The organism is Nocardia gamkensis NBRC 108242 (assembly GCF_001612985.1).
Classification (GTDB): Bacteria; Actinomycetota; Actinomycetes; order Mycobacteriales; family Mycobacteriaceae; genus Nocardia; species Nocardia gamkensis.
In genome coordinates this window covers 1-45,934 of sequence record NZ_BDBM01000060.1, presented here as the reverse complement: position 1 = coordinate 45,934, position 45,934 = coordinate 1, and the positions used below count along the sequence as shown (strand labels likewise).

Genomic DNA, 45,934 nt, shown 5'->3' with positions numbered 1-45,934 from the left:
CCGGGCGCGCGCCGGGCCTGGCGCCCGAACGTGCGCGCGTACCCGATCGACCGCGCCGAGGACGTTCTCCCGGTCGCGCGACTGTTCGACTGGGCCGACGCGCAGGGCGGCGGGCTCGATCCGGAATTCGGTCCCGGGTGGCTGCTGTCGACGGCGATGCTGGACGACGGCGGTTCGGTCGTCTCCCTCACCTGTTCGCACGCACTGGCCGACGGGCGCGCGCTGGTGCTCGCGGTGGACGACGCGCTGGGCGGCGCCCGGGTGCGTCCGGCGGATCTGTCCGCGCGGGAATCGGATTGGGCCGACGCCCGGCGCCAGTGGTCGATCGTCCTGCGCGGCACCGCGGCCGCGCTGCGGCACGGGATACCGCGGCGACCCGCCGTGCCGCGCCGGGACGAGCCGCCGCGCCGGGCGGGCAACGCGACGCACAGCGCGGTCCTGCAATGCCCGGCCGCCGAGTGGGACCGCGTGGCGGCGCGCGACGGCGGCACGGCGAACAGCCTGTTCATCCACCTTGTCGCGACCGTGCTCTGGGACAGCGGATTTCCCGGCGACACGATCGAAGCCAGCCTGCCCGTCGACACCCGCGACGAACCCCGGGTCGACAACGACCTCGCCATGACGCGCATCGCGATCACCCCCGCCGACACCCCGGCGACGATCCGCGCACTGGCCCGTTCCGCCTACGCGCACCGCATGTCCGCACCGAGCGGCATGCCCGAAGAACTCCTCCAGGTGATTCCGGACCGCTGGGCCTACGCGCTGTCCGAGGGCGCGGGCGAACGGGACATCCTGTGCTCCAACATCGGAACGCTCCCCGCCTCGCTGCTCCGACTCGGCCCGCACCGCTGCACCGGCGTCGCTGCCCGCGCCATCCATCCCGGCCTGGCCGCCGCGCGACTGCCCCGCACCCGCCTCTCGGGCTACCTCTGCCGAATCGGCGACGACTATGTGCTGAGCCTGGTCGGCCTGGACCCGGCGCGGATCGCGTCGGACGCGTTGCGTGAGCTGGCGCTGCGCGCGGCGAACTGCGCGGGCTTGCACGCCGACGCGTGGTGATTCCCGCGGGCTGACGCGCCGAGCCGCGGTCATCCGCACGGGCGCGCCCGCCGAGCCGCAGGCATCTCCACGGGCGCACCCGGCTCGCGGGTCTCCGCGGCGAATTCGACGACACGCGCAATATTTCGGCGAACAGCGGAGAGTTTCGGCGACCTGGTATGAAATCGGATGGTTTCGCTCGCCGGTCACCGACGGTTCGCGCGAATGCCGCCGACGACCGCGATCGGTCGGGTCGGCCGACTCGCCGTGTCGGTGTGATCACCGCCGTCGGCCGCACCGCCCGATAAAGTCTGCGGCGTAGGCCGACTGGGGGCCGCGACGACCCATTTGCCGTGCAGGCCTTTCGCGCATGAAGTTCCGATTCCATCGATACTCGACTGGAGCATGATGAACCGAAAGCATTCGCGTACTCTCGCCGCGATCGTAGCGGTGGTTGTGGCCGCCACCGGCGCTTTCGCTGTCTCCGATTCCGTGGCGGGCGCCGCGCCAGGAGAGATCAATTCCGGTGGCCTGCATCTGATCGCGTCGGCGAACGCCAACAATGTCGTGCCCGCGGGCGGTGATATCCCGCCGGCAGTTCCCTTCGTGCACGCGGTGAAGGTGTCAGGAGACTTCTCGGTATCTCTCGACGGCCCTTCGGCGCTGCGCGAAGGGGAAATCGCCATCGGATATCTGGTCGGCTGCGCGGTCGACATCTCCAACGGCATCTCGATCGGTATCTCGCCGAGCGTCGGTGTCGACTTCGGGATCGCGCCCTCCTTCGGCCTGGAGGGCTCCCTCACCTGGGATGCGCCCTCCGTGGAGATGAACATGATGCCCGATCAGAAGATGATGATGCCCTCCCTGCAACTGACCGCGCCGCCGAGCGTCAGCGTCGGCGCCGCCGTCGGCATCCAGCCCAGCTTCGACATCGAGGCGGGAGTCGCCGTCGAACTCGCGGTGAATCTGGCCCCCGGTTCGGTCACGGCGGCGGTGATCGGCGCGGCCGAAATCGACGGGGATTCCGAATTCCCTTACACCTTCGCACACACCAATACCCCGTTGAATATCAGCGGCTGCCTTTCACCGGCCTCGGCCATGCCGTTTGTCACCGTACGGGCCGATTCGAAAAGGGCCTCGGCGCAAACGACGGGTTACGGCGCAGCGTTCTGGTTCTGACCGGCGCACCGCACCGAGCGTCCAGCAGCGCGCGGCCCCCAGCCGAATGCAAAAGGTGAGTGGCCGTGCGAGCTACGCGCCGGATCAGCCGGCCGCGCGCTCCAGGACATCCGAGGGAACCCGAACGCCGGGGTCCAGGTCCGTGGAGTCGATCGGGGTGTCCCAGGTCTGGCGCAGCGGGAGGACACCCGCCCACACGCCCCCGTTGTCGATGTCCGACGGGTCGTCCTTCGGGCCGCCGCTCCGGACCTTCACCGAGGCCTCGGTGAGGTCGAAGGCGAGCACTTTCGTGGCGGCGAGTTCCTTCTTGCTCGGGGGTCGCACGCGAGACCACGCGCCGGGCGCCGCGTGGTCGACGATCACGCGCAGCCCGTGCAGGCGCTCGTCGTGATCGGTCACCTCGCGAGCCCGTCCGAGCACGACCGCGGAGCGGTAGTTCATCGAGAAATGCATAGCCGAACGCGCGTAGACCACGCCGTCGACCAGGGTCACCGCCACCGAGATGTCGGCGGCGACGGCCGCGCGCATGTTTCCCGCGCCGGTCGAGCCGTGTAGATAGAGCGTGTCGCCGTCGCGGCCGTAGGCGGTCGGCAGCACGACCGGCGTGCCGTCGAGCAGCACGCCGAGGTGGCAGATCAGCCCGGCGTCGAGCACCGCGTCCAAGTCGGCGCGATCGGTCCTGGCGCGGTCGGTCAACCGGGTCGGCGTGCTGCGCGGCGTGGGCGAGAGCGGCGTGCGTGGGGCGGCTGTTTCGGTCATGGACTCAGCATCGGGCCGCGAATGGCATCATGAAAGTGCCACTTCGAATGATTTTCAGCAGTCCACTTCGAGGAGCAGAACGGTGCTGGAGGACCTTCCCCTCGATCTCGACCGCGACCAGGCGCAGCCGCTGTCGGTGCAGATCGCCGAACAACTGCGCCGCGCCGCGACCGGCGGACCGCTGCGCGGCGGCGATCGGCTGCCGTCCACCCGCGCGCTGGCCGGGCGGCTCGGCGTCAGCCGGACCGTGGTCGCCGCCGCCTACGACCAATTGCACGCCGAAGGCTGGATCAGCGGCAGGCGCGGCTCCGGCACCTACCTGACGACCGCACCGGCCGCCGCGCCCGCGCGCACCGATTCCGTCCACGACCCGGCCGTCGCGCCGCGGCTGTTCGATCTCGCCCCGGGAGCGCCGTGCGTCGACGCGATCGACCCGGCCGCGTGGCGACGGGCCTGGCGCGCCGCCGCGGATCACGACCCGCTCGTGCGCAAGGACCGCGCGGGCGAGCCGGAGTTCCGCACGGCGGTCACCGAGCATCTGCTGCGCCACCGCGGGATCGGCGCCGGCAGCGACACCGTGCTGCTCGCCACCGCCGGGACCAGCTCCGCCGTGAGCGAATTGGCCGCGGCGCTGCTGCGGCCGGGCGATGCCGTCGCCATGGAGGATCCGGGCTATCAGCGCGCCGCGGGGGCCTTCGCGGCGGCAGGCCTCGAGGTCGTCCCGGTCCCCGTGGACGCGCACGGCCTGCGCGTCGACCTGCTGCCCGCCCGGATCAAGGCGGTGTATTGCACTCCGGCGCATCAATTTCCGCTCGGTGCGCGGATGCCCGCGGCGCGGCGGGTCGAGCTCGTCGAGCACGCGCGCGCGGCCGGGATCTTCGTCATCGAAGACGACTACGACGGCGAATTGCGTTACGACACCGCGCCGCTGCCGCTGCTGGCCACCATAGCTCCCGACGTGGTCGTCCACCTGGGTACGATGAGCAAGATCCTGTCCCCCAGCCTCGGTGTCGGCTGGTTGCTCGCCACTCCGGAGATCGCCGGAGCGGTGCTCGCCCACCGGGAGCGCACCGGCACCGGTCCGAGCCCCGCGGGCCAGCGCGTGCTGGTCGCCTTCGCCGCGCACGGCGATCTGGCCAGGCACCTGCGCAGGCTGCGCCGCGCGCTGCCACCGCGCCGGGCACTGGTGGTGACCGCGTTGCGCCGCCGCGGCGTCGGCGTGCTCGGCGACGACGCGGGCTCGCACGTCGTCGTGCCGGTGCAGTCGGCCGAGGCCGAGCGCCGCGTGATCGCCGCGGGGCAGGCGCGTGGCGTCGCGCTCGACGGCCTGTCCAGGTATTACCTCGGAGCCCGCCGTGATCACTTCGGCGTCGCGCTCGGTTACACGGCGCTGCCCTTGCCCCAGCTCACCGCGGCCGCACCGATCGCCGCGGAATGCCTCGCCCGGCCGTAGCATGGTCCGCATGAGCGAACAGGACGTCTTGGGGCGTATCAAGGAACTGGTCGACCAGGAGCACCAGCTGCGCTCGCAGGCCACTCGCGGCGAATTGGACCCGAAGACCGAGCGCCAGCGCTTGGCCGAACTCGAAGTGATGCTCGATCAGGCCTGGGACCTGCTCCGCCATCGCCGGGCGCGGATCGAGCAGGGCGAGTCTCCCGACGGGGTCCGGCCGAATACGGTCTCGCAGGTCGAGGGCTACCTGCAGTAGGCGCGGCGATGTCGAGCACAGCGACCGACTACGACGTCATCGTGATCGGTGGCGGCCCCGCGGGTGAGAACGCCGCCGCCTACGCCGTCGCGGGCAGCGACCGCACGGCCGCCATCGTGGAGCGGGAACTCGTCGGCGGCGAATGCTCCTACTGGGCCTGCGTTCCGAGTAAAGCGCTGTTGCGGCCGGGTCATGTCCTGGCGGCCGCGCGGGCGATGCCGGGCGTCTCGGCCACCGGCCTGGACGTCGAGGCGGTGCTGCGGCGGCGCGACGCCTTCGTGCACGACCATGACGATTCCAGCCAGGTCGACTGGGCGCGGAGCAACCGCATCGACGTCGTGCGCGGCACCGGCCGCCTGACCGGCGCGCGCACGGTCGAGGTCGCCGGGCGGCAGTTGCGCGCCCGGCATGCCGTGGTGCTGGCCACCGGCACCATCGCGAACGTGCCCGACGTGCCCGGCCTGCGCGCCGCGCTGCCGTGGACCTCCCGCGACGTCACCAACCTGCACGAGGTGCCGCGCCGGGTCGCCGTCGTGGGCGGCGGCGTGGTGGCCGCGGAGGCGGCCACCTGGCTGGCCGCGCTCGGCGCCGAGGTCACCCTGCTGGTGCGCGGCTCGGCGCTGCTGGCCGCGGCCGAGCCGTTCGCGCGCGATCTGGTCGCGGGGGCGCTGTCCGACGCCGGGGTGCGGGTGCGGTTCGGCACCCAGCCCGCCGGCGTCGAGCGCCCGGCCTCGAAGGACACCGGTGAAGGGTGGATCCACGGCGGTCCGGCCACGGTCCGGTTGCGCGGTCCCGAAGGCGAGTCGGCGCTCGAGGTGGACGAGATCGTGGTGGCGGCCGGGCGCGCACCCGCCACCGAAGGCTTGGGCCTGGACGCGGTGGGGCTGCCCGATGGATACGTCGCGGTGGACGACCACCTCACCGCCCGCGAGGTCGACGGCGAGTGGCTGTATGTGGTGGGCGACCTCAACCACCGTGCCGCGCTCACGCATATGGGCAAATACCAGGGCCGGGTGTGCGGCGACGTGATCGCCGCACGGGCAGAGAGCAGACCGCTGGACGATCCGCGATTCGTCGCGAGCTCCGATCACGGCAAGGTGCCGCAGGTGGTGTTCACCGCGCCGGAGGTCGCCTCCGTCGGCTTGACCGAAGCCGCGGCCCGCGACGCCGGGCACGCGGTCGAGACCGTCGAACTGGACATCGCGGTGGCCGGATCGGCGCTGTCGCGCGACGACTACGCCGGTCACGCCAAGCTGGTGATCGACGGCGCCACCGACACGCTGCTCGGGGCCACCTTCGTCGGCCCCGAGGTGGGCGAACAATTGCACGCGGCGACGATCGCGGTGGTCGGCCGGGTGCCGCTGTCCACCCTCTGGCACGCCGTGCCTGCCTTCCCCGCGGTGAGCGAGTTCTGGCTGCGCCTGTTGGAGGCGCGGCGCCCGTAGCTACCATTTGCAGATGGTGGCAACAACGGATATCGCGACCGCCGACGGAATCGTCCGCGGCCGCCGGGGCCGCCGCGTACTGCGCTGGCGGTCCATTCCCTACGCGGCTCCTCCGATCGGGGACCTGCGATTTCGCGCTCCGCAGCCGGTCGAACCGTGGTCCGGCGTCCGGGCGGCGACGGAATTCACCTCCGCGGCGATGCAGCACCGTTCCGGGGCGCGGATCGGGCCGCGCGCCTACCAGGTGACCAGCGAGGACGCGCTGACACTGAATGTCACCGCGCCCGCGACGCGGGCGGCGGGCCCGCGTCCGGTGCTGGTCTTCATCCACGGCGGCGGCTACCTCATCGGCACCTCCGCGCTCGGGCTGTATTCCGGCGCGCGGCTGGCGCTGCGCGGCGACGTGGTAGTGGTCTCGCTGAACTACCGGTTGGGCGCGTTCGGCTATGTCGACTTCAGCGAATTCGGCACCGCGGAGCATCCCTTCGACTCGAACCTCGGATTGCGTGATCAGCTCGCCGCGCTGGAGTGGGTGCGCACCAATATCGCGGCCTTCGGCGGCGACCCCGGCAACGTGACGATCTTCGGCGAATCGGCCGGCGCGCACGCCGTGCTCGGTCTGCTGGCCACCCCGGCGGCCAAGGGATTGTTCCATCGGGCCATTTCGCAGAGCCCGCCCGCCGACTGGGCGATCACTCCCGAGGAGTCCCGCGGCTTCGCGCGCCGCTGTGTCGCCGCGCTGGGCGCCACGCCCGACACCGCGCACACCGTGCTGCGCACCGCAGGTGCCAACGACATCCGCCGCGCCGTCGATCGCACCATCGGCGCGGTGGTGCGGGAACAACCGGGCGCATTTCCGGTGTGTCCGGTGGTGGACGGCGAGTTCCTGCCCCTGTCCCCGGTCGACGCGATCGCCGAGGGCTCCGCGCACCAGGTGCCGCTGATCATCGGCACGAACCGGGACGAGGGCACGCTCTTCGCCCGGTTCGCCGACGAACTGCCCACCACCGCCGAGCGGCTGCGCACCGCGCTCGGGCGCGACGCCGAGGCCGAATCCCGGATCGCGGCGGCGTATTCCGGTTATCCCCAGCCGAAGGCCGCGATCCAGGCGGGCGGCGACTACACCTTCTGGCGTCCTTCGCTGACCGTCATGGAAGGGCACAGCAGGTACGCGCCGACCTATGCCTACCGCTACGACTTCGCCCCGCGCGCCCTGCACCTGGCCGGGCTCGGCGCCACGCACGCGACCGACCTCATCGCGGTCTTCGGCATCGGCGACACTCCGGTCGGCCGGGCCTTCACCGCCGCGGGCGGGCGGCGCGGACTGCGGGCGGTCACCCATCAGTTCCAGGACAACTGGCTGGCTTTCGCCCGCACCGGAGCTCCGCTGCCGTCCTGGCCCGCGTACACGGAGGCCCGCAGGTCGACGTTGATCATCGACTACCCCACGCGTGTGGAACACGACCCGGACCGGGCGAAACGACTCGCATGGCAGGGCGTGCGGGTCCCCACGCTGACCTGAGCCGGGCCACTACTTCAGCAGGCGCGACATCCGCCGGTCCGCGAGGATCTTGCCGCCGGTCTGACAGGTGGGGCAGTACTGGAAGGACCGCTCGGAGTAGGAGACCTCGCGGACGGTGTCGCCGCAGACCGGGCACGGCTGCCCGGTCCTGGCGTGCACGCGCATGCCGGAACGCTTCTCGCCTTTGAGGCGGGCGGCGTCCTGGCCGACCGATCGCCGCACCGCGTCGGTGAGCACCGCGCGCATGGCGGTGTAGAGCTCGGCCACCTTGTCGGCGGGCAGGGTCTTCGTGTTCGCGAACGGCGATATCCGCGCGGCGTGCAGGATCTCGTCGGAGTAGGCGTTGCCGACACCGGCCAACAGCGCCTGGTCCACGATCGCGGTCTTGATCCGCTGCGAGGTGCCGTGCAGGATGTCGGCGAACTGGGCCTCGGTCACCTCCAGCGCGTCGGGGCCGAGCCGGGCGATGCCGGGCACCGCCTTCGGGTCCGCCACGACGTACGCCGCGAGCCGCTTCTTCGTGCCCGCTTCGGTCAGGTCGAAGGCGGGCGTCGCTCCTTCGGGGGTGAAGAAATGCACCCGCAGCGCCAGCGGACTCTTGCCGCCCGGCTTGGGCGGCGTCGGGCTCGGTTCGTCGATCCAGCGCAGCCATCCACCGCGCGACAGGTGGGTGACGAGCCACAGCCCGTCGCACTCCATCCCGAGAAATTTGCCCCAGCGCCCCGCGCCGGTGACGTCGCGACCGGACAGCGCGGTGATCGGCGGCTCGAACGTCTTGACGGCGCTGAGGGCGGCCACGTCGACGCGGCCGACTACGGCGCCGACCGCATGCTCCCGGAGGAACTGAGCCAACGCCTCCACTTCCGGTAGCTCTGGCACGCGGTCCAGACTACCGAGCCGCACCGACAATCCGCCGGTTCTCGCGCGGGCAGCTCACCCGCCGCGACGCAGCAAGTAGATGTCCATGATCCAGCCCTTGCGCTCGCGCAGCTCGGCGCGGCGCCGGACGATCTCGTCCCGCACCGCGGGCAGCGGTCCCTCGATCAGGGTCTCGTCCGGCATACCGAGGTAGGCGCCCCACCAGATGTGCACATCCGCGTCCGGAATCGCGGTGAACGAGCAGTCGCCGTCCAGCATCACCAGCGCGTTCTCGGCGCCGAGGCCCTCCTCGCGCAGGCGGCGACCCGTGGTGATGCGCACCGGTTCACCGATGCCGTGCAGCACGACGCGATGCCGCGCGGCCAGCGCCTGCGCGCTGGTGATACCGGGAATCACCTCGTAGTCGAAGCGCACCACGCCGCGGGCGAGCACCCGCTCGACCATCCGCAGCGTGCTGTCGTAGAGCGCGGGATCACCCCAGACCAGGATGCCGCCGACGCCGTCGGACGCGGCGAACGCCGATTCCAGCAGCGCCGACCGGCGATCGTGCCAGTCGTCGACCACGTCCAGGTAGTCGGCGGGCGTCCGGTCGCGCGGCGGATCGGCGATCGGGACGATCCGGTAGGTCCGGTCGGTGTGCGCGTCCAGGATCGCCGTCCGCACGTCGACCAGTTCCCGCTTCGCCTCGCCCTTACCGATCACGAAGAACGTCTCGACCTGCCGCATCGCCTTGATCGCCTGCACGGTGACCTGGTCGGGATCACCGGCACCGATGCCGATCACGTAGAGCTTGCGCATGGGCCCGAGCTTGCCAGGCGGGCGGAGGACCCCGGTCGCCAGGCGCGGCCGAGGACGCGCCCGATCGGCTCGCCGCGCGCGCGACGGCGAAGACTAGAGTTGCCGAACGTGGCTCACGACGCGCTCGATCCGGCTTCCGCCCCCGACACCCAGTACGAGGACCTGCTGCGGCTGGTGCTGGCGTCCGGCTCGAAGAAGGCCGACCGCACCGGCACCGGAACGCGCAGCATCTTCGGCCACCAGTTGCGCTACGACCTCGCGGCGGGCTTCCCGCTGGTCACCACGAAGAAGGTGCATCTGAAGTCGATCGTCTACGAGTTGCTGTGGTTCCTGCGCGGCGACTCCAACGTCGGCTGGCTGCGCGACCACGGCGTCTCCATCTGGGACGAATGGGCCGACGCCGACGGCGAGCTCGGCCCGGTCTACGGCGTGCAGTGGCGGTCGTGGCCGACCCCCGACGGCACCCACGTCGACCAGATCGCCCAGGTGCTGCAAACCCTGCGCACCGACCCGGATTCCCGGCGCATCATCGTCTCGGCGTGGAACGTCGCCGACCTGGACAAGATGGCGCTGGCGCCCTGCCACGCGTTCTTCCAGTTCCACGTCGCCGAGGGCAAGCTGTCCTGCCAGCTCTACCAGCGCAGCGCCGACCTGTTCCTCGGCGTGCCGTTCAACATCGCCAGCTACGCGCTGCTGACCCACATGGTCGCCCAGCAGACCGAGCTGGCTCCCGGCGACTTCATCTGGACCGGCGGGGACTGCCACATCTACGACAACCACCTCGACCAGGTCACCGAGCAGCTCGGCCGCGATCCACGCCCGTTCCCCACGCTGCGGCTGCATCCCGCCCCGACGCTGTTCGACTACCGCTACGAGGACGTGGAAGTAGTCGGCTACGACCCTCATCCGGCCATCAAGGCCCCGGTGGCGGTGTGAGCGAAAGCCGCACGATCGGGCTCATCTGGGCACAGACCCTGGACGGGGTGATCGGGTTCCGCAACACCATTCCCTGGCGGCTGCCCGAGGACATGGCGCACTTCAAGGACGTGACCTGGGGTCATCCCGTGGTGATGGGCCGCCGGACCTGGGACTCGCTGCCGCCGCGGTTCCGGCCGCTGGCCGGTCGGCGCAACATCGTGGTGACCAGGCAGCCCGACTGGTCGGCCGAAGGCGCCGAGCGCATGTCGTCGGTGCCCGAGGCGCTGGCCGCCTGCGCCCCGGACGCGGTGTGGGTCGCGGGCGGCGGTGAGATCTACCGCGCCGCGCTGGAGTTCGCGACCGACCTGCGCGTCACCGAGATCGACACCGTGGTCGAGGGCGACGCTTTCGCGCCGTCGATCGGACCGGAGTGGCGGCCCGACGTTCCGGAGCCTTGGCGCACCTCGGCCACCGGTCTGCGCTTCCGCATCCGGCACTACACCCGGCAGCGGCCCGCCTAGCGGAGAACCCGGTGGGCGCCACGCCGCGTGCGGCCCTGAACGCCGACGTCAGGACCGGGGCCGGTGAAACCCGGCCCGCTCCGCGGCCGACTCGGGCATACTCCTCGATATGCGGCGGGCGGACGCGTGTCCGGCCGAACGCCTCGAGCCGTTGCCACCAGCCCGGCATCGGCTGTGGTGATCTGCGAAAGGCGGTCCATGGAAAAGAAATCGCTGACTGCGGTAGCGCGCCAGCAACTGAAGCTGGCGACCATCGCCACGAGCGGGCGCAGTTCCCAGACACTCTATGGCGGCCATGCGCATTCGCTGCGCCAGACGGTGGTCGGCCTGAAGGCCGGGCACAGCTTAGCCGAGCACGACAATGCGGGCGAAGCCACCTTGCTGGTGCTCAGCGGCACCCTGGTTCTGCTCAGCGGCGCCAACGAATGGAAAGGCTCGGAAGGCGATCTGATCGTGGTGCCCAAGGCGCGCCACAGCGTGAAGGCGATCGATGACGTCGCGTTCCTGCTGACCGTAGCGATGTAGCCACCCGCGCGGGTCCGCACCGCGGCCGGACCGGCCGGGCGTTAGGGTGTCGATCATGGGTGAGCCGCAGCCGATCCTCGAACCGCTCACGCCGTCCGCGATCTTCCTGGTCGCCACGATCGACGAGGGCGGCGAAGCGGCGGTCCGCGACCTGCTCGCCGACATCACCGGCCTGCGCCGCTCGGTGGGCTTCCGCCTGCCGGGCGCGAACCTGACCTGCGTCACGTCGATCGGCTCGGACGCGTGGGACCGCCTCTTCGCCGGGCCGAAACCCGCTGAGCTGCATCCGTTCCCCGGTTACGTCGGCGCACGCCACACCGCGCCCGCGACACCGGGCGACCTGCTGTTCCACATCAAGTCCGAAGTGCAGGACGCCTGCTTCGAACTGGCCATGGCCATCGGCGACCGGCTGGCGGGCGCGGGCACGATCGTGGACGAGACCGTCGGCTTCCGCTATTTCGAGCAGCGCGACCTGCTCGGTTTCGTGGACGGCACCGAGAACCCGGAGGGCCGAGCGGCCGCCGCGGCCGCGCTGGTGGGCGACGAGGACCCGCGATTCGCCGGCGGCAGCTACGTGATCGTGCAGAAGTACACCCACCCGCTGGCGGACTGGCGCGCGCTGTCGGTCGAAGAGCAGGAGCGCGTGATCGGCCGCACCAAGCTGGACGACTTCGAACTCCCCGACGAGATCAAGCCGGCCGACTCGCACGTCGAGATGAACACACTGATCGATCCGGACGGCACCGAACGCCAGATCCTGCGCGGCAACATGCCCTTCGGCAGCGTGCGGGAGGGGGTCTTCGGCACCTACTACATCGCGTACGCGGCCACGCCGAGCGTCACCGAGCGCATGCTCACCCGCATGTTCCTCGGCACCGGCGAGGCCGCCTACGACCGCATCCTGGATTTCTCCGTCGCCCGCACCGGCACCTCGTTCTTCGCACCCAGCGTCGATTTCCTCGACGATCTGCCACCGGCGCCACGGGAGACGGCGGAAGCCGCGGTGCCGGTGGACACCGCCGATTCGGCAGAACTGTCCGGCACCGCCGTGCCCTCGGGCGACGGCGCCCTCGGTATCGGCTCGTTGAAAAGGAGCACCCGGTCATGAACAACCTCCATCGCGAACTAGCGCCGATCACCGCCGAGGCGTGGGCGGCCATCGAGGAGGAGGCGACGCGTACCTTCAAGCGGCACATCGCGGGCCGGCGCGTCGTCGACCTTTCCGGCCCGCACGGCGTCGACTACTCCGCGGTGGGCACCGGGCACACCACACCGATCGACTCCCCCGGCTCCGGAGTGTTCGCCCGTCAGCGGGTGGTCGCGCCGCTGGTCGAACTGCGCGTGCCGTTCACGCTCTCCCGCGAGGAACTCGACAACGTGGAGCGCGGCGCCCAGGACGCCGACCTGGATCCGGTGAAGGACGCCGCGAAGAAGATCGCGTTCGCCGAGGACCGGGCGATCTTCGAGGGATATCCGGCCGCGCACATCACCGGCATCCGCGCGAGTGCGTCCAACGAGCCGATCACGCTGCCCGGCGACACCCGGCTGGTCCCCGAGGCGATCGCGCAAGCGTTGAGCGCGCTGCGGCTGGCGGGCGTCGACGGACCGTACTCGGTGCTGCTCAGCGCCGACCTGTTCACGGCGGTCAGCGAGACCTCCGATCACGGCCACATGATCCGCACGCACATCGAGCGCCTGATCCCGGAAGGCGAGATCATCTGGGCGCCCGCCATCGACGGCGCGATCGTGCTCACCACCCGTGGCGGCGACTTCGATCTGCGCATCGGGCAGGACCTGTCCGTCGGCTACCTGTCGCACGACAGCACCTCGGTCCAGCTGTACTTCCAGCAGAGCCTGACGTTCCTGGTGTACACCGCGGAGGCCGCGGTCCCGCTCACCGTCTGAGCACCGCCCGCGCATCGGCCACATCTGGGAAACCGCCAGGTGTGCGCCGGTGCGCGACGCGGTAGCGTGAGCCGGAAATGCGCCCGAGGCAGGTAGGTGAGATGACAACGGTGCGGGCAGGTGTGGTCCCGACCCAGCGCGCCGCGCTCTACAGCGTGTTCGGCATCCTGGCGACCGTCACGATCTGCGGCTCGTTCGTCGCCGCGTTCGGGGTGAACCGGGTGTTCACCGGACTGCTGGCCGGAGCCGTCGTCGGTATCGCGGTGCTGGCCGCGTTGTTCACCAGGGACGCCATCGTGCTCACCGACCACGCCATCTACCGGCGCAAGCCGTGGACGGTCTCCAGCATCTCGTGGGACCGGGTGGTGGCCGGGCGCTTCACCCTCGACGAGCGCTCCCGCTGGTCGCTGGCGCTGGATCTGTCCGGTGGCGACGAGCCGCACGGCGAGCTGGTGCTGCTGTCCATCCCGCCGGTGGTCCGCCCCGTCGCGGGCGCCTACGACCTGCGCAAACGCGATCAGGTCACGGAGATAAGGGCGATCCTGCGGCGCAAGCGCATTCCGGTGACCGTGCTCCCGCAGATCGCGGGCGCGCTACAGGAGCACTGGCAGATCGCGCCGCCGACCCACTGAGACGGATCTTTGGTCTTTCCGCTCAGCGCAACTCGTGGATCAGCACATCGAAACGCGGGGCGTCAGGCCACGATGGGCGAAGCCACCCGACTCTTTCCCAGCCCCAACGCAGATAGCGCTCGTAGGCGCGCTCGTTGTCCGCTTCGACGAGCAGTGTCGCGCGCTGTTCGGTTCGGGAACCCAGTAGTTCGTCATGCATCGCCCGCGCTATGCCCTGCCCGGCATATTCCGCGCACACCATGATTTCGCTGAGACCGAACGTGCGCGCACCGTCTTCGGTAGTGAATTTCTCCAGGTCGCCGCTGTCGAGATGCAGTCCTGTCCACCATCGCGCGTTCGGGGGTAGCGGCCATCCCCAGATTTGACCGGCAGGTTCGCCGTCGACTCGGGCAAGCACATACGCGAACCCGCTGCCACGGGGACCGGTGTAGGAATCGAACCGGCGCATGAACTCCGAAGGCGAATCGAACGGATCTCCAGAGGCGATGGCATCGACGTATGAACGGCGGTAGACATACTCGACGATCTCTCTTCGCGCGCGTGCTTCGGCCGCTGTGTAGTGCTCGAATTTCACGCCATCCGGCAAGCCGGTCATATGATCACCGCCTTCTGCGTCAGGGAGTCGTACAACTCGCGGAACTCCGCACCGGCGGGCAACCGATCGACTGCTGTTCGAACCGGCTCGAGGCGGCGCAGTGTGCGTGTCGATGCGATGGCAGACAGTTCCGACAACGCCGGGAACCCATGCTCGAGCGCGCCGGTGATATCGCCGAGGCGAGCCCTGGTAGCGGCCGACCATGCGCGGACGATTGTGGCGTTACGCATCGCCGCAGGGTGGTCGACGGCAGCCGCGTACAGTTCGACAGATTGGCGCAGGTCGCCTATGTCCGCATAGCCGCGGGCCTCGTGGTCGGCGATCTCCGAGTAAGTTACGAATCGCAGCCACTGCGGAACTTCCTCCAGCGGTTCGGACTGCATGGCCTGATCCAACTCTCGCCAGGCAGTCGCGATAGCACGCCCGAATGCCATTCGATCACCGAGCACTCCGTAGGCCTGCGCCTCACGAACGGCGATCAAGGCATGTATCCGACCTGGTGGCCGACCGCGCATGAGAGTGCGGGCACGATCGGCCAGTTGCAGTGCTTTGTGCGGGCTTCCTCCTCGACCGGCGCGTGCAAGGGAGCTGGATTGATTCGCCGCGTACAGGCAAGTGTGTGCGATGAGATCATCATCATTGGCTTCGGTGCCGAGCGCCATGGCATCAGCAAAGCACCGGCGCGCAAGGCGGTGCCGGTCTGCGTCGTAGGCCAACCACCCGGCGAGCACGGCAAGTTCTCCGGTCGCCTTGGTGAAGGCACTGCCAGTAGTGGAATCGAATACACCGGTTTGCAGCCGGTCCAAGGCGTGCGTCAGCTTTTCGACGGCAAGACCGACCAATTGCGCACCGCCTGTGCGCTGATCCTCCTGATCGAGTGCGTCGACATCGGCCGACAGCCGCTGAACGTCACTCATACCGATTCGGCCGAAGCTGTCCGGGATGAGCACCGCGACAGCGCCTACCGTAGCTAGCTTGTTGAACTCACGCCGCTTCACGTCGTCCTCGACTTCCCGCACATGCAGACCGACCGCACCGTCACCAGCATTGGCCTGTTCGGACTGAATGGTTTCTGTGCTGCCCGGAACAGGATGCCCTGCGGTTTGCGAAGGTATACCTGCCAACTGGTGCCAGAACCGCTCCCGCTGCGCCGGTTCGAGGCAGTCGTAAACCGTGTCGAGTGCTTCGGCCGACCGCCCCTTGACCGGACGCTCAGTTGTAGCCTTCTGCTCCCACTTCTGCACAGTCGCGGTCTGAAATCCGACTTTCTCCGCGAACTCTTCTTGTGTCATGCGCAAACCAACTTCGCGCAGGGCTCGGACTTCTTTCCGTGTCCACGTGCTGACGATCATTACCCGCCCCTCGCCCGTGCCTCCAACGGTCCGTACGAGAAGCGTACGACCTCGGGTCGAGTTCTGTACCTGGGATCACATGCTCAGCGCGGACAAGCTGGAAGAGCCCCGCCGCCGGGTCGATGCGATGCCTTGATCGGCTCCCCGGCGGCGGGCGCACACCAACGCCGAGCAACCTGACCAAGAGGCCCAACATCGATGGCACACATACCTTTCGGGGACACACCCCGGTCTCGCTGCCACTTCTACCGGCGCGTGTGTGATCTGCCCGCTGTGATCGACCCACCCGAGCTGGGGCGTATCATCATGCGCGCGTCACACGTCGGAGCGTTGACAATGCCCGCTCCGTTAGGGCGAGCCGTCAGGCAAGTCATGCAGCGCCGCAGGGATGCGACAGGGCCGATCGTGGCGCATCCTCGCTCGAACAGGTGGACCTACATTGTGCGGCAGGATCTTCCAGACGACACACGGCTTTTCGCGGAGATGTTTCGGCTCGACGTGTCGATTGTCCGGGAGGGCGGCACGGTTGCACTGCCGTCGCCCACAGCCGAGTCCGGCGCTGTCAGGCATTGGATAGAGGCACCCCGGGACCGGTTTCGTCCGTCCGGAATGGTTGTGGTCGAGTCCATCCGGGCATGTAGCGCTCCGGGTAGTCGATGACCCGGGGGCAAAGCGCGATGACTTCTCCGCTGCCGAACGATCCGGATGTGCATCTGTCGGTGTTCCTGCACGGCGTCCGGCTCGACTTCGCGGCATGCCGCACTGCCGCGTCGACGTTCATCGAAGAGCACCGGAAACGCCACTACGTTGACGCGGTGCACGTGCTTCCCGATAATGCCGAGGGCTGGCCCAGGCTACCGAATGAGAGGTTGTACCTGGAGCGATGAAGGCTCCTTGCCCGGTGACTATATACGCGCGACACTGACCTGTTCGGACCAAGACGAGAAGGAGCTGGGCGTGGGGAACGATGAGCAGTTGACCATGGATCTCGGCGTACCCGTCGAGCAGACCGCATGGGGGAAATGGGTCGACCCGGACCGCCGCGCGGCGCAGGTCCGGAAGTTCATGGACTATGCAGGCATCCGTGAGATTCCTTCGGAGCCGTGGGCGGAAGACTCAGCGGAGGTCGAGCGACTCGATTCTATTATTGCCGACCTGTTCCCGGACTTGGCTACAGCGATGAGACCCGAGAAAGCCGACATGACGGACGCTTTCATCTGTTTCATCGGCGAGTGCTTCATCAAATACGCGGGTGCCGAGTGGATCGAATACAAATGGTTCGGTCGTGATCATTCATTTTATGACCACGTGAATCCGGCCCTTCTATTCGACACATTGGATGAAGACGTAGACACCATATGGGGACTGATGGGAAGCATGATCGAATTCGACCCGGATGTCCACGACGGAATGTTCTCGACAATGGCCGCCATCTTTCGCGAGTATGCAGGCTATCACCAAGAGAAACTCGAGGAAGAAGCCTCCACTGCCCGATGAGGGCTCGCCCACGAATTTCTTGGCCAGTGCTTTCCGCTCATCTGGGGGGGTGTGTCCAGCGATGGACGGGTACGACAGAGACCGCGACAAGGTCCCGAGTCATGAGCGCGGCAGGATATTCGAGAACGGTATCGATCGATTCTTCCGCGACCGCGAGAACGGATACGCCCCGGGGTCGCGAATATATGAAACCACGAAGGGGAGAATCCGGGTCGACCACTCCAAAGAAGTCGGCGCCCGGACATTCACCATAGAAGACAAATCCGGCCGGATCGAAGGAAATAAAGACAAAAAGCAACTGGAGGCGATGCGGGAGATCCTCAAAGAGAACCCGAACCATCAGCACATGTTGCGATCCGTCGAAGGTGAGCCGGTCGCGAAAGACCTGCAAAAACTGATAGACGGCTTGATTCGCGATTTTTCGAGCCAATTTCAGCACAAGCTTATTTCACGATCCGATGCCCGCGAGATTTGGGCCAGAGGCCTCGTCGTGGAGCGCGGTAAAGCGCAGCAGCTCGAATTGCAGGGTATCCGTGAGAAAGCTCGACAGGGGAAGGTACAAGCTTTACAGAATCGTCGGGAAAAAATCGCCGAGCTTGCGCGAGCACGTGAGCGAGCCGAGAAGTTCCGGATTATGCTGAGGTTCCGCGATGGTGCCACGCGTGGTCGGGCGGAAGCCCCCGAGCGCGATCGACAAGCGCGAGAAGAAGCCGAGCGAACCAGACAAGCACGCGGGGTCGATGAGCGTGCAAGGGTCGAACGTGAGGCCGCCGAACGGGTGGCACAGGAATTCCCGGCGCCTAACAAGCGGGAAGAACGACCGGCCGCCGACACTGGGGAACGGGCGGCCCGAGAGGCGGCCGAGGCACGTGCGGCAGCCGAGAACGAACGCGCGGCAGCGGAGAAGGAGCGCGCGGAACATCTGGCGCGGCTGCAAGCGCGCGGAATACCACCGGAGGTGGTGAAGATTCTGGGGCTCGGTCAAGCGGAACCGCCGTCGGCGGCGGTGCGGGAGCCGCTGGGTCATGCTCCGCCGGTTGTGCGGGGCTATTTGCACAGCCAGGATCGGAGCCGGGGGATCGAGCGCAATCGGTAGCCGTACCGTGTCATGGGGTGGGCATTGCCAGGCGGTCCAGCAGCACGATCGCCTCGGCCCGGATCGGGTCGAGATCTCCGGACCAGCCGAGCGTGCGCAGTACCGCCCCGGGGATCGTGCGCTCGGCGTACCTGGGCGCGGCTCCTTCGTCGGAGCGAATGCTGATCACCGTCTCCACCAACCGGAACGGCAGCGACTGCGTACCCGGCACGCTCACCGCGCCTACCTCGGCGAGCACCTGGGCCGCCAAAGTCTCGTAATGTCCGCGCAATTCGTCGCGGCGCAGGCGGAACGCGGCGAAGCGCTCGGTGCGCAACTCCGGAAGCAGGTACAGCGCACCCAGGTTCCAGCGCGAGGCGCACAGTTGCCGCACATCGAACAGCGCCAGCGCGTACAGCCGGACCGGCACCGGCTCGGGCGCCGCGCGCAGCCGCTCGGCCAATTCGATCGGTGCCGCGACGGTTCCGGCGAGCAACGCGTCGAGGATGTCGTCCTTGGCCGCGAAATGGTGGTACAGCGAAGCCTGGCGGATGCCGACCGCGTCGGCGATCGCACGGGTGGAGGTGTTGGCGTAACCGTTGGTGGTGAACAGTTCGCCTGCGGCGTCGAGGATCTCGGCGCGCGGCGTCGATCCGCGTCGACGCCGCTGTTCGACGCGCGGCCGTCCGGGACCGAGGTTTGCCACCGGCCCATTCTGGCAGGTCGGCGCGGGGACGCTCCGGTGCGGGCGGGGGTACGCACGAGCCGGGATCAACCACCGGCGCGTTTTCTGTCACTTGATAGAAATAACGGCAACGCAGAAGTTACCGGAGGTCGCGGAAGCGATACACACAGGTCACCGAAAGCGCGATCGCGGCCGCAAAACTGTCGTCTGATAGTTATTGGCCGATCGCCGAAGGACCGCCCATGGCCACCACGCTCGCCCCGCCCCCGCCGCCCGATCTCACCGGTGACGGCGCCGACCTCGCCCGGTTCGGTTACCAGCCCGTCCTGCACCGCAAACTCGGGCGCTACGCCTCGTTCGCGGCAGGTTTCTCCTTCGTCTCGATCCTGACCACGATCTTCCAGTTCTTCGGCTTCGGTTATTCGTTCGGCGGAGCCGCCTTCTTCTGGACCTGGCCGATCGTGTTCGCCGGACAGTTCCTCGTCGCGCTCAACTTCGCCGAACTGGCCGCGCGCTACCCGATCTCGGGGTGCATCTACCAATGGTCCCGACGGCTCGGCGGCGAACTCGTCGGCTGGTTCGCGGGCTGGATGATGATCATCGCGCAGATCGTCACCGCCGCGGCGGCGGCGATCGCCCTACAGGTGGTGCTGCCGTCGATCTGGAGCGGATTCCAGCTCGTCGGTACCGACACCGCGCTCACCTCGCCGTCCGGCGCGACCAACGCCGTACTGCTCGGCAGCATCCTGCTCGTCGTGACCACGCTGATCAACGTGCTCGGCATCGACCTGATGGCCCGGATCAATTCGATCGGCGTCACCGTCGAGATCGTCGGCGTCCTCGCGATCATCGCGCTGTTCTTCACCACCGCCGAGCGCGGACCGAGTGTGGTGCTGCACACCGATCAGGCCGCGCCGGGTCCCTACTGGGCCGCCTTCCTGGTGTCGGGGCTCATGGCGGCTTATGTCATGGTCGGGTTCGATTCCGCGGGAGAGCTTTCCGAGGAGACCAAGAACCCGCGCCGGGTCGCGCCGCGCACCATCCTCACCGCGCTGTCGGTCTCGGCGCTGGGCGGCGGGCTGATGCTGCTGGGCGCGCTGATGGCCGCACCGAGCCTGTCCGACGGCGCGCTGTCCTCGGAGGGCCTGGCCTACGTGCTCACCGCCAAGCTGGACAGCCCGGCGGGCAAGGTGCTGCTGGGCTGCGTGGCGGTCGCGATCACCGTGTGCACCCTGGCGATTCAGACCGCCGGCTCGCGGCTGATGTTCTCCATGGCGCGGGACGGGAAGCTGCCGTTCGCCGCCAGGCTCGCCGCGGTGCACCCGCGGTACGGCACGCCGGTGCTGCCCGCCGTCGTGATCGGCGCGCTCGGCATCGGCCTGCTGGCGCTCAACCTCGGCAACGCCGCGATCTTCGCGACGCTGGCGAGCGTCTGCATCGTAACGCTGTATCTGGCCTACCTGCTGGTGACGGTGCCATTGCTGATCCGCCGGTGCACCGGTCTACCCGACGCGGGCACCGACGCGCGACTGTTCGGCCTGGGCCGGTTCGGTATTCCGATCAACGCGCTCGCGGTGGTCTGGGGCATCGCGATGGTCGTGAATCTCGCCTGGCCTCGCGCCGACGTCTACGCCCCGGACGGGGGCGGCTGGTGGATGCTCTGGGCCGCACCGCTTTTCGTGCTCCTTGTGCTCGCCGTCGGCGTGTTGGTGCATCGCTTCGTGGTCGGTTGGTCACGCGGTCTCGCGAGCGCCGAGCCCGCGCCGCAACCGGCCTGAACGCCCCGGTGCGGCGGTGCGCTGCCGGGCACCGCCGCAACCCGGTCGCCGTTTCGAACAACCGATCTCCGAGAGGAATTCATCGTGACAACCACTGCGGACACCTCCGGCGCGCGAGCGCACGCACGGGCGCAGGCCGCGGCGGCGACGATCGCGGAGCCCGCGCTGCCCGCGGGCATCTCCGCCGCCGAGCTCACCTTCGCGCAGCGAATTCCGCCGGGCGGCTACGCGAACATCGCCCTCGGGCGCGGCACCCGCGTGCGCCTGTCCGATCCGGACGGCGCGGCCTGCGCGCACCTGCTGCTGGTGCGCACCGACGCCCCGTGGGAGCGCCTGAACGTGGCCGACACGGTCAAGGTGCCGTGGCAGGCGTATCTGGACGGCGGTCACCCGCTGCTGTCGGACCAGGGCCGCGTGCTGGCGACCGTGCTCGACGACACCTCCGGCCACCACGACGCACTCTGCGGGCCGACCGCGGAGGCCCGCCACCTGCTGCGACTCGCGGGCGCCAAACACGGGCTGGCGCCGCGCGACATCGGACCGACGGTCTCGTTCTTCCGCGGCGTGCGGGTGGAGCACGACGGCGCGCTCACCGCCACCGGCAGTGCGGGCGCGGGCTCCTGCGTCGATCTGCTCACGCACCTGCCGGTCACCGTGCTGGTGGCAAACTCCGCGCACCCGCTGGACGACCGGCCCGCGACGGACCTCGACTTCGTCGCCTGGGCCGCGCCGGAAGACCTCGCCACACCCGTCAACGACGACCCGGAATACCGACGGGCGGTGCAGAACACCGAACAAGCCTGGACGGCCGCCCTGACCCTGGAGGCAACCGCATGACCACCGCCCGCGCCATCGTGCTCGACGAGACCGTCCCCGCCCGCGCGCCGTGGTCGGCCGTGGTCCACGCGGGAGAGCACCTGGAGATCATCGATCTGCACGGCAACCAGGCGGTGGACTGCCTGCTGTACTCGGCGGCCGATCACGCCGACCGCTACAGCGCGCAGGCCACGGTCGCCACCCAGCGCAATATCTTCCTCACCACCGGCAGCGCACTGCGCACCGACGCGGGCACCACGCTGATGACCGTCGTGGCCGACGACGTCGGCAACCACGACACCATCGCGGGCGCCTGCTCACAGGAATCGAACACGCTGCGCTACGGCAGGCACACCCGCCACCAGCACGCTTGCGTGGAGAACTTCCTCACCGAGGCCTTGCGCTGGGGGCTGGGCAAACGCGACCTGGTGTCGAACATCAACTGGTTCATGAACGTTCCGGTCGAGGCGGACGGCACGCTGGGCATCGTGGACGGACTGTCCGCGCCCGGCAAGCGGGTCACGCTGCGCGCCGAGATCGACACGCTGGTGCTGGTGTCGAATTGCCCGCAGATCAACAACCCCTGCAACGGGTTCGACCCCACGCCGGTGCGGATGGTGGTGTCGCGATGACCGTCGCCGAGCTACCGGTGGCCGGGTCGGCGCAGACAGAGACGGTGCGACCCGGCGTGCACGTGGTTCGCCCCGGCATGCTCACCACCGTGCAGGACTGGCCGGGCCGGATCGGGTACTGGCACGTCGGCGTGCCGCCGTCGGGGCCGATGGACGATCTGTCGTTCCGGCTGGGGAACCGAGCACTCGGCAACGACGAGGGCGCCGCCGGACTGGAATGCACCCTCGGCGGCCCCGCGCTGCGGTTCGGCGCACCGGCCCGGGTCTGCGTCACCGGCGCCCCGGCGGAGGTGACCGTGGACGGCGTCGCCGTGCCGCAGTGGCGGACGGTACGGGTGCCCGCGGGCGGCGTACTGGACGTCGGCGCGGTGCGCGGACCGGGCATGCGCTGCTACGTGCTGATCGCGGGCGGCATCGACGTACCCGAATACCTCGGCAGCGCGGCCACGTTCACGCTCGGCCGCTTCGGCGGCGGCACCGGCGGCGCGTTGCGCGCCGGTGACTCGCTGCCACTGGGCGCGCACCACGGCCGGGTCACGGCGGGCGTGGCGATGGACGAACAACCCGTGCTCACGCGGCGCTGGGAACTCGCGGTCACCGAGGGCCCGCACGGTGCGCCGGAGTTCTTCACCCGTGCCGACTTCGAGACCATCGTCGGCACCGACTACGAAGTGCACTTCAACTCCGACCGCACCGGCGTCCGGCTGATCGGGCCGAAGCCGGAATGGGCCCGCACCGACGGCGGCGAGGCGGGACTGCATCCGTCGAACATCCACGACACCCCGTATTCGGTCGGCGCGCTGGACTTCACGGGCGACACTCCCATCCTGTTGGGTCCGGACGGGCCGAGTCTCGGCGGTTTCGTCTGCCCGGTCACCGTCGTGGCGGCCGACCGCTGGAAACTGGGTCAGCTGTCGCCCGGCGACAGCGTGCGGTTCGTGCCGGTGCGCGGTGACCACGCGGCCCCCCTCCGGGAGCTCGGGCGCGCGCGCCGGGCCGCGTGGCCCACCGTGCTGTCGGCGGGCGGCGACGGCGACGACGGGGTGTTGCGCCGCGCCGAGGTCGACGACGAGACCGCGGTGACCTACCGCCGCGCGGGTGACGACGGCGTGCTCGTCGAATACGGCGCCATGGCCTTGGATCTCGGCCTGCGCGCCCGCGTGCACGCCCTGCACCAGCACCTGCTCGCCGCCGGGGTGCGCGGCGTCACCGAGTTGGCCCCCGGCATCCGCTCGTTGCAGATCCGGGTCGATCCACACGTCCTGTCCGTGCCCGCGCTGCTCGGCCTGCTCGCCGAGACAGAGGCGCGGTTGCCCGCCGCCGACCAGCTGGTCGTGCCGAGCCGGGTCGTCCACCTGCCGCTGTCCTGGGACGATCCGTCCACGCGCGAGGCGATCACCCGCTACATGCACGGCGTGCGCTCCGACGCGCCCTGGTGCCCGTGGAATATCGAGTTCATTCGCCGCATGAACGGCTTGGCTTCCGTCTCCGACGTCTACGACACCGTGTTCGGGGCCGAGTACTTGGTGCTCGGCCTCGGCGACGTCTACCTCGGCGCGCCGGTCGCCACACCCACCGATCCCCGGCACCGGCTGGTCACCACGAAATACAATCCCGCCCGCACCTGGACGCCGGAGAACGCGGTCGGCATCGGCGGCGCCTACCTGTGCGTCTACGGAATGGAGGGGCCGGGCGGCTATCAGTTCGTCGGGCGCACCACGCAGGTGTGGAATCACCGCTCCGGTGTGGCGCCCGCGGTCTCCCCTGGCGCGGACCGCACCGCGTCAGGAGACGAAACCCCCTGGCTGTTGCGCTATTTCGATCGCATTCGCTGGTATCCGGTCGAAGCGGAAGAACTCCTCGACCTGCGCGCCGATTTCACCGCGGGCAATGCGCGCGTGCGCGCCGAGGACGGCGAGTTCCGTCTGGCGGACTACCGGGCGTTCCTGGCCGAGAACGCAGCCTCCATCGAGGAATTCCGCGCGAAGCAGGCGGAAGCCTTCACGGCCGAACGGACATCCTGGCGCTCGACGGGAGAGTTGACGAGTTCAGGACAGAAACTGTCCTAGCTGTCGGGCAGACTTCTCCCATGTTGGAAACGTCGGCCCGCCTGCTGCGTCTGCTGTCGCTGCTGCAATCCCCCCGCGACTGGACCGGCGCCGAACTGGCCGAACGACTCGACGTGGACGTGCGCACCGTCCGCCGGGATATCGACAAGCTCCGCAACCTGGGTTACCCGGTGGACGCGACGCCCGGTGTGGCGGGTTACCGGCTCGGCGCGGGCGCGAAGCTGCCGCCGCTGCTGCTGGACGACGACGAGGCGGTGGCCGTGGCACTCGGCCTGCGCACCGCGGCGGGCGGCACCATCGCGGGCATCGAGGACAGTTCGCTGCGCGCCCTCGCCAAACTAGAGCAGGTGCTGCCCGCACGGCTGCGCTACCGCGTGCGCATGCTCCAAGCGGCGACGGTCACCGTGCCCGCGGGCGGCCCGACGGTCGACCCGGACGCTCTCACCGCCGTCGCGGCCGCCATCCGGGACAACCACCGCCTGCGCTTCGACTACCGCACCCACGACGGCGCCACGTCCGTGCGCGCCACCGAGCCGCACCGCCTGGTGCACACGGGCAGGCGGTGGTATCTCGTCGGCTGGGACGTCGATCGCGCGGATTGGCGCACCTACCGCGTGGACCGCCTGCTCCCCCGCATTCCGACCGGCCCCCGCTTCACCCCGCGCGAGGCGCCCGACACCGACCTGACCGGTTACCTCTCCCGTGGCGTCACGACCGCGCCGTACCGCTACGCCGCCCGCATCACCCTGCGGGTCACGGCGGATGTGGCCGCCGAGCGAATCGCCCCGACGGTGGGAGTGATCGAGGCGGTGGACGCCGAAAGCTGCGTGCTCCGCACCGGGTCCGATTCGCTGGACGAACTCGCGATCTACGTCGCGGGCTTCGGCTTTCCCTTCCGGGTGCACGAACCGCCGGAACTCGTCGCACACCTGCGCGAACTCGCCGCCCGCCTCGGCGCGGCGGGCGGCTGACCCGGTTCGGGCCGGGACGGCCGCGACGGCTTCGATGTCACAGTTCGCGCCCGCGCGTCGTCGTCTCGGTGAAGCGATGGGAACGCCCCATCGGCACCGACGAGATCGGAGACAGTCATGACCGCGAAGATCCTGGTCACCGGCGGCACCGGAACCCTGGGCCGCGAGGTGCTGCCGCTGCTGCTCGAGCGGGGTGCCGACGTGCGCGTGCTGAGCCGCACCGAACATCGCCCGGACGGCGGCGTGCGCTTCGTCACCGGAGATCTGCTGCGCGACAAGGGCATCGCTGCCGCGGTGGCGGGCGTCGACACCATCCTGCACCTGGCGGGCGACGCCAAGAGCGACGAGGTGGCCACCGCGAACCTGTTGCGGGCCGCTGCCGCCGCGGGCGTCGGGCACATCGTCTATATCTCGGTCACCGCCGCCGAACTGCTTCCGCTGACCTACTTCCGCGCGAAGTTCGCCGCCGAACAGGCTGTCGCCGAGTCGGGTATCCCTTGGACCACCCTGCGCGCCGCTCAGTTCCACGATTTCGTGCCCCAACTGGTGGACACGATGCTGAAATCGCCGGTGCTGCCGGTCCTGGGCGGCGTGCGACTCCAGCCGGTGCGCGTGCGTGAGGTGGCGGCCCGGCTGGCGGAGCTGACCGTCGCCGCGCCCGCCGGCCGGGTGCCGGATCTGGTGGGACCCGAAGTACTGGGTATGCGCGAGCTGGTCCGCGACTACCTGGCGGTGCTCGGCAAGCGGCGTGCGCTGCTGACCACGCCGGTGCCGGGCAAAGCGGGCCGGGTCTATCGCGCGGGCGCGAACCTGGTCACCGATGGCGCCGACGTCGGCGAGCTGACCTGGGCGGACTACCTCGCCGAGCGCCGGGGCGCGGTCCTGGCCGGATGACCCGGCCCAGCTGGTGATCGACGGAAAGCACTCGGGCATCGCCGATTTCGGCTTCGGCCTGGAACTGATCCTGGACGGCCTCGAACGGCTGCTCGCCGCGAACGCGCGGTGATGCTCAGTCCATCCGGAACGTGGCCTCGGGGTTCGAGACGTCCCGGATGACACGCAGCGCCTCGGACAACGCCGCCAGCTGCGCGGGTGTCAGCAACCCGACGAACCAGCGGTCGACGGCGGCCAGATAGTCCGGCAGCACCTGCGCGAGCCGCGCCGCGCCCGCCTCGGTGAGCACCGCGTAGGCACTGCGCCGATCTCCCGGGTCCAGCTCGCGCTCCACCAGCTCGCCGCGCGCCAGGCGATCGACCAGCCGGGTGACGCCACTGGTGGACAGCGCGGTCTGCACCGCCAGCTCCGACATGCGCAGCCTGCGCCCCGGCGAACGGCTCAGCCGCATCAGGGCGTTCAGATCCAGTCCGGACAAGCCGTGCGCGTTCCACACCGGCTCCAACTTGGCAAGCACGCCGCTGTGCGCCTCGAACAGCAGACCCATCGTCGTCAGGCGCGGGTCGTCGAACAGCTCGTTCAGGTCCATGGGCGAAACCTACCCGACTGTTTCTTCGCGGATAGTTGACACGAGGAATAAGTAGCCGTAGAAATATGCATACGCATTATTCCTCGCAGCAACTAATGGAGGTTCCCATGTCGTCCACCGCTTGGATCGCCGGATTCCGCACCGCCGTGATCGACCCGGACGAGCCGATCAAGTTCGCGGACTCGTATGCGTTCACCGACCAGACGGTGCGCCAAGTGCTGCACCTGGCGGGCGTCGGTGCGCGGGTGCGGGTCGGGTTGACCAACCGTTACGGGAAGACGCCGCTGACGATCGGCGCGGCGCGAGTCGCCCTGCGCAAGACGGGCAGCGAGATCGTCTCCGAGACCGACACCGCGCTGCGGTTCGGCGGCGCCGAGCAAGTAGTGGTGCCGGTGGGCGGCGAAGTGTTCAGCGATCCGGTGGACCTCGCCGTCTCGGCGGGCACGGATCTGGCATTGAGCCTCTACCTGCCCGGGCCAACCGGCCTGGCGACCTTCTCGCACCAACCAGGGGAAACCGCCTTCATCGCGGACGGCAACGTCGTCTCCGAGAGTGCGCTCGCGGCCGCCGAGGAGTTTCCCGGACGGTTCTACGTGGTCGGCGTCGACGTGCTCGCGCCCGCGGAAACGCCGGTGGCCGTGGCGTTCGGCGATTCCTGGTTCGAAGGCGTCGGCACCACACCGGGCGCCGATCGCCGGTCGGTGGACGTCCTCAACACGCGCCTGAACCGAGGCTGGGTGGTCAACCAGGGCATCGCGGGAAATCGGCTGCTGCTCGACCGAGTGGGCGAGGCGGGCTTGGCGCGCTTCGACCGCGACGCGCTCGGCGTACCCGGCGTGACCAGCGTGCTGATCAACTTCGGCATCAACGACCTCGGCCTCGGCGGCATGACCGGGCAGCCCCCCGCGACCGCGGACGAACTGATCGCGGGCTTCACCGCCCTGGCGCGGCGGGCGCACGCGGCGGGGCTCACCGTCCACGCCGCCACGATCGGCCCCTACGCCGGCGTCGTCTACGAAGGCCTGCACGTGGCCGAGGCGCAGCCGGCCCGCAGGCACGTGAACGAATGGCTGCGCGGCACCGACGTCTTCGATTCGGTGTTCGATGTGGCACGCGCGGTAGAGGATCCGGCACGGCCCGACTTCATCCGCCCCGAATTCGACAGCGGCGACGGCATGCACCTCAATGACGCCGGGGCGCGGGCGATGGCCGAAACCGTGGACGTGGCAGCGCTTTTCGGGTGAGGCGGTGCGCCACCCGCTAAGGCTCCAGGCCGCGCAGCACGATCTCGACGCCGCCTCGGAATTCGTCGTCGGCCGACATGCCCTTGGCCTGGCCCGCGGTCTGCGCCAGATGCGGATAGTCCGCGGCGGGGAGCTCGGCCATCACGATCGTGCCCCGCCCCGGCAACGGCGCGTAGTGCTTGTTCTGGAGGTAGCCGATCAGGAAGGCGACCAGCGTGCGCTGGGCGATGACGCGGGCGCGTCCGGTGAATCCGCCCTCGGTGAGCACGGCGAGCATCGCTTCCATCACGCGCAGCGATTCCACCGACGACTGCCGATGCCGCAGCACGATCGGCACGGCGGCCGGATGGGCCGAGAACCCGTCGCGGATATGTTCGAGCAGCACCGTCACCCGGTCTTTCCAGCCGCTTCCGGCGGGGAGCGACGTATCGATCGACGCGAAGACGTGGTCGGCCACCAGCACCTCGAGCGCATCGCGGTCGCGCACATAGCGGTACAGGGCCATGGTGGCCATGCCCAGTTCCTGGGCCACCGCGCGCATGGTCAGCGCGGACAGCCCATCGCGATCGAGCACGGCGAGGGCCGCCACGGCGAGATCGGCGGTGGTCAGCGAGCGAGGACGGGGCACGAATTGACAGCGTACAAGCTACGCGCATACTGGTCGTAGGCGTACGAAGTACACCTACGAGAGGAGCCCCATGTCGCTGCCGACCACCGTCTCCGGACGCACCCTGGTCACCATCTCCGGTGCTCGAGTCGGGATACCGGATCCCGATGACCTGATCCACCTCCAGTTCCGCCGCTTCGCCGGATGCCCGGTGTGCAACCTGCACCTGCGTTCGATCGTCAACCGCCGCGACGAGATCGCCGCCGCCGGCATCCGCGAAGTGGTCGTCTTCCATTCCGGCGCGGAGGAATTGCGCAAGTACACCGCCGAATTGCCGCTGGACGTGATCGCCGACCCGGACCGCGAGCTCTACCGCGAATTCGGCGTCGAGACCTCACCCCGCGCCCTGCTCGACCCGCGCGGCTGGCCCGCCATCCTGCGCGGCCTCGCCCACGACGCTTACGCGACCCTGCGCCGCAGGCAGGTCGCCCCGCCCGCGAAACCCGATGGCGGCAGTCTCGGAGTGCCCGCCGATTTCCTGATCGCTCCCGACGGCCGCGTGCTCGCCGCCAAGCACGGCACGCACGTCTACGACCAATGGTCGGTCGACGAACTCCTCGCGCTCGTCGCGGCGGGGCGTGAAGCGTGAGTATTGCCGCAAGACCGTTAGCAGCCAGGGTGTTCGCGTTGATTCCCGCTGGACTGCTCGCCGGAGCGTTCGGTTACGGGGCCATCAATGTCCTGTACGCGTTCCGCCGGGTCCCTTTGGATGTGCGCTTCACCTTCCACACCGCCCTGATGAGCGTGAACGGCGTCGTCATGCAATCGCTGATGGGCCTGACCATCCTGAGCACCCTGGTACTCGCCGCCCGCTCGACCGGCCGCGCACGCCTGCTCGCAGGTACCGCGAGCGTGCTCGCTGCCGCCGCGTTCCTCCTCACCCGCCTCGGCAACGTCCCGATCAACCAGAAGATCAAGGTATGGGCCGTCACCGGCCCGCCCGCCGACTACGCCGAAATCCTCGGCCGCTGGGAAGCGTTCCACTTCGCCCGCACGGCCTGCGCGCTGGTGGCCTTCCTCCTCGTCGTCCTGACCACCCTGCGCCCGGTGAAAGAAGCACGCCCATAGCGCTCCCCTCGACCGGCTTCCGCGAGTGGCACATGGTGGAGCCTCACACGGTCGATGCCGGGAGTTGGAGGGGCTTCTCAGCGGGATACGCCGTGCGGCTCAGGGCAGTAGCGTCGCCGGGTCGATCGTGAACTCGAAGGGACTGCGCAGGGTGACCGCATTGCCCGCGGGTACCCGGTGGGTCAGCTCGTAGGTACGGTCGGCACCGATTTCGTGTGCGAATAGAACGGGGAGAGACTCCCCCGGCAACTGCCCCTTGAAGGCGTTGGGCTCGAATCGCCAGTAATTGGGGATACCCGCCTCGGCGTACACGACAGGTTTGACCATACGGTCTTGCAGGGTGGTGGACTTGGACACCACCTCGACCGCTAGCTGAACCTGAGCAGCGGGGATCCCGCGATCGTCCCAATCTATCGGACCGTTCACCACGATCAGATCAGGAATCGGCTCGTCGTCGTCGATCAATACGCCCACACCTTCGAGCACCAGGCACCCGGACGGAACGCTGTCCACCAACGCGCGGACCAGGCATTGGACCAGCCACTGATGGCGAGGCTTGGGCGCGGCATTCACAACGAGCTGACCATTCAACACCTCGTAGCGCAATCCGTCTTCGGGCATCTGATCGAGGTCGGCAGCTCTCCACCCGTCGGCATGAGGAATCGGCATTGCCATGAAAACCGCCTCCAACCTCGTATAACAGTGACGATGACCGCCGCCGATCTGGACGTGAGTGTAGTCACTCGAGTGTAGTCACTTCGATCAGGTCGAGGTGGATGCGCGAAGCGCAAGATTGAAACCGCTGCGAGTGGCGCACGGTCGAGAGGTCCTCTCGCACTTCGCCGCGCCCTGTGCCACTCGCGACTGAAGGGACGGTCGTCAGGGCTGTTCTAGTACGGCGAATGGGATGGTCGCTTCGACCGGGTCGTCGAGTAGCAATACCCGTCGATGGACCGTGTGGGCGAGATAGCGGCGGCCGGACCAGTCGAGACGGTATTCCTCGATCTCTTCGATACGTTCTTCCTTCTGGTCCAGCCGGACGATCAGGTACCGAGGAATACCTGCGGCCGCGTATTGGATTCGTTTGTCGTTGATATCGGCATCGATAGTCGATTCGGAAGTGACCTCGACCACCAGCAAAATGTGTTCACGCACGGTGTTGACGTCGTAAGGCTCGCAGTCCCGGATCCAGATGTCGGGGTAGCGGATGTTCAACCGCCTATCCGCCGCCGCGGATTCGGTGTCAGCGAATCGTGCGGCAACGTCGGAGTCCACGACCATGCACGGCCCGCCGTCGCGCCGGGCCGCCTCCAGCATTCCGGCCAGCCGCCGAACCACCCGACTGTGCACGGGGCTCTGGGCCATCAGCCGGACCACGCGCCCGTCGACGATCTCGATGTCACCGAGCTCAGCGGTCGCCCCGTCGGCGAACTGCTCGGCCGTCACACGCAGCACCTTTTGCTCGTCCGGAGCGCTCATAGCGGACATCATCGCAGTTCGGACCGGAACCCGGACCACGGACTCGACCGATGATCACTCCAGGGGCCGGATAACTGCCCTGACTCGGCGATTCTCGCGGTACAGATCTTCCGCTGATCGCAGTGGCCCCCATTCGATTCGGGAGGGGGCCACTGCTTTCGTCGAGAAGCTGAACGCGCGTTCTACTCCGCGATCACGATGGTGATCTCGTCACCGGCCGCGTCGGTCGATTCCTCCGGGCCCGCGAACCAGTGGGTGACCTCGCCCTCGGTGAGGTCGGTGTCGAGGTCGCCGGTCGGGACGACGGACAGGGCGCCCGCGGTGGCGGAGGTCAGGAACTCCAGGACCGCGGGGCGGCCGGAGAGCGCGGTGGTGTACGTGGTCGACTCGAAGTCGATCTCGTGTTCCTCGCGCAACCGTTCGGCTTCGTCGAGCGCGTCGGACTGGGTGATCGCGACCGCCCCGTCCGCCGTGGCGACGACGAAGGCCGGGTGTTCCTCGCCGAGCGGGCGGACCCGGTCGGCGTAGGAGACCGGATGCGCGGCCGCCTCGGCGATGTCCTGGCGCACCTGGGCGTCGGCGAGCGCCACCCAGCGGATGTCGCTGTCGGCCACCGGTTCCGCGGTGAGTCCGAATCCGGCGCCCGCCGCGGTCAGCTGCTCGGCGGTGAGATCGCCCGCGAACAGGCATGCCGCACCGGCCTTCTGGACCGCCCAGGCCGCGACCACCGCGTCCACCGAACGCGGCAGCGTCACCGCGACGACGTCGCCCGGCCCGGCACCGCGATCGATGAGCACCCGGGCCAGCTGGGAGGAGCGCCGATCCAGCACGTGGTAAGCGACCTCGTCGTCGCCGGCCAGCAGCGCGGGCGCTTCGGGGTCCTCTTCCACGACCTCGGCGAGCACCTTGGCCACCGTGCGCGCCCCGACCCGGCCGACCGGCTCCGGCGTGGACGCCGTTGCGGTGATGCCGGATTCGGCCAGCAGCCGCGCCCGTTCGCCTTCGTCCAGGATGTCGATGTCGCCGACCAGCGCGTCCGGATCACCGAGCAGCGCCTCCAGCACCCGCACCAGCCGCTCGGCGAGGGTCTCGACCTCTTCGGCGGTGAACCGGCTGCCCAGGTACTTCAGCGTCAGCTCGATGGTGGACTCCGCGATCACCAGCAGCGTCATCGGGTAGTGCGTGGCGTCGTTGACGCCGACGCCGGTCACCGACATGCCGTCGATCGAGCTGGCGGCCGAGATCGCCTCCTTGTCCATCGGATACGACTCGAACACCAGCAGCGTGTCGAACAGCGACCCGGTGCCCGCCACCCGCTGGATGTCGGTGAGCCCCACGTAGTGGTGCTCGAGCAGACCGGCCTGGTCGCCCTGTAGCCGGGCCAGCAGCTCGCCGATGGTCTGGCGGTCATCGATGCGCAGCCGCACCGGCAGCGTGTTGATGAACAGACCCACCATCGACTCGACACCGGGCAGCTCGGCCGGGCGGCCGGACACCGTCGCGCCGAACACCACGTCGCCGCGTCCGGTGAGACGTCCGAGCAGGATGCCCCAGGCGGCCTGCACCAGCGTGTTCACCGTGACACCGAGTTCGGCGGCGTGCTTGGTGATCCGGCGGGTGCGGTCGGCGTCGAGTTCGGTGACCACCTTGCCGATCTCGTAGTTCTCCGCGGCGCGCGGCTGCGGAGCGAGCTGGGTGGGTTCGTTGACGCCCTCCAGCGCCGCCGACCAGGCGCGCAGCGAGGCGTCCCGGTCACGCCCGGCCAGCCAGCCGAGGAAGTTGCGGTAGGAGGCCACCCGAGGCAAGGCGGTCTGGTCGCCGCGCACCGCGTACAGCACCAGCAGGTCCCGCATCAGCAGCGGCATCGACCAGCCGTCCAGCAGGATGTGGTGGGTGGTGATGGCCAGGTGCCATTGCGCGGAGTCGGTGCGCAGCAGCGTGAACCGGATCAGCGGCGGGACGGCCATGTCGAAGTGCGTCGCCTGCTCGGCCGCGACCTGCCTGCGCAGCTCCGCGGTCCGCTCGTCGGCGGGCAGATCGGTGAGATCCACTTCGCGCCAAGGGGCCTCGACCCGATCCAGCACCACCTGCACGGCCTGTCCGTCGTTGTCGGTGACGAACGCGGTGCGCAGGTTCGGGTACCGGTCGACGATGCCCTGAGCCGCCGCCCGCAGCCGTGCCACGTCCAGCGCGCCGCCCAGGTCCACCACGGCCTGCATGGTGTACACGTCCACGGTGGACTGGGTCATCATCGCGTGGAACAGCAGACCCGACTGAAGCGGCGAGAGCGGCCACACCTCGGTCAGCGCCGGGTAGGTCCGTTCCCACTGCTCGATGTCCTGCTGACCCACCCGCACCAGCGGCATGTCCGACGGCGTGTAGCCACCCGCGTCCGGCCGGCGCGCGTGCGTGGCCAGCGCGGTGAGCGCCTCGACCCACAACTGCGCGAACTCCTGCACCTGTTCCCGGGTCAGCAGGCCGGTCGGGAAGGCGAACGACGCGCCCAGGCTGGGCCCCTCGTCGGAGTCGGTGACGATCGCGTTGATATCGATCGTCGCGTTGGCGGGCATGTCGAGGTCCATGTCGACATCCAGCTGACCCAGGTCGGCCACCGGCACCCAGCCGATCTCGGCGAGCTGCTCGGGGATCTCCCCGGCCGACATCCGGCCCAGGTAGTTGAAGCTGATCTGCGCTGCGTCAGATCCCGCCCTGCTCCCACCCGCGCCGACCAGACCCGCCGCGGTCTCCGGATTCAGCTGCCGCAGTAAGCCGTAGCCCAGGCCCTTGTCGGGCACCGCGAGCAACTGCTCCTTGATCGACTTCACGATCTCGCCGAGCGCGGCGCCACCGGCGAACGCGTCGGTGAGGTCGGCGCCGGACAGATCGAGCCGGACCGGGTAGGCCGAGGTGAACCAGCCGACGGTGCGCGACAGGTCCGCGCCCGGCACCACGTCCTCCTCGCGGCCGTGGCCCTCGAGCTTGATCAGCGCCGCGCTGTGCCCGATGGCGGCGTCCGCGGGGCCCTGCGGGGTGACGTCCGGGCCCGTCGCTCCCGCCGCGCCGTCGCCGCGCCAGCGGACGACGGCCATGGCCAGCGCCGAGAGCAGCCCGTCGTTCACACCGCCCCGGTACAGGCCAGGGATCGCGGTGAGCACCGCGTCGGTGACGTCGGCGGGGACGGTGACCTCGACCCGCTCGACGGTGGCGAACGTGTCCACCGCCGGGTCGAACGGACGCTCGCCCAGCAGCGGGTCCGGGGTGGCCGAGACCTGCTGCCAGAACGGCAGTTCCGCGACCCGCTCCGGCGAGCTCGCCGCCTCCACCAGGCTGTGCGCCCAGCGCCGCATCGAGGTGCCGTTGGCGGGCAGCGTCACCGGCTGACCGGCGACCAGCTGCGACCAGGCGACCGCCAGATCCGGGATCAGGATGCGCCAGGACACGCCGTCGACCACGAAGTGGTGCGCGACGATGAGCAGCACATCGCGCCGCTCGCGGTGTCCGACGGCGGCGTCCGCGGTGTCCTCCGTGGTTACGCGAGCTGCCTCCTCCGGGCCCGTCGCTCCCGCCGAGAAAGCGAACCAGACGAACCGCGCCATCGCGGCATTCGCCGGATCGAGCCCGCCCATCGCCCCGTCGAGCGCCTCGGTGGCGACCCGGGCCAGCTCGGCCTCGTCGGTGTCGGCCGCCAGGTCCACGCGGCGCACCAGGGCGTCGACGTCCACCGCGCCGTGCGGTAGGGCCTCGAACGTCCAGTCCGTGCCGGTCCGGCGCAGCCGCGACCGGAGCACGTCGTGGTGGTCGAACACCGCCGCGATGGTGGCGACCAGGGTCTCCCGGTCGATGCCGTCGGGCAGCCGCAGCGCCATGGTCTGCGAGAACCGCTGGTACGACGAGCCGCTCGCGAGGATCTGCCGCATGATCGGGGTCAGCGGGATCTCGCCGACACCGCCGCCGGGCAGCTCCTCCAGCTTCACCTGCTCGGCTCCCGCGCCGAGCGCGGCGATCTCGGCCAGCGAAGCCACGCTGCGCCGCTCGAACACGTCACGCGGGGTGAACTGCACACCGCGCGCCTTGGCCCGGGAGACCAGCTGGATGGACAGGATGCTGTCGCCGCCGAGAGCGAAGAACGAGTCGTCCAAACCGATCTGCTCGACGCCGAGCACCTCGGCGAACACCTCGGCGATGACGGCCTCGACCTCGCTGGCCGGCGCGCGGAATTCGCGCGGGGCCAGCTCCGGCTCGGGCAGCGCCTTGCGGTCCAGCTTGCCGACCGGGGTCAGCGGGATCTCGTCGATCACCACGATCGCCGTCGGCACCATGTGCGGCGGCAGGATGCGCGAGGCGTACTCGCTCAACCGGGCCGTATCGATCTCGCGACCGGGCGCGGCCAGCACGTAGGACACCAGAATCGTCGCGCCCGCCTCGGTCTTGCGGCCGATGGTGATCGCGTACTCGACGTCTTCGTTGCTCGCCAGCACGGTGTCGATCTCGCCGAGCTCGATGCGGAAGCCGCGGATCTTCACCTGGAAGTCCGAGCGGCCCACGTAGTCCAGCTCCCAGCGCACCGACGGCAGCGCGGCGTTGCCCGCCCGCTCACCGGGTTCGGCGAACCAGCGCACCACGTCACCGGTGCGGTACATCCGCGCGCCCTCGTCGCTCCACGGGTTGGCGACGAACCGTTCCGCGGTGAGGTCGGGGCGGTTGTGGTAGCCGCGCGCCAGCGCGCCACCGGCCAGGTACAGCTCGCCCGCGACGCCGGGGGGCACCGGGTTGAGCCGGTTGTCCAGCACCAGCGCGGACATGCCGCGCACCGGACGGCCGATGGTGATGTGCCTGCCCGGGGTGAGCTGGGCGTAGGACGAGATGATCGTCGTCTCGGTCGGGCCGTAGGCGTTGAAGTACTTGCGGCCCGGCCACCATTTGGCCAGCAGTTCCGGCGTGGTGACGTCACCGCCGACGGAGGCCACCTCGAGCGCCTCCATGCCTTCCGGATCGACCGTGCCGAGCACCGCCGGGGTGATGATCGTGTGGCTCACCCGCTCGGTGCGCAGCAGCTCCGCCAGATCGGGGCCGCCGATGACGGTCGAGGGCACGACCACCAGCGTCGCGCCGGTGTAGGCGGCGCACAGCCATTCGAGCACCGACGGGTCGAAGCTCGGCGAGCAGATGTGCAGGAACCGGTGGTGCGATTCCAGCTGGTACAGATCCGCCGCGACGCCGACCAATCCGCCCATGCCCGCGTGGGTCACGGTGACGCCCTTGGGCATACCGGTCGAACCGGAGGTGTAGATGACGTACGCCGGGTGGCGCATGGCCAGCGAGGAGATCCGGTCGGCGTCGGTGACCGGCTCGGCGGACTGGTTCTCGATCAGCTCCCCGAGAGCCGGGTCGTCGATCCGCAGCCACTCCACGTCGCGCGGCAGCCGGTCGACGTACTCGCTCGCGGTGATGCCGATGACGGCGCCGGAGTCGTTGACCATGTGCCGCATGCGGTCTTCGGGGTAGGTCGGGTCCACCGGCACGTGCGCGCCGCCGGCCTTCGCCACCGCCCAGAACGCGGCGACCATCTCGTAGGAACGCGGGAACGACAGCGCCACGATGCGCTCCGGTCCCACACCGCGCGAGATGAGCACCCGCGCCAGGCGCGAGGAGTACTCGTCCAGTTCGCGGTAGGTGATCGAGCGGCCCTGGTAGCGCACCGCGATCTGCTCCGGGTCCAGCCGCGCGCCGTACTGCAGCAGGTCCGGCAGCAGGCCGGTGGCCATGACGTCCTCGCCCTGCACGTGCGTGAGCAGGTGGAATTCGGCCGTGTCCAGCAGCGGCAGATCACCGATCGGGGTCTCGCGATCGGTGGTGATCGCGGTGAGCAGCCTGGTGAAGCGCTCGGCGAACACCCGCACCGTCTCGTCGTCGAACAGGTCGCGCGCGAAGGAGAACTCCGCGTACATGCCCGCGTCGTCGGGGTTCTCCCCTGCCTCGCGGATGGTCAGCGACAGGTCGAACTTGGCGGTGTCGACGTCGAAATCGACCGCGCCCACGTGCAGTCCGGGCAGCTCGAAGCTGCTCTCGGGCAGGTTCTCGAACGACAGCGCCACCTGGAACAGCGGGTGCCGCGCGGTGGAGCGCTCGGGGTTGAGCAGTTCCACCAGCCGCTCGAAGGGCAGGTCCGCGTGCGCGAACGCCTGGAGATCGGCGTCCTTGGTGCGGGTCAGGAACTGGTCGAAGGTGAGATCGCCGTCCACGTGCGAGCGCAGCACCAGGGTGTTGACGAACATACCGATCACGTCGTCGAGCTCGGCTTCGCCACGGCCCGCGATGGGCGTGCCGACGGCGATGTCGTCGGTGCCGGACATCCGCGCGAGGAACAGCGCGAGCGCGGCGTGCACGACCATGAACAGCGTCGCGTTCTGCTGTCTGGCGATCTCGGTGAGCATGCGGTGCAGCTCGCCGGAGATCGGGAACACCACGCGCCCACCGGCGAACGACTGCGTCGTCGGACGCGGCCGGTCGGCGGGCAGGTTGAGCTCGTCGGGCAGCCCGGCCAGCGCGGTGCGCCAGTATTCGGCCTGCTGCGAGATCAGGCTGTCGGAGTCGGTCTCGGAGCCGAGCACGTCGCGCTGCCACAGGCTGAAGTCGGCGTACTGCACCGGCAGCGGCGCCCAGCCCGGTTCCACCCCGGCCGAGCGGGCCGCGTAGGCCAGCATCACGTCGCGGGTCAGCGGGCCCATCGACCAGCCGTCCGCGCTGATGTGGTGCGCGACGAACACGAGGACGTACGACGTGTCGGATTCCGCGTCCGTGACGCGGAACAGCTTGGCCCGCAACGGAACCTCGGTGGTCACGTCGAATCCGGCGGAGATCACCTCGATGATCCGGTGCCGGATGTCCCCTGGCGAGACCGCTTCCGGCGTCAGATTCGGCACGGCCCGTTCGGCGGGCACGATCACCTGATGCGCGGTGCCGTCCTGTTCGGGGTAGACGGTGCGCAGCGTCTCGTGCCTGCTCACCACATCCCCGACCGCCAGTTGCAGCGCTTCGACGTCCAGTTCGCCGGTGAGCCGCACGGCCACCGGGATGTTGTTCACCGCCGAGGCGGTGTCGAACTGGTTGAGGAACCACATGCGCTGCTGCGCCAGTGACAGCGGAATCCGCTCCGGACGCGGCCCGGCCACCAGCTCGCGACGGCCACCGGCGCCCGCGTGCTGCTCGGCCTTGGCGGCGAGTCCGGCCACGGTGGAGGCCTCGAACAGCACACGCACCGGGACACGAGCGTCCAACGCCGCACCGATACGCGCCGCGACCTGCGTCGCCAGCAACGAGTTACCACCGAGGGCGAAGAAATCGTCATCGGCACCGACGCGCTCGACACCGAGGACCTCGGCGTATACCGACGCCACGATCTCCTCGATCGGAGTCGACGGCGCGCGGAAGGCCTGAACCTCGAACTCGGGCTCCGGCAACGCCTTACGATCCAGCTTGCCGTTGACGTTCAGCGGCAGAGCATCCAGCACCACGAACGCCGACGGCACCATGTACGACGGCAACCCGGCGGTGAGCTCCGACTTCACCCGCGCCACATCGACACCGGCTTCGGAATCGCTGCCCACCAGGTAGGCCACCAAACGGTCACCGGTCTTCGGATCGGACTTCGCGATCACCGCCGTCTGGGCGACCTCCGGCAGCGCGAGCAGCGCGGCCTCGATCTCACCCAACTCGATACGGAAACCACGGATCTTCACCTGGAAGTCCGTACGACCCCGGTACTCGAGCTCGCCGCGACCGTTCCAGGCGACCAGGTCACCCGTGCGATACATCCTGGTTCCCGACTCGAACGGGTTGGCCACGAACCGGTCCGCCGTGAGATCGGCGCGACCGAAATAACCACGCGCCAACTGCGCACCCGCGAGGTACAACTCACCGGAGACGCCGTCCGGCACGGGCCGCAAGCGGCCGTCGAGGACGTAGACCCGGCTGTTCCATTCGGGCGCACCGATCGATACGGAGGTCTCGTCGGCGAGGGTGACGCGGTGGCTGGTGATGGACACCGCGGCCTCGGTCGGACCGTAGAGGTTGAACAGTTCCGTGCGCGGGTTCTCCCGCAGGAACCGCTGGGCCAACGCCCCTGGCAACGCCTCACCGATAGCCAGCACCCGCCACAGCGAGTTCGGCATACCGGCCGTCAGCAGCGCGTCCAGCATGGACGGCACGACGTGCAGCGTGGTGACCCATTCCTGGGCCATGAGTTCGTTGAGGTACGCCGGATCCCGATGACCATCCGGGGAGGCGATGACCAAACGGCCACCACACACTGCCGCCGACCAGAACTCCCACACCGACAAGTCGAACGTCGCCGCCGTCTTCAACAAAATCGCATCAGCCGCATCGAGACCGAACTCGACACTCTTCCACTGCAACTGATTCGCGATCGCACCGTGCGGCACCGCCACACCCTTCGGCCGACCGGTCGAACCGGAGGTGAAGATCACATACGCCGTGTTCTCCGGACGCAACGGCCCAACCCGATCAGCATCAACGATCGGTGTGGCAGCAACACCCGACAAATCCAGCTCATCAATACGCACCACCGGCGCGACATCGGTATCGAACTCCGCCTCCGCGTTGCTCAACACACACACCGGAGCCGCAGTCTCCAATATGTAACTCGTACGCTCAGCAGCCTGATCCGGATCCACCGGCACATACGCACCACCGGACTTCGCCACCGCATACATCGCCACGATCAGATCCACCGACCGACGCAACGCAAGAGCAACCCGCGACTCCGGACCCACACCCAACGAAATCAGGTGCCGCGCAACGCGGTTCACCCGGGCGTCGAGCGCGCCGTAGGTGATCGACTCGCCGTCCTCGGTGACGAGCGCGACTTCCTTCGGCCCGGCCGCCACCGTCGCGTCCAGCAGGGACACCAACGTGGCCGAGGTGTCCACCGCCTGCTCGGTCGCGTTGCGCGCGGTGAGCAGCCGGGTCCGCTCGCCGGCGTCGAGCAGTTCGAGGTCGCCGACCGGAGTGCGCGGGGCGGCGACGATCTCGCCGAGCAGGCGCGCGAACCGGTCCACGAAGCCCTGCACCGTCGCGCGATCGAACATGTCGGTCGCGTAGGTGAAGAACCCGGTGATGCCCTCGGGAGCGCCCGCGTCGTCGTAGCGGTCGGTCGCGATGAGGTGCAGGTCGAACTGGGACAGCTCGGTGTCGATGTCCAGGCCGGACACGCTCAGGCCGGGCAGTTCCAGCGCGGACTGCGCCAGGTTCTGGAACGACAGACCAACCTGGAACAGCGGGTGCCGGGCGGTCGAACGCACCGGGTTGAGCACCTCGACGAGGCGCTCGAACGGCACGTCGGCGTTGGCGAACGCCTGGATGTCGGTCTCGCGCTGACGGGCCAGCAGGTCGGTGAACGCCTCGCCCGCCTCGACCCGGGTGCGGAACACCAGGGTGTTGACGAACATGCCGATCAGGTCGTCGAGCGCGGCTTCGCCACGGCCCGCCATCGGCGTGCCGATCGCGATGTCGTCGGTGCCCGACAGCCGGGCCAGCAGCACGGCCAGCGCGGTGTGCACGACCATGAACAGCGTCGCGCCCTCCGTACGGGCCAGCTCGATGAGCGCCTGGTGGGTCTGCGCGTCCACCCGCAGCTCGACCTTGCCGCCTGCGAAGGACTGCACCGCCGGACGCGGCCGGTCCGAGGGCAGGTCCAGCTGATCGGGCAGCTCGGCCAGCGCCTGGCGCCAGTAGGCGACCTGCTTGGCGGCCAGCGATTCCGGATCGTCCTCGTCACCGAGCAGTTCACGCTGCCAGATGCTGTAGTCCGCGTACTGGACCTCCAGCGGCGCCCAGTTCGGCGCCTCGCCCGCCGCGCGCGCGGCGTAGGCGATCATCAGGTCTCTGGTCAGCGGGCCGACCGAGGAGCCGTCGCCGGAGATGTGGTGCACCACCATGGCCAGCACGTAGTCCACCGACCCGTCCGGCGCGGGCTGCGTGCCCTCTCCGGCGATCTGGAACAGCGCGACCTTCATCGGCACCTCGGTGGTGACGTCGAAGATCGTCGAGGTCAGCGCCACCACGGCGGACTCGATCTGCGACGGCGCGACCACCCGCACCTCGAGGCGCGGCACGGCCTGGGCGGGCGGCAGGATGACCTGCACCGGGCCCGCCTCGGTCTGCGGGTAGACCGTCCGCAGGATCTCGTGGCGGCTCACCAGGTCCGCGATGGCGGCACGCAACGCGGCCACGTCCAGCGCGCCCGACAGCCGCACCGCGATCGGCACGTTGTAGGCCGCCGAGGCGGTGTCGAACCGGTTGAGGAACCACATGCGCTGCTGCGCCAGCGACAGCGGAATGCGCTCCGGCCGCGGGCCCGCGGTCAGTGCGCGGCGACCGCCCATGTCGGCGTGCTGCTCCACCCGCACCGCCAGCGCGGCCACGGTGGACGCCTCGAACAGCAGGCGCACCGGAACCCGGGTATTGAGCGCCTCGCCCAGCCGGGCGGCGACCTGCGTGGCCAGCAGCGAGTTGCCGCCCCAGGCGAAGAAGTCGTCGTCCAGGCCGAGCCGCTTGCCCGCGCTCGTTCCCCGGTCGCTGCGCTCCTGCCCGCCGGAGCCGTCGCGATCGGAGATCCGCAGCACTTCGGCGAAGGTGTTCGCCACGATCTGCTCGATCGGCGTGACCGGCGCGCGGAACACCGCCTTCTCGAAGGTGGGCCGCGGCAGCGCCTTGCGGTCCAGTTTGCCGTTGGCGTTGAGCGGCAACGCGTCCAGCTCGATCAGCATCGAGGGCACCATGTACGACGGCAGCTCGGCCGACAGCGCGGATTGCAGCGCGCGCTTGTCGAGCGCGCCCGTCCGGGGCACCACATAGGCGACCAGCCGGTCGCCGATGCTCGGATCGTTGTGCGCGACGACGGCCGCCGCGCTCACCGCGTCCTGCCGCAGCAGCGCGGCCTCGATCTCGCCGAGTTCGATGCGGAAACCGCGGATCTTCACCTGGAAGTCGGTGCGGCCCCGGTAGTCCAGCTCGCCGGTGGCGTTCCAGGCCACCAGGTCGCCGGTGCGGTACATCCGGTCGCCCGACGCCCCGAACGGGTCGGCGACGAACCGGTCGGCGGTCAGATCAGAACGGCCGAAGTAGCCGCGCGCCAGCTGCGCACCGGCCAGGTACAGCTCACCCGAGACGCCCACCGGCACCGGCCGCAGGCGGGAGTCGAGCACGTAGACCCGGCTGTTCCACTCCGGCGCGCCGATAGACACCGACGCCTCGTCGGCATCGGTGACCAGATGGCTGGTGATCGACACCGCCGCCTCGGTCGGACCGTAGAGGTTGTGCAGTTCGGCGGCGTTGTGCCTGCGCAACCGCTGGGCGGTGGCGGCGGGCAGCGCCTCACCGATGGCCAGTACCCGGCGCAGCGAGTCCGACAGGCGGCCACCGGATTCGGTGAGCAACGCGTCCAGCATGGACGGCACCACATGCAGGGTGGTGACGCCGGTGGCGCGCATCAGTTCGTTCAGGTAGGCCGGATCGCGGTGCCCGTCGGCGGCCGAGATCACCAGGCGGCCACCGGAAACCGCGGCCGACCAGAACTCCCAGACCGAGAGGTCGAAGGTCGCCGCCGTCTTCAGCAGCACCGCGTCCTCCGCGCCCAGCTCGAAGACGGAGGTCTCCCACTGCAACTGGTTGACGATCGCGGCGTGCGGGACCGCGACGCCCTTCGGCTGGCCGGTCGAACCCGAGGTGAAGATCACGTACGCGGTGTTCGCCGGGGTCAGCGCACCGGTGCGCTCGTCGGCGGTCACCGGAGCGGCCGTGTACTCGGTGAGGTCGAGCGTGTCGATCGGCACGACGTCGGCCGCGGCGGTATGGAAGCCGTCCCGGCCGGTGGTCAGCACGCACACCGGCGCGGCGGTGCCGAGGATGTAATCGGTCCGCTCCGCAGGCTGGTCGGGGTCGATCGGCACGTACGCGGCACCGGCCTTCGCGACCGCGTACATCGCGACCACGAGATCGCTGCTGCGGCGGATGGCCAGCGCGACGCGGTCCTCCGGGCCGACGCCGCGGCCGATCAGGTACCGGGCCAGGCGGTTGACCCGCGCGTCCAGCCCGGCGTAGGTCAGCTCCCTGCGGCCGGTCGGCTCGTCGGCGACCAGCGCCACGGCCGCCGGGGTCGCGGTCACCGTGGCATCCAGCAGCGAAACCAGCGTCGCGGTGCGCGTGGAGCCCGCGGAACGCGCCGCGAGCAGAGCGTCGAGATCGTATTCGGTGGCGTTCCACGCGGTGAGGATGCGCTCGCTCTCCTCGGACGCGAGCAGATCGATCTCGCCCACCCGCACGGTGGCGTCGGTCAGCACGGCGTCGAGCACCCGCAGGAACCGGTCGGCGAAGCCCTGCACCGTGTTCTCGTCGAACAGGTCGGTGGCGTAACCGAATTCGGTGATGATCTCGGCGGGCGTGCCGTCCTCGGCGTACCGGTCGTAGAGCGTGACGTGCAGGTCGGTCTTGGCCAGCTGCGAGTCGAAGTTAACCGCGCTCACGGTGAGCCCGGGCAGTTCGAAGGTGGTCTCGGCCAGGTTCTGGAACGACAGGCCCACCTGGAACAGCGGGTTGCGCGCGGTGGAGCGCACCGGGTTGAGCACCTCGACGAGACGCTCGAACGGCACGTCGGCGTTGGCGAACGCTTCCAGGTCGCGTTCCTTCACGTCGCCGAGCAGATCGGCGAAGCGTTCGGCCGGGCGCACCCGGGTGCGGAACACCAGGGTGTTGACGAACATGCCGATCAGGTCGTCGAGTTCGCGTTCGCCACGACCGGCGATCGGGGTGCCCACGGCGATGTCGTCGGTGCCCGACAGCCGCGACAGCAGCACCGCCAGCGCCGCGTGCACCACCATGAACAGCGACGCGTTGTGCGCACGCGCCAACTCGTGCAGCCGGGCGTGCCGCTGCGGGTCGATCTCGAAGCGGATCGCCTTGCCCTGGAACGACTGCGCGGGCGGGCGCGGCCGGTCGGCGGGCAGCTCCAGCTGATCGGGCAGGTCGGCCAGCGCCGTAGTCCAGTACGCCACCTGACGGGCGGCCAGCGATTCCGGATCGTCCTCGGATCCGAGCACCGCGCGCTGCCACAGCGCGTAGTCGGCGTACTGCACCGGAAGCGGCTGCCACTGCGGCGCCTCGCCCTGCACGCGGGCCACGTAGGCGGCCATCACGTCACGGGCCAGCGGGCCCATCGACGAACCGTCGGCCGCGACGTGGTGCACGGTGAACGCCAGCACATGCTCGGCTGTATCCGATCCCGCCCTACTCCCGCCCGCGTCCGATCCCGCCCTACTCCCGCCCGCGTCCGATCCCGCCCTGCTCCCGCCCGCGTCCGATCCCGCCCTACTCCCGCCCGTGCTGATCCGGAACAGCGCCACCGCCAACGGCACCTCGACGGTGACATCGAAGGTGGTCAGCGCGAAGCCGATGACCGCGCCGAGCAGATCCTCCTCGGCCACGTCGATCGGGGTGAGCGCCGCCGCCGACCGGTCCGCAGGACGGATCACCTGGTGCGGCCCGTCCGCCGAGCGCGGGTAGGTGGTGCGCAGCACCTCGTGGCGGGCGAACACGTCGCCGATGGCCTGCTCCAGCGCGGCCACGTCGAGCGTGCCGGACAGCCGGACGGCCAGCGGGATGTTGTCCACCGCCGAGGTGGCCGTGTCGAACTGGTTGAGGAACCAGTACCGCTGCTGAGCGGGCGACAGCGGGATGCGCGCAGGGCGCTCCCCCGCCTCCAGGCGCGGCCGGTCCCGGCCGGACCCGGCGTTGTGCTCCACCCGGGTGGCCAGCGCCTGCACAGTGGACGCCTCGAACAGGTCGCGCACCGCGAGCTTGGTGTCCAGCGCGGCGCCCAGCCGCGCGGTCACCTGGGTGGCCAGCAGCGAGTTGCCGCCGAGTTCGAAGAAGTCGTCGTCCAGGCCGACCCGCGCGACGCCGAGCACATCGCCGAAGGTGCCCGCCACGATCTCCTCGATCGGGGTGGACGGGGCCCGGAACACCTTGGCCTCGAACACCGGCGCGGGCAGCGCCTTGCGATCCAGCTTGCCGGAGGCGTTCAGCGGGAACTCCTCCAGCACGACGAACGCCGAGGGCACCATGTAGGCGGGCAGCTCGCCGCCGAGTTCCGCGCGCACGCCCTCGATGTCCACCGAACGACCGGCGGTCGCGATGACGTACGCGACCAACTGGTCGCCGAGCCGATCGTCCGAGCGCACCACGACCACGGCCTGGGCGATCGATTCCAGGGCCGTGAGCGCCGACTCGATCTCGCCCAGCTCGATGCGCAGACCGCGCAGCTTCACCTGGAAGTCGGTGCGGCCCAGGTACTCCAGCTCGCCCTTGTCCGTCCAGGACACCAGGTCGCCGGTGCGGTACATCCGCTCGCCGTCGCCGAACGGGTTGGCTACGAAGCGGTCGGAGGTCAGATCCGGACGCGCGACATAGCCGCGGGCCAGTTGAACGCCCGCGAGGTACAGCTCACCCGCGACACCCACCGGCACCGGGTGCAGCCGCGAATCCAGTACGTACACCTGGGTGTTGAACACCGGGGCGCCGATCGGCACCGACACCGTGTCGTCCTCGGTCACCTCGTGGAAGGTGACGTCGACCGCGGCCTCGGTCGGACCGTACAGGTTGTGCAGCCGCGCGCCGGT

35 protein-coding genes are annotated in these 45,934 nt (G+C 69.5%); 24 read left to right on the top strand and 11 right to left on the bottom strand.

Going from position 1 to position 45,934, the window contains the following annotated elements; translation table 11 throughout:
* Both NG1_RS37635 and NG1_RS30885 read left to right on the top strand, forming a co-directional pair.
* A partial coding sequence (locus NG1_RS37635; RefSeq protein ID WP_084499324.1) for a hypothetical protein occupies positions 1–1,059 on the top strand: 1,059 nt, incomplete at its 5' end.
* 384 nt (positions 1,060–1,443) lie between these two features.
* Entirely contained in the window at positions 1,444–2,217 is a 774-nt protein-coding gene (locus tag NG1_RS30885) for an MspA family porin (RefSeq protein WP_062976725.1), read from the top strand.
* An 84-nt stretch (positions 2,218–2,301) separates the two neighbouring features.
* Here the strand turns inward: NG1_RS30885 and NG1_RS30880 are convergent, their stop codons facing one another.
* Positions 2,302–2,976 carry a pyridoxamine 5'-phosphate oxidase family protein gene (locus tag NG1_RS30880; protein ID WP_062976723.1) on the bottom strand — a complete coding sequence of 225 codons (675 nt, stop codon included), beginning with the start codon at positions 2,974–2,976 and terminating at the stop codon, positions 2,302–2,304.
* An 82-nt stretch (positions 2,977–3,058) separates the two neighbouring features.
* On the opposite strand from NG1_RS30880, the gene pdxR reads away from it, so the two are divergent.
* The 4 genes from pdxR to NG1_RS30860 are packed head-to-tail and all read left to right on the top strand — an operon-like array spanning position 3,059 to position 7,652.
* On the top strand, positions 3,059–4,429 hold the full coding sequence (pdxR, locus tag NG1_RS30875; RefSeq protein ID WP_062976721.1) for a MocR-like pyridoxine biosynthesis transcription factor PdxR: 1,371 nt from the start codon (positions 3,059–3,061) through the stop codon (positions 4,427–4,429).
* A gap of 10 nt (positions 4,430–4,439) precedes the next feature.
* A complete protein-coding gene (locus tag NG1_RS30870) occupies positions 4,440–4,685 on the top strand; it encodes a DUF2630 family protein (protein WP_040870021.1) in 246 nt (81 codons plus the stop codon).
* Between the two features lie 8 nt (positions 4,686–4,693).
* The gene (locus NG1_RS30865; protein WP_062976719.1) at positions 4,694–6,130 is read left to right on the top strand and encodes a dihydrolipoyl dehydrogenase family protein; all 1,437 of its coding nucleotides are present in this window, start codon (positions 4,694–4,696) and stop codon (positions 6,128–6,130) included.
* A 13-nt stretch (positions 6,131–6,143) separates the two neighbouring features.
* On the top strand, positions 6,144–7,652 hold the full coding sequence (locus tag NG1_RS30860) for a carboxylesterase/lipase family protein (RefSeq protein ID WP_062976717.1): 1,509 nt from the start codon (positions 6,144–6,146) through the stop codon (positions 7,650–7,652).
* Positions 7,653–7,661: 9 nt separating this feature from the next.
* On the opposite strand, the gene NG1_RS30855 is transcribed toward NG1_RS30860, so the two are convergent.
* Together NG1_RS30855 and cobF are read right to left on the bottom strand one after the other, a co-directional pair.
* Positions 7,662–8,531 carry an Fpg/Nei family DNA glycosylase gene (locus tag NG1_RS30855; protein WP_062976715.1) on the bottom strand — a complete coding sequence of 290 codons (870 nt, stop codon included), beginning with the start codon at positions 8,529–8,531 and terminating at the stop codon, positions 7,662–7,664.
* A gap of 54 nt (positions 8,532–8,585) precedes the next feature.
* The gene (gene cobF, locus NG1_RS30850; RefSeq protein WP_062976713.1) at positions 8,586–9,329 is read right to left on the bottom strand and encodes a precorrin-6A synthase (deacetylating); all 744 of its coding nucleotides are present in this window, start codon (positions 9,327–9,329) and stop codon (positions 8,586–8,588) included.
* Between the two features lie 108 nt (positions 9,330–9,437).
* Between cobF and NG1_RS30845 the strand changes: the two genes are divergently transcribed.
* The 6 genes from NG1_RS30845 (at position 9,438) to NG1_RS30820 (ending at position 13,830) form a co-directional block, all read left to right on the top strand.
* The gene (locus tag NG1_RS30845) at positions 9,438–10,265 is read left to right on the top strand and encodes a thymidylate synthase (RefSeq protein WP_062976734.1); all 828 of its coding nucleotides are present in this window, start codon (positions 9,438–9,440) and stop codon (positions 10,263–10,265) included.
* On the top strand, positions 10,262–10,768 hold the full coding sequence (locus NG1_RS30840; RefSeq protein WP_062976711.1) for a dihydrofolate reductase: 507 nt from the start codon (positions 10,262–10,264) through the stop codon (positions 10,766–10,768). Before NG1_RS30845 ends, NG1_RS30840 begins: the two co-directional genes overlap by 4 nt.
* A gap of 198 nt (positions 10,769–10,966) precedes the next feature.
* Positions 10,967–11,293, top strand: coding sequence for a cupin domain-containing protein (locus NG1_RS30835; RefSeq protein ID WP_062976709.1), 327 nt, complete (start codon positions 10,967–10,969; stop codon positions 11,291–11,293).
* A gap of 55 nt (positions 11,294–11,348) precedes the next feature.
* Entirely contained in the window at positions 11,349–12,401 is a 1,053-nt protein-coding gene (locus NG1_RS30830; RefSeq protein ID WP_062976707.1) for a Dyp-type peroxidase, read from the top strand.
* Positions 12,398–13,198, top strand: coding sequence for a family 1 encapsulin nanocompartment shell protein (locus NG1_RS30825; RefSeq protein ID WP_040869929.1), 801 nt, complete (start codon positions 12,398–12,400; stop codon positions 13,196–13,198). The genes NG1_RS30830 and NG1_RS30825 overlap by 4 nt, the downstream gene beginning before the upstream one ends.
* Before the next feature lie 101 nt (positions 13,199–13,299).
* Positions 13,300–13,830: a hypothetical protein gene (locus tag NG1_RS30820; protein WP_040869942.1), complete on the top strand. Its 531-nt coding sequence runs from the start codon at positions 13,300–13,302 to the stop codon at positions 13,828–13,830.
* Positions 13,831–13,852: 22 nt separating this feature from the next.
* On the opposite strand, the gene NG1_RS30815 is transcribed toward NG1_RS30820, so the two are convergent.
* Positions 13,853–14,425, bottom strand: a complete 573-nt coding sequence (locus tag NG1_RS30815; RefSeq protein WP_062976705.1) for a GNAT family N-acetyltransferase — start codon at positions 14,423–14,425, stop codon at positions 13,853–13,855.
* The gene (locus NG1_RS37210) at positions 14,422–15,777 is read right to left on the bottom strand and encodes a helix-turn-helix domain-containing protein (protein WP_157114339.1); all 1,356 of its coding nucleotides are present in this window, start codon (positions 15,775–15,777) and stop codon (positions 14,422–14,424) included. The genes NG1_RS30815 and NG1_RS37210 overlap by 4 nt, the downstream gene beginning before the upstream one ends.
* A 677-nt stretch (positions 15,778–16,454) precedes the next feature.
* Between NG1_RS37210 and NG1_RS30800 the strand changes: the two genes are divergently transcribed.
* The 3 genes from NG1_RS30800 (at position 16,455) to NG1_RS37205 (ending at position 18,370) form a co-directional block, all read left to right on the top strand.
* Positions 16,455–16,664, top strand: coding sequence for a hypothetical protein (locus NG1_RS30800; RefSeq protein WP_040869948.1), 210 nt, complete (start codon positions 16,455–16,457; stop codon positions 16,662–16,664).
* A gap of 70 nt (positions 16,665–16,734) precedes the next feature.
* Complete coding sequence (locus tag NG1_RS30795) at positions 16,735–17,274, top strand: hypothetical protein (protein ID WP_157114338.1); 540 nt, start codon at positions 16,735–16,737, stop codon at positions 17,272–17,274.
* 61 nt (positions 17,275–17,335) lie between these two features.
* Positions 17,336–18,370, top strand: coding sequence for a hypothetical protein (locus NG1_RS37205; RefSeq protein ID WP_157114337.1), 1,035 nt, complete (start codon positions 17,336–17,338; stop codon positions 18,368–18,370).
* A 10-nt stretch (positions 18,371–18,380) separates the two neighbouring features.
* Here NG1_RS37205 and NG1_RS30780 read toward each other — a convergent pair whose 3' ends face one another.
* Positions 18,381–19,055, bottom strand: a complete 675-nt coding sequence (locus tag NG1_RS30780; protein WP_062976692.1) for a TetR/AcrR family transcriptional regulator — start codon at positions 19,053–19,055, stop codon at positions 18,381–18,383.
* A 221-nt stretch (positions 19,056–19,276) separates the two neighbouring features.
* Here NG1_RS30780 and NG1_RS30775 point away from each other — a divergent pair, with 221 nt between their 5' ends.
* The 6 genes from NG1_RS30775 to NG1_RS30750 all read left to right on the top strand — a co-directional run bounded on the left by NG1_RS30775 (position 19,277) and on the right by NG1_RS30750 (position 26,194).
* Positions 19,277–20,812: an amino acid permease gene (locus tag NG1_RS30775; RefSeq protein WP_062976690.1), complete on the top strand. Its 1,536-nt coding sequence runs from the start codon at positions 19,277–19,279 to the stop codon at positions 20,810–20,812.
* Positions 20,813–20,896: 84 nt separating this feature from the next.
* Positions 20,897–21,649 carry a DUF1989 domain-containing protein gene (locus tag NG1_RS30770; protein ID WP_062976688.1) on the top strand — a complete coding sequence of 251 codons (753 nt, stop codon included), beginning with the start codon at positions 20,897–20,899 and terminating at the stop codon, positions 21,647–21,649.
* Positions 21,646–22,260 carry an urea amidolyase associated protein UAAP2 gene (locus NG1_RS30765; protein WP_062976686.1) on the top strand — a complete coding sequence of 205 codons (615 nt, stop codon included), beginning with the start codon at positions 21,646–21,648 and terminating at the stop codon, positions 22,258–22,260. Before NG1_RS30770 ends, NG1_RS30765 begins: the two co-directional genes overlap by 4 nt.
* Positions 22,257–24,329, top strand: coding sequence for a 5-oxoprolinase/urea amidolyase family protein (locus tag NG1_RS30760; protein ID WP_084499322.1), 2,073 nt, complete (start codon positions 22,257–22,259; stop codon positions 24,327–24,329). Before NG1_RS30765 ends, NG1_RS30760 begins: the two co-directional genes overlap by 4 nt.
* 20 nt (positions 24,330–24,349) lie before the next feature.
* Positions 24,350–25,300 (top strand): helix-turn-helix transcriptional regulator, encoded by a 951-nt coding sequence (locus tag NG1_RS30755; protein ID WP_062976684.1) that lies wholly within the window; start codon positions 24,350–24,352, stop codon positions 25,298–25,300.
* Positions 25,301–25,417: 117 nt separating this feature from the next.
* Complete coding sequence (locus NG1_RS30750) at positions 25,418–26,194, top strand: SDR family oxidoreductase (RefSeq protein ID WP_062976682.1); 777 nt, start codon at positions 25,418–25,420, stop codon at positions 26,192–26,194.
* A 115-nt stretch (positions 26,195–26,309) separates the two neighbouring features.
* On the opposite strand, the gene NG1_RS30745 is transcribed toward NG1_RS30750, so the two are convergent.
* A complete protein-coding gene (locus tag NG1_RS30745; protein WP_040869963.1) occupies positions 26,310–26,783 on the bottom strand; it encodes a MarR family winged helix-turn-helix transcriptional regulator in 474 nt (157 codons plus the stop codon).
* A gap of 107 nt (positions 26,784–26,890) precedes the next feature.
* Between NG1_RS30745 and NG1_RS30740 the strand changes: the two genes are divergently transcribed.
* Positions 26,891–28,027: a GDSL-type esterase/lipase family protein gene (locus tag NG1_RS30740; RefSeq protein ID WP_168434064.1), complete on the top strand. Its 1,137-nt coding sequence runs from the start codon at positions 26,891–26,893 to the stop codon at positions 28,025–28,027.
* A 16-nt stretch (positions 28,028–28,043) separates the two neighbouring features.
* On the opposite strand, the gene NG1_RS30735 is transcribed toward NG1_RS30740, so the two are convergent.
* A complete protein-coding gene (locus NG1_RS30735) occupies positions 28,044–28,655 on the bottom strand; it encodes a TetR/AcrR family transcriptional regulator C-terminal domain-containing protein (protein WP_062976678.1) in 612 nt (203 codons plus the stop codon).
* A gap of 70 nt (positions 28,656–28,725) precedes the next feature.
* Between NG1_RS30735 and NG1_RS30730 the strand changes: the two genes are divergently transcribed.
* Entirely contained in the window at positions 28,726–29,283 is a 558-nt protein-coding gene (locus NG1_RS30730; protein ID WP_062976677.1) for a peroxiredoxin-like family protein, read from the top strand.
* Positions 29,284–29,312: 29 nt separating this feature from the next.
* Complete coding sequence (locus NG1_RS30725) at positions 29,313–29,762, top strand: anthrone oxygenase family protein (protein WP_157114336.1); 450 nt, start codon at positions 29,313–29,315, stop codon at positions 29,760–29,762.
* A gap of 99 nt (positions 29,763–29,861) precedes the next feature.
* On the opposite strand, the gene NG1_RS30720 is transcribed toward NG1_RS30725, so the two are convergent.
* The 3 genes from NG1_RS30720 to NG1_RS30710 all read right to left on the bottom strand — a co-directional run.
* Positions 29,862–30,452, bottom strand: a complete 591-nt coding sequence (locus NG1_RS30720; RefSeq protein WP_245660132.1) for a Uma2 family endonuclease — start codon at positions 30,450–30,452, stop codon at positions 29,862–29,864.
* Positions 30,453–30,641: 189 nt separating this feature from the next.
* Positions 30,642–31,241, bottom strand: coding sequence for a Uma2 family endonuclease (locus NG1_RS30715; protein WP_062976674.1), 600 nt, complete (start codon positions 31,239–31,241; stop codon positions 30,642–30,644).
* 182 nt (positions 31,242–31,423) lie between these two features.
* Positions 31,424–45,934 (bottom strand): non-ribosomal peptide synthetase (locus tag NG1_RS30710; RefSeq protein WP_157114335.1); only part of this gene is annotated, 14,511 nt, incomplete at its 5' end.

Coding starts and splice junctions, on each gene's coding strand:
- NG1_RS30885 (WP_062976725.1), top strand. CDS start 1,444: ATGATGAACCGAAAGCATTCGCGTACTCTCGCCGCGATCGTAGCGGTG.
- NG1_RS30880 (WP_062976723.1), bottom strand. CDS start 2,976: ATGACCGAAACAGCCGCCCCACGCACGCCGCTCTCGCCCACGCCGCGC.
- NG1_RS30870 (WP_040870021.1), top strand. CDS start 4,440: ATGAGCGAACAGGACGTCTTGGGGCGTATCAAGGAACTGGTCGACCAG.
- NG1_RS30865 (WP_062976719.1), top strand. CDS start 4,694: ATGTCGAGCACAGCGACCGACTACGACGTCATCGTGATCGGTGGCGGC.
- NG1_RS30860 (WP_062976717.1), top strand. CDS start 6,144: ATGGTGGCAACAACGGATATCGCGACCGCCGACGGAATCGTCCGCGGC.
- cobF (WP_062976713.1), bottom strand. CDS start 9,329: ATGCGCAAGCTCTACGTGATCGGCATCGGTGCCGGTGATCCCGACCAG.
- NG1_RS30835 (WP_062976709.1), top strand. CDS start 10,967: ATGGAAAAGAAATCGCTGACTGCGGTAGCGCGCCAGCAACTGAAGCTG.
- NG1_RS30830 (WP_062976707.1), top strand. CDS start 11,349: ATGGGTGAGCCGCAGCCGATCCTCGAACCGCTCACGCCGTCCGCGATC.
- NG1_RS30825 (WP_040869929.1), top strand. CDS start 12,398: ATGAACAACCTCCATCGCGAACTAGCGCCGATCACCGCCGAGGCGTGG.
- NG1_RS30820 (WP_040869942.1), top strand. CDS start 13,300: ATGACAACGGTGCGGGCAGGTGTGGTCCCGACCCAGCGCGCCGCGCTC.
- NG1_RS30815 (WP_062976705.1), bottom strand. CDS start 14,425: ATGACCGGCTTGCCGGATGGCGTGAAATTCGAGCACTACACAGCGGCC.
- NG1_RS37210 (WP_157114339.1), bottom strand. CDS start 15,777: ATGATCGTCAGCACGTGGACACGGAAAGAAGTCCGAGCCCTGCGCGAA.
- NG1_RS30800 (WP_040869948.1), top strand. CDS start 16,455: ATGACTTCTCCGCTGCCGAACGATCCGGATGTGCATCTGTCGGTGTTC.
- NG1_RS37205 (WP_157114337.1), top strand. CDS start 17,336: ATGGACGGGTACGACAGAGACCGCGACAAGGTCCCGAGTCATGAGCGC.
- NG1_RS30775 (WP_062976690.1), top strand. CDS start 19,277: ATGGCCACCACGCTCGCCCCGCCCCCGCCGCCCGATCTCACCGGTGAC.
- NG1_RS30765 (WP_062976686.1), top strand. CDS start 21,646: ATGACCACCGCCCGCGCCATCGTGCTCGACGAGACCGTCCCCGCCCGC.
- NG1_RS30760 (WP_084499322.1), top strand. CDS start 22,257: ATGACCGTCGCCGAGCTACCGGTGGCCGGGTCGGCGCAGACAGAGACG.
- NG1_RS30755 (WP_062976684.1), top strand. CDS start 24,350: ATGTTGGAAACGTCGGCCCGCCTGCTGCGTCTGCTGTCGCTGCTGCAA.
- NG1_RS30750 (WP_062976682.1), top strand. CDS start 25,418: ATGACCGCGAAGATCCTGGTCACCGGCGGCACCGGAACCCTGGGCCGC.
- NG1_RS30745 (WP_040869963.1), bottom strand. CDS start 26,783: ATGGACCTGAACGAGCTGTTCGACGACCCGCGCCTGACGACGATGGGT.
- NG1_RS30740 (WP_168434064.1), top strand. CDS start 26,891: ATGTCGTCCACCGCTTGGATCGCCGGATTCCGCACCGCCGTGATCGAC.
- NG1_RS30730 (WP_062976677.1), top strand. CDS start 28,726: ATGTCGCTGCCGACCACCGTCTCCGGACGCACCCTGGTCACCATCTCC.
- NG1_RS30715 (WP_062976674.1), bottom strand. CDS start 31,241: ATGAGCGCTCCGGACGAGCAAAAGGTGCTGCGTGTGACGGCCGAGCAG.